Genomic DNA, 56,521 nt, shown 5'->3' on the forward strand with positions numbered 1-56,521 from the left:
CACCCCGCAACAGGCGCCCGAAAAACCTTCCACAAACCTGTCAGATCGGGTGGTGGTGGACGCCCCGCCGCCGCAGACGGCAGCGGAAATCAGCAGGCAGCCATCCGCCCGTCATCCGCAGCACCTGCCTTCAGCCGAAACCGGATCCCGCCCCGCGCCAGAGACCAGACCTAAAAGCGCCCAAAAGCCACCGCGCGATCCGCGTCCACCCACATCGATGCCGCCGGAGGCGGCGGGGCGTCCACCACCACCCGATCCTTCTCCATCGCGCGGTGCCGACGGAGGCGACGGGGCGTCCGGCAGCACCCGATCCATCTCCGCCCTGACGAAACAACCGCTGAAATTTCAGCCACCTAAACCCGTGGCCTGTTTTTTGCAGTTAACGGGCCGACCCGAACAGCAACCCGGAACAGACTTCAATGGACAGCACCAACCTGCCGGTGTTTATGCAGCGGATTTCGATCATCGGACTGGCGGCACCGCTGCTGGTTCTGGTCGTGCTGGCGATGGTGGTCCTGCCGCTGCCACCGTTGATGCTGGACATGCTGTTCACCTTCAACATCAGCCTTTCCATCGCCGTCATACTCGGCGTGATCTACGTCGCCCGGCCGCTGGAGTTCGGGGTCTTCCCGACCGTGCTGCTGGTCGCCACCCTGTTGCGCCTGGCGCTCAATATCGCCTCCACGCGCCTGGTCCTGCTGGAAGGGCATACCGGGACCGATGCGGCCGGCAAGGTCATCGAGTCCTTCGGCCAGTTCGTGATCGGCGGCAACTACGCCGTCGGTATCGTGGTGTTCGCCATCCTGGTGGTGATCAACTTCGTCGTCGTGACCAAGGGTGCAACCCGGGTCTCGGAGGTCAGCGCACGCTTTACCCTGGACGCCATGCCCGGCAAGCAGATGGCGATCGATGCCGACATGAACGCCGGCGTCATCAGCCAGGACGAGGCCCGCCAGCGGCGCGAAGAGGTCCGCCAGGAAGGGGATTTTTACGGCGCCATGGACGGTGCCTCGAAGTTCGTGCGCGGCGATGCCGTGGCCGGCATCATCATTCTGGTCATCAACCTGATCGGCGGGCTGCTGATCGGGATCTTCCAGCGCGACATGGCCTTTGCCGGCGCGGTCGAAGTGTATGCCTTGCTGACCGTGGGCGACGGCCTGGTGGCGCAGATCCCGTCGCTGCTGCTGTCGACCTCGGTGGCCATCATCGTTACCCGCATGTCGCGTTCGCAGGACATGGGCTCGGAGGTCATCACCCAGGTTTTCGGCGATCCGCGCGTGCTGGCACTGACCGCCATCCTGCTGGGCATGATGGGGATCGTGCCGGGCATGCCCAACATGGCTTTCCTGCTGCTGGCGGGGCTGTCGGGCGCGGCGGCCTGGTGGCAGTACACCCAGCGCCAGGCGGCCGAGCAGGCCGGAGAGGCCGAGGCGCAGAAACAGATCGAGGCCAAGCCTGAGGCGCCGCGCGAGCTGGGCTGGGACGACGTCTCGCAGACCGACCCGGTGGGGCTGGAAGTCGGCTATCGGCTGGTGCCGCTGGTCGACAGCCGCCAGGGCGGCGAGCTGATGGCGCGGGTCAAGGGCGTGCGCAAGAAGCTCTCGCAGCAGCTGGGCTTTCTGATTCCGCCGGTCCACATCCGCGACAACCTCGAACTGCCGCCGACCAAGTACCGGATCACCGTGTTCGGCGTGCCTACCGCCGAGGCCGAAATTCATCCCGACCGCGAGCTGGCGATCAACCCCGGCGGGGTCAGCGGCCAGCTGCAGGGCATCGACACCACCGATCCGGCCTTCGGCATGCCCGCGGTGTGGATCGAGCCGGGCAGCCGCGAACACGCCCAGACGCTGGGCTATACGGTGGCCGACTCGGCCACCGTGATCGCCACTCACATGAGCCAGATCATGCAAAAGCACGCCCACGAGCTGCTCGGTCACCAGGACGTCCAGCAGCTGCTCGACGTGCTGGCCAAGACCTCGCCCAAGCTGGTCGAGGAGCTGGTGCCCAAGACCCTGCCGCTGGCGACCGTGGCCCGGGTCTTGCAAAGCCTTTTGGCCGAGAAGGTGCCGATTCGCAACCTGCGCACGATTTGCCAGGCCCTGCTTGAGCACGGCGCGCGCACCCAGGATCCGGATGCGCTGCTGGCCGAGGTCCGGGTTGCGCTGGGTCGCCAGATCGTCCAGGAGATCAATGGCATGAACGAACAGATGCCGGTCATCACGCTGGCCCCGGAGCTGGAACAGATGCTCCACGACCTGTCCCAGAAAGGCGGCGGCGGGGCGCTGGAACCGGGCCTGGCCGAGCGCATGCAGACATCGCTGCAGCGCACCACGCGCGAACAGGAAGCCCGCGGTGAGGCCGCCGTGCTGCTGGTGCCGCCGAGCATCCGCGGCATGCTGGCGCGCTTTGTGCGCCAGGCGGTCAGCGGCCTGCACGTGCTGGCCCACAACGAAATCCCCGACGACAAGCAGCTGCGGCTGGTCGGGTCGGTGGCGCGCTGATGTCGACGCGCAAGCGTCTGCCAGCCGCCGAATGAGCAACGAGGAAGCCGAGCGATATGAAAATCAAGCGATACATGGCACCGGACATGCGCCAGGCACTGAAAATGGTCCGCAAGGAACAGGGTCCCGACGCGGTGATTCTTTCCAGCCGCCGGGTCAACGGCGGGCTGGAGCTGATCGCGGCGGTCGACTACGACGAAAGCCTGGTCGAGCAGGCGGTTCGCCACGGCCAGGACGAGGCGGCCGCCGCGCTGACGCGCGAACCGGGTCGTGCCGACAGCCCGAGTGAGGGTCACGGCGCGCCGGCGTCGGAGCGCGCTGAAGGCCGCTCGCCGGTCGATGACTTGCTCGAGGCCGAGGACGCCGGGGCAGCCGCCTCGTCGCAGGCGTCGCCAGCACCCCGACCGCGACCGCAGGGACGCCGCAAGCCCGAGATCGTGTGGTCGCAGGAACCCACCCTGGTCAGCATGCGCGCCGAGATCAACGCCCTGCGCCGCATTCTGGAAGGGCAGCTGTCGAGCCTGGCCTGGAACGACCTGGCCCGGCGCAGCCCGGCGCGGGCGGCGATCCTGCGCCAGCTGCTGCACCTGGGCCTGGCGCCCGAGCTTGCCCAGGAACTGGCCAACGGCCTGGAAGGCGAGGCTGACGACTTCGGCGTCGGCTGGCGCCAGGTGCTGGGCGAGCTGGCCCAGCGCCTGCCGGTCTGCGAGACCGAGCCGCTGGACACCGGCGGGGTGATCGCCCTGGTCGGCGCGACCGGCGTCGGCAAGACCACCACCATCGCCAAACTGGCCGCGCGTTACGCCCACCAGCACGGCCCGGAAAGCGTGGCCCTGATCAGCGCCGACGATTACCGCGTTGGCGCCCAGGAGCAGCTGTTCACCTACGGCCGAATGCTCAACATCCCGGTCTACGTGGCAACCACGGCCGCCCAGCTCACCGAGCGCATCGGCCGCCTGAGCCATGCCCGCCTGATTCTGCTCGACACCGCCGGGGTCGGGGCGCGCGATGCCCGCCTGGAGCGTTCGCTGGAATCGCTGGAAAGCGCCGGGCGGCCATTGCTACCCTATCTGGTCCTGGCCGCCAACTCGCAGCTGCCGGCGCTGGATGAGTCCGTGTCGGCCTTCAGCCGCCTGCCGCTGGCCGGTTGCGTGGTCACCAAGCTCGACGAAGCGGCCAGTCTGGGCGGTCTGTTGAGCGTTCTGGTCCGCCATCGCCTGCCGATCGCCTATAGTACGGATGGGCAGGAGGTGCCCGAGCATCTGCGCCGGGCGAGCGCGCGCAATCTCGTGCGCCGGGCGCACGAACTGACAAAACCGGAAGAAGACGAGATGGATGACGACGTGTTTGCCCAGCAGCTGGGCCGGAGCGCCGAGTATGCCTTTGGTTGAGGGCGGTAACCAGGCCGCCGGACTGGCCGCCCCGACGGGTCGCAGACCGGTCCAGGTGATCGCCGTGGCCAGCGGCAAGGGCGGGGTGGGCAAGACCAACGTCTCGGTCAACCTGGCCACGGTCCAGGCGCTGCGCGGGCGCAAGGTCTGGATGCTCGACGCCGACCTGGGCCTGGCCAACGTTGACGTGCTGCTGGGGCTGAACGTGCGGCGCAACCTGTCGCACGTGCTCGACGGCAGCTGCGAGCTGGCCGATATCGTCGTCGAAGGGCCGGGCGGCATGAAGATCGTGCCGGCCTCGTCGGGGGTCGCCCGCATGACCAACCTCGGCCCCGCCGAGTGCGGCGGCCTGATCCAGGCGTTTTCCGAAGTGGCTGATGATGTGGACTTGCTGGTGGTCGACACCGCCGCCGGCATCAGTACGTCGGTGACGATGTTCGCCCGGGCGGCGCACCACGCGCTGGTGGTGGTGTGCGATGAGCCGGCCTCGATCACCGACGCCTACGCCCTGATCAAGGTGCTGGTGCGCGATCACGGCATGCACCAGGTCCAGGTGCTGGCCAACATGGTCCGCAGTCCGGCCGAGGGCAAGGCGCTCTACAACAAGATCGCGCGCGTCACCGACCGCTACCTGGACGTGAGCCTCAACTATGCCGGCTACGTCCCGTACGACGATTTTCTGCGCAAGGCCCTGCAGCGTCAGCAGCCGGTGGTGAGCGTGTACCCCGAGTCGCGTTCTTCGACCGCATTCAAGAAACTGGCCGATATGGCCGATACATGGAGTGTGCCTTCAGGTCCCGGCGGGCACCTCGAGTTTTTCTTCGAGCGGGCGCTGGGCGGCGACGGAACGGCCGCGGAGGCGCGTCCGTGAACCTGTCGGCTGAATACCAGGCGGTCGGGCACCTGTCGCAGGACAGCCTGGTGCGCCGGTATTCATCGCTGGTCCGCCGGGTGGCGTATCACCTGGCCGGCCGCTTGCCCGACAGCGTCGACGTCGACGACCTGATCCAGGCCGGTATGCTGGGCCTGATCGAGGCCGCCGGCAAATACAGGGGAGAACAGGGTGCCAGCTTCGAGACCTACGCCAGCATCCGGATGCGCGGTGCCATGCTCGACGAGCTGCGCCGCACCGACTGGGTGCCGCGTTCGGTCCATCGCAGCGTGCGCGAAATGGTCGAGGCGGTGCAGCGGGCCGAAACGCGGCTGGGCCGGCACGCCACCGACACCGAGATCGCGGCCGAGCTGGGCGTATCGCTGGAGCGCTACCACGAGATCGCGCGCGAGGCGGTCAGCTGCCGGATGTTCAGCACCGAGGAGCTGGCGCCGTCGCCCGACAGCGGTTTGCTCTCTTCCAGCCAGGCCGGACCCGAAGAAGGGCTGGCCCAACGGAAGACGCAGGATGCGCTGGCCGGGGCGATCACCCAGTTGCCCGAGCGCGAGGCGCTGGTCATGAGTCTGTATTACTCCGACGAGCTCAACATGCGCGAAATCGGCGAAGTCCTCGGGGTCAGCGAGTCGCGGGTCTGCCAATTGCATGGTCAGGCCCTGGCGCGTTTGCGGGCCCGTCTGGTCGAGTGGCGCCAGTGATGGCAAGCGACCGGCAATCAATGAATACGGAGGCTTGAAGGTTTTGGACAAGAATATGCAGATTCTGGTGGTCGACGACTTCTCGACCATGCGCAGAATTGTCAAGAACGTGCTCCGCGAACTGGGCTTCAACAACATCAAGGAAGCCGACGACGGGGCGCCCGCGCTGCAGATCCTGAAGTCGAGCAAGATCGACTTTGTCGTCACCGACTGGAACATGCCGGGCATGGACGGGCTGAGTCTTTTGAAGGCCATCCGCGCCGACGAAAAACTCAAAAGCATCCCGGTGCTGATGGTGACCGCCGAGGCCAAGCGCGAGCAGATCATCGAGGCCGCGCAGTCCGGGGTCAACGGTTACGTGGTCAAGCCGTTTACCGCCCAGACGCTGAAAGTGAAGATGGAAAAGGTCTTTGAGCGCATCGAGGCGTCGAAGTGACCGGCCTTGCAAAAGAACTTCGGGGAGCACAGCATGACTGACAGCAATACGTCCATCGACGACTACATTCCAGCCCTGGAGCGCCTGCTTAAAACCGCACGCGGCGGCGACGAGGAACGCTTTCTGGCCCAGCTCGACGACCTGACGTCGCTGCGTGAACGGGCCATGTTCCAGGATATTGGCCGCCTGACCCGGCAGCTGCACGAATCGCTGACCAACTTCCAGCTCGATTCGCGGGTGGCCAGCCTGGCGACCTCCGATTTCCCGGACGCCCGGGATCGCCTCGACCGGGTCATCGAGATGACCGAGCAGTCCGCCCACCGGACCATGGACCTGGTCGAGGAGGCCGTGCCCGTGGTCGAGCAGATACTGACCGGCGCCGACCAGGTCGAAAGCCGCTGGGCAGCCCTTGATGCCGGCGACCAGGTCAACGAAGCGCTGGTCGCCCGGACGCGCCAGTTCGTCGGCCAGGTCGCCGACCAGGCGCTGACCCTGCGCAAGACCTTCTCGGACGTGCTGATCGCGCAGAACTTTCAGGACCTGTCGGGCCAGATCATTCGCGACATCATCGGCCTGGTCAAGGAAGTCGAGGACACGCTGGTCAACATGATCCGCATTTCCGGACGCTCTGCCGACCTGGTCGAGCAGCAGGCCGATGCCCGCCGCCGGCGCGAGGACAGCGATCGCGCCCGTAACCAGGACGATGTGGACGACATCCTCTCGAGCCTGGGGTTCTGATCCGGAGTCCGTGTCATGAGTTTCCAACTCGACGACAGCATCCTGGAAGACTTCATTGCCGAGGCCGGCGAGCTGGTCGACGGGTTGGGTGAAGAGCTGGTCCAGCTTGAGCAGCAGCCGGACGACCCGGCCCTGCTCAACAGCATCTTCCGGGCCTTTCATACCGTCAAGGGCGGCGCCGGTTTCCTCAACCTGGGCTCGCTGGTCGAGACCTGTCACTCGGCCGAAAACGTTTTTGATGCCCTGCGTCGCGGTGACCTGGAGCTCAATGCCGACATCATGGACGCGGTGCTGCAGGCGCTGGACGTGGTCACCGACAACATGGACAGTCTGCGCGCCGGCGAGGAGCTGGCGCCGCCGGCGCCGGAACTGATCCAGACGCTGCGTGGATTCGTCTCCGGGCCGCAAACCGAGCCTGCAACCGAGCCGCCGCCTCCTGCCGAACACAAGCCGGTTGAAGAGAAGCCGGCCGAACCCGCGGCGCTGGATCCGGCCGACCAGGCTTTCGAGGCCATGCTGGCCGAAGCCCAGGGGGACGGTGCCGGGAGCGAGGGCGCCGACAGCGACGATTCCGACCTGATTACCGACGACGAGTTCGAAGCCCTGCTTGATCAACTCGAGGGCAAGACGCCGGAGGCCACGCCGGCGCCGACTGCAGCGCCGGCCGCGGCGGCGCCGGCCGAGCCGGCCTCCGACGAGATCACCGACGACGAGTTCGAGGCCCTGCTCGACGACCTGCACGGCCAGGGCAAGGCGCCGACGCCGCAGGACGGGGCCGAGGCCGCGCCCGCGGCGGCCCCGGCCGAACCGCCGCCGCCCGCGGCAACGGCTGCCCCCGAAAAACCGGCGGCGCCGCCAGAGCCGGCCGCGGCGCCGGCCGGCAACAAGGCCGATGCGGCCGTGGCGCGGGCGGTCAAGAAGGCCGCCGCACCCCAGGAGACCAGCGTGCGCGTCGACGTCTCGCGCCTGGATGCGGTGATGAATCTGGTCGGCGAGCTGGTTCTGGTTCGCAATCGCCTGGTCAATCTCGGTGCTTCGCTGCACAACGAAGAACTGCAGAAAGCCGTGGCCAACCTCGACCTGGTCACCGGCGATCTCCAGATGGGGGTCATGCAGACCCGGATGCAGCCCATCCGCAAGGTCTTTTCGCGTTTCCCGCGCCTGACCCGGGACCTGGCCCGCACGCTCAATAAAGAGATCAACCTCGAGATGCGCGGCGAGGAAACCGACCTCGACAAGAACCTGGTCGAGGCCCTGGCCGATCCGCTGATCCACCTGGTGCGCAACTCGCTCGACCACGGCATCGAGATGCCCGACGAGCGCGAAGCCGCCGGCAAGCCGCGCGCCGGCACGGTCGAACTGGCCGCCGAGCAGCAGGGCGACCATATCGTCATCACCATCGGTGACGACGGCGCCGGCATCGACGCCGACCGCCTGCGCGACAAGGCGGTCAAGAAAGGCCAGGTGTCGGAAGAGGCCGCAGCCAAGATGACCCGGCAGGAGTGTTTTGCGCTGATGTTCGCTCCCGGGCTTTCGACCTGCGACAAGGTCTCGGAGGTCTCGGGGCGCGGGGTCGGCATGGACGTGGTCAAGACGCGCATGGCCGAACTCAACGGGGTCATCGACATCGATTCAGAGCCAGGGGTGGGGACCACCATCCAGGTTCGCGTCCCGCTGACGCTGGCCATCCTGCCGACCCTGATGGTTCGGCTGCGCCAGCGCATCTTTGCCTTTCCGCTGACCCACGTCGTCGAGGTGTTTTTTCTCGACCGCTCGCGGGTGCGCCGGGTCGAGGGGCGCGAGGTCATCATGGTGCGCGGCAAGCCACTGCCGCTGGTGTTTCTGCATCGCCATCTGCTGCGCGGGGTCAGCGAGCCGGAAGGCGTGGGCTATGTCGTCGTCCTGCAGATCGGCAACGAAAAGATGGGGTTTGTCACCGACGACGTGCTCGGTCAGGAAGAAGTGGTGATCAAGCCGCTGGGCGCGCTGCTGCACGGCATCCGCGGCTTTGCCGGGGCAACCATTACCGGTGACGGCAAGATTGCCCTGATCATCGACGTCAACGGCCTGCTGCGCTCGGTCGGGGGCTGAGCCGGGACCGTCCCATGGATGTGCTCAGCATCATCGGCTTTCTGCTGGCCTCGATCGCGCTGATCGGCGGCAGCATGGCCAAGGGCAGCGGGCTGGTCGCGCTGCTCGATTCGGCCGCTTTTCTGATCGTCATCTTCGGCACCGCCGCGGCCGGGCTGGTGCACACGCCGATGAGCACCATGAAGCACGCCCTGGGTATTTTCGTATGGGTGTTCGTGCCACCGCGCATCGAGGCCGAAGCCATGGTCGAAAAGCTGCTCCAGTGGAGCCAGGTGGCCCGCCGCCAGGGCCTGCTGGGGCTGGAAGCGCAGGTCGAGGACGAGACCGATCCGTTTATCCAGAAAGCCCTGCAGTTGCTGGTCGACGGCGGTGAACCGGACGTGATCCAGGACATCATGGAAGTCGAACTGGATACCCGCGAAGAAAAAGACCTGAACGCGGCCAGGGTGTTCGAGTCTTTCGGAATTTACGCCCCCACGCTGGGCATCATCGGCGCCGTCATGGGTCTGATGTCGGTGATGCAGAATCTGGCCGATCCGTCCAAGCTGGGTCCCGGCATCTCGGCCGCCTTCGTGGCCACTATTTACGGCATCGCCTCGGCCAACCTGTTCTTCCTGCCGGTGGCCGGCAAGCTCAAAAGCGTGATCAAGGACCAGACCCGGATGCATGCGCTCATCGTTGAAGGGGTGGTGTCGATCGCGCGCGGGGAAAATCCGCGCAATATCGAAACCAAGCTGCGCGGCTTTCTGGCCTGATCGGGGAATGGGCGATGGGCCGACGGCGAAAAAAAGTCGAGGAACACGGCAACCACGAGGGCTGGGCCATCCCCTATGGCGATCTGATCACCCTGCTGCTGGCTTTCTTCGTCGTGATGTACTCGGTCTCTTCGGTCAACGAAGGGGAGTACCGCGTGTTATCCGAGACCCTGCTGGCCGCGTTCCGGGGTGAGCCCCGGACCCCCCAGCCGATCCGGATCGGCGATGAGCGCGCAGGCACGATCCGGGAGGATGTTGAGCTGGACCCGATCCCGCGCAGCCTGGTCGACCAGCCGCCGCTGGAGCGGCTTGAAGAGTCCGGCGACGGCGACGGCGAGGCCGTGGCGCTGGAAGAAGACCCCGGCGAGGAAACCCGCCGGATCGCCCTGGAAGATCGTGCCCGCGATATCGAGGCCGGGCTGCGGATCATGGCCGAAGAGGTCCGCCAGTCGCTGGGCGAGCTGATCGAGCTGGAAAACATCCGGGTGCGCGAAAGCCCGTTCTGGCTGGAGCTGGAGGTCGAAACCGATATCCTTTTTCCCAGCGGTTCGGCGACCGTCAGCGCCGCCGCCCGGCCGGTGCTCGAGCAGATCGCCGAGATCCTGCAGCCGTTTCCGAACCCGGTTCGGGTCGAAGGCCATACCGACAACGTGCCGATTTCCACCGCGCTGTTTCCCTCCAACTGGGAGCTGTCTGCCGCGCGCGCGGCCAACGTCGTGCGCCTGTTCCAGGACGCCGGGATCGACGCGGAGCGGCTGGCGGCCATCGGCATGGGCGAGTACCGGCCGACAGCCGACAACGCCACGGCCGAGGGCCGCAATCTCAACCGGCGGGTGCTGATCGTGGTGCTGGCGGCCGACGCGCCGGAAGGACCGGACTCGCTGTATGGTCGCTATGACGAGACCGGGGAGAACGGATGAAGACCTGGGTGGTGGCCAACCAGAAAGGCGGCGTGGGCAAGACCACCGTGGCCGTGACGCTGGGCGGCTGGCTGGTCGATAAGGGCAAGCGCGTGCTGCTTGTGGACATGGATCCGCAGTGTTCCCTGAGCGCTTATTTCGGCTTTGAACCCGATCGCATCGAGGCCAGCGTCTACGACCTGTTCACCCATCCCGATCGCGATCCGTCCGAAGTGGTCGTGGCGAGCAATATCGACGGCATCGACGTGCTGCCCGCCACGCCGGCGATGGCCACGCTGGACCGCCAGCTGGGTCAGCGCCAGGGCCAGGGGCTGGTCCTGAGCCGGGCGCTGCGCCAGCTCGCCGAGGGCTACAGCCATGCCCTGGTCGACTGCTCGCCGAGCCTGGGCGTGCTCATGGTCAACGCCCTGGCGGCGGCCGACCGCGTGCTGGTCCCGACCCAGACCGAATACATGGCGCTCAAGGGCCTGGAGCGGATGTTGCGCACGCTGACCATGATCAATCGCTCGCGCTCGACCCGGCTGCCCTGCCTGATCATCCCGACCATGTTCGACCGGCGCACCCGCGCCTCGGTCGGCGCCCTGGAGGAGCTGCGCCAGCAGCACGGCGACGAGCTCTGGCGTGAAGTGATCCCGGTCGATACCCAGTTCCGCGAGGCCAGCCGAAACGGTCTGCCGCTGCCCCAGCACCTGCCGCAAAGTCGCGGCGCCCAGGCTTTTCGCCAGCTGCTGAGCGAGTTGCTGGCCGCTGAAGCCGCAGGGCATGACGAGGAGGCGGCATGAGCGCAAAGACGCCTTCGCGCACGCACCAGGAAGCGCTGGCCGACTACCTCGACGAGCTGCTGCACGAGGACCCGGCGCCGACCGAATCGCCGCGCGAGGTCGCGGGTTCTGCGACCGCGCCGGAGCACGTGCCCGACCCGGTGGCATCGAAACTGCCGGAGGCCACGCGCTGGTCCGAACTCTCGGCCGTGCCGGAGCCCGAGCCCGAGCCCGAGCCCGAGCCGGAGCCGGAGCCGGGCGTGGCGCTTTCCTGCGGCCGGATTCTGCCCGACGACGAGCGCTACTACCGCTTTGTCGTCGGCGGACTCAACCTGGCCATTCCCGCCGTTCGGGTGAGCGCCGAGCTGGCGCCGGAGGGGACCTTCGCCGGCCCGCCCGACGCCCTGGTCCGCACCCTGAACCCGCCCTCGGGCAGTCCGTTGCCGGTGGTCGATCTGGCCCGCCTGATGCTGCCGCCGTCGGCGCCGGCCCTGCAGCGGCCGCTGGCCGAGCGGGCGACGATGCTGGTGGTGCTGGACGACGGGCAGTGGGCGGTGAGCGCCGAGGGCGCCGGGAGCCTGGAGACCCTGGACGTCGAGCAGGTCTGCTGGCGGGGTGATCGAAGCGCGCGCGCCTGGCTGGCCGGCACCGTCGCCGAACGCCGTCTGGCCCTGCTGGATCTTGACGCGCTGGCGGGGATGTTGCCGTGACCGCGCGATTCGACCGCGCGATGGCGCCCCGGCTGGCCTGCATTTTGCTGGATCATCCAGCCAGAAGCGGATGCGAAGGAATACCGGCATGAGCGCGGTGATCGATACAGCACTGGAGGACAAGAACACCGGCCCCCGTGAGGAGTGGCTGCAGTTTCTGCTCGACGAGCAGTCCTATGGTCTCAACGTTCTGCAGATCCAGGAAATCCTGTACGGTGGCCTGATCGAGCCCGTGCCCGGATCGCCGCCGCACGTGCTGGGTGTGATCAACCTGCGTGGCAGCATTGTCACCGTGGTCGATACCCGGATGCGCCTGGGGCTCGCCTCCAGGGAGCCGGGTGAGTCGGAATGGATCGTGGTGCTGGACGTTCTGGGAGAGACGGTGGGCCTGATGGTCGATGAAGTGCTGGAGGTCCATATCTTCAATCCCGAAGAAGTGGAGAAGATGGGCGGAGCCGACCTGGTGGGCCACGAGGCCCACGTCAGCGGCGTGATCGAACTCGATTCGATCGGCATGCTGATCCTGCTGGACGCGGCCAGCGTGTCGGGGCTGAGACGGGAGGATGCGTGATGCTTCATGCCCAGATCGATCACATCAACCCACTCCAGCCGGTGCCGTCTGGGCCGGGAGTGCGAAAGAAGAAACGCAAGAAGGTGCCGGCCAGGGATGAACGCGCCCCGAAGCGCAGGGATAAAGGCGATCGCGACGAGCCCAGGCCGCCGCCGGATGACGACGAAGCGCCCATCATTGACGAGTACGCATGATGAACATGGCTGAGGAACGACTCAAGCCTTTTGCCGCCAGGCCGCTACTGCAGGCAAGGGGAGGGTGAATGTCTGAGAACGATCATCCGCCCGATCCGGCGACGAGACTGAATACCAAGATCCTGACCTTCGAGGTCCAGGCCGAGGATTACGGGATCGATATCAACCAGGTGCGCGAGATTCGCGGCTGGAGCGCTGTCCGGTCGGTGCCGGGAGCGGCCGATTTCGTGCTCGGTATCCTGCGCCTGCGCGGTGCGGTGATCCCGATCGTCGATCTGCGCCGGCGCCTGGGGCTGGGCGAGAGCGTGTGCGACCAGCGCACCGTGGTCATCATCGTTGCCCTGGGGCACGGCCAGATGGTCAACAACGTGGGCCTGGTGGTCGACAGCGTTTCGGACGTGGTGGATCTGGCCCAGGGTCGGCTGCTGGCTTCGCCGGAACTCGGAACGCCGGCACAAAAGGCGTTGGTGAGAGAGGTGGCGCTGCTCGATGAGCGCATGTACCTGTTGATCGACCTGGAGCGGATTTTCGACCAGAAGGAACTGGCCGCCCTGGAAACCGTGGTGGCACCGGGCTGACCGGCCCGGCAATCAGAAAAAAGAGGCAACCGATCATGTTTGCGAAAATGAACCCGAGTCAGATGAGCGTGCGCCAGAAGCTGGTGGTCGTCGGTATTCTGCTGGCCCTGCTGGTCCTCGGCGGGCTGGGGCTGGGCCTGACCAGCGTGTGGTCGTCCAACCGCAGCATGGATTTGCTGCACGAAAACGAGATGGCCGGGGTGGTGAGCATGCTCGAGGCGCGCGATATCGCCTTTTCGACCTTCGCGGCCGTGCAGTCTTCGCTGGCCTCGCGCAGCGCATCAATCGCCCAGGAAAACGAAGCGGCGGTGCAGCGCGATCTGGCCCGCCTGAGCCAGATTTTCCAGGAAACCGGGCAGCGGGCCGAGTCGGAGCGGGCGCGCGGCCTGATGGAGCAGATCGTTGCCGCCCGCGCCGATTTTGCCGGCGTGGCGAGCGAGGCGATCGAGAGCATGGCCGCGGCCGAATATGATCGCGCCCGCTTTTTGGTTGAAACGCGCCTGGAGCCGGCCATAACGCCGCTGATGGCGCTGACCAGCGACTACGCCGAGTATCTGAGCGAACGCGCCCGCGAACGCCATGAAGGCGCGGTTCTGATCGGACAGATCGTGCTGGCGGTTTCGGTTGTGGCAGTGATCCTGCTGATTGTGGCCGTGGTCGCCATGGTGCGCTCGCTCAGCGAGAGCATCCGCCAGTCGGTGCACTCGGCGGTGGAAGTGGCTGACCGGATCGCCTCCGGCGAACTCGGTCACGAGATCGGCGTGGACAACGACAACGAACTGGGCGAACTACTGGGCCGGCTCGCCGAGATGGATCGCCGGATTGCAGAGATCGTCAGCGAGATTCTCGAGGCCTCGATGTCGGTGCGCAATGCCGCCGGCGAGATTTCGCAGGGCAACGAGGATCTGGCCCAGCGCACCCAGCAGCAGGCCTCGTCGCTGGAAGAAACCGCCTCGACCATGGAGCAGATGACCGCCTCGGTCAAGCAGAATGCCGACAACGCCAGCCAGGCCAACCAGCTGGCCAAAGGCGCGCGCGGCAAGGCTGAGACCGGGGGCGACGTGGTTCGCCGCACGATCGAGGCCATGCAGGGCATCAGCGACAGCAGCGAGCAGATTTCGGCCATTATCGGCACCATCGACGAGATCGCCTTTCAGACCAACCTGCTGGCGCTCAACGCCGCGGTCGAGGCGGCCCGTGCCGGCGAGCAGGGGCGCGGCTTCTCGGTGGTTGCCGCCGAAGTCCGCAGCCTGGCCCAGCGCAGCGCGGCAGCAGCCAAGGAAATCAAGGGCCTGATCACCGACAGCGTGCACCGGGTCGAGACCGGAAGCGAGCTGGTCGACGAGTCGGGCAAGACGCTCGAAGAGATCGTGGCCAGCGTGAAACAGGTGGCTGAAATCGTCGCTGAAATCTCGGCGGCCAGCTACGAGCAGTCGGCTGGCATCGAAGAGGTCAACCGGGCCGTGTCGCAGATGGACGAGGTCACCCAGCGCAACGCCGCGCTGGTCGAGGAGGCGGCGGCCGCCAGCCGCGCGCTGGAGGAGCAGGCCCTGCAGATGACCGAAAAGATTTCCTACTTCCGCATCCAGGGCGGTGTCTCGGCCGCGTCAAGCCCGGCGCCGAGAACCTCGGGTGCGTCGCGGTCGGCTTCCGCCCCGGCCGGCGAGTCCCGCAACAAGCCGGCCGCGGCTCCGGCCGATGAGTCCGAGGCGGTCTGGGAAGAGTTCTGAGCCCCCGGGGGCGTCGCTGATGGCCGGGCGAGAGACGCTCACGCCCGCGGAGTTCGATTTCATCCGCGGGCTGATCCGCGACTATGCCGGTATCGTCATCGGCGAAAACAAGCGCTCCATGGTCCAGGGCCGGATCACCCGGCGCATGCGCGAGCTGGGGATCCGCGATGTCGGCGAGTACCTGGACTACATCCGCACCGCGCCCGAGATCGAGCGCGATGGCCTGGCCTCGGCGCTGACCACCAACGTCACCGCCTTTTTTCGCGAAATCCACCACTTCGAGTATCTGACCACCCAGTTCCTGCCGAGCCTGCGGGGGCGCGGCCTGCGGCGGATCCGGGCCTGGTCGGCCGGCTGCTCCAGTGGCGAGGAGGCCTACTCGATCGCCATTACCCTGATGGAAGGCCTGGGCGATGAGAAGGGCTGGGATATCGGCGTCCTGGCCACCGACCTGGATTTCAACATGATCCGCTTTGCCCGCGAGGGGGTGTATCCGCTCGAGCGGGTGGGGCGGCTGCCGCCGGAGCAGCTCAAGCGCTGGTTCCTGCGCGGCGGCGGCAGCCAGGACGGCCGGGTGATGGTGCGTCCCGAACTCAAGCGCATCGTGCGCGTGATGCCGTTGAATCTTCTGGAGGAATGGCCGATGAGCGGGCCGTTCGACGTGATATTCTGCCGGAACGTGTTCATTTACTTCGATCGCGACGTCAAGGCCCGCATCGTCGACCGCTACGCCGAACTGCTGCCGGTTGGGGGGTTGCTGTTTATCGGACATTCCGAGAGCCTGCATGGGTTGACCGACCGTTTCGAGCTGATCGGCGGCACGATCTACAGGAAAAAGCAATGACCAAGGGGCCGGGAGAACAGTGGCTGCGGGTCGGCGAAACCAGTGATTTCGTCGATGCCGTCAGCGGCGAGGCGCTGACCCGCGTCCTGCTGGGCGGCGGTTATATCTCGGCCCAACCCAGGCGCTTGCTGACCCTGCTCGGTTCGTGCGTGGCGGTGTGCCTGTTCGACCCGGTCAGCGGCGTGGGCGGAATGAATCATTTCATGCTGCCGCGCGGCAATGAACGCTCGCCGCCGCCCGATGATGTGCGTTTTGGTGATGATGCGCTGCCCTGGATCCTGCACGGCGTCCTGCGGCTGGGTGCCCGTCAGGATCGCCTGCGGGCCAAGCTGTTCGGCGGGGCCAGCGCCATGGGTCCGGCCAATCGAGTCGGCTGGGATAACATCGAATTCGCCCGCGCTTACCTGGAAGGCCAGGCGATCGCGATCGTTGCCGAGGAAGTCGGCAAGCGCGTTTCGCGCCAGGTGCGCTTCGATACCCACACCGGGCGCGCGTTCGTTCGCTACGTCGATTCCGGGGATGGTCAGGTCATGCTCAAGAGCGAGCGGGCCGCAATGGCGCAGGCGGGCGCCGCTTTGCCGCAGGTTTGAGGGAGGGTTCACCATGATTCGTGTTCTGATCGTCGATGATTCCGCGCTGGTTCGCACCATCCTGACGAAGGTGCTCGACAGCGATCCGGACATCGAGGTGGTGGGCACCGCCCCGGATCCGTTTGTCGCCCGCGACAAGATCAAGCTGCTCAATCCGGACGTCATCACGCTGGATATCGAAATGCCGCGCATGGACGGCATCACGTTTTTAAAAAACCTGATGCGGCTGCGGCCGATGCCGGTGGTGATGGTCTCGACCCTGACCCAGCACGGCGCCGATGCCACGCTGAAAGCCCTGGGCCTGGGCGCGGTGGACTACGTCGGCAAACCACAGGCCGATATTGGCGAGAAGCTGGGTGAATACGCCCAGGAACTGATCGAGAAGGTCAAGTCGGCGGCGAGCTCGAAACCCAGAACATTGCGCGCGGCACCGCCGCCGCGCATCGAGCGTTTCACCGCATCGAGCCGGCGGCTGGTGGTCATGGGGGCCTCGACCGGGGGCACCCAGGCGGTGCGCGAGATCCTGGAGGTGCTGCCGGCGACCGCACCGCCGATCGTGATCGCCCAGCACATCCCGGCCTCGTTCAGCCAGCCGTTTGCCGAGCGTCTTGATCAGAATTCGGCCATGACGGTGTGCGAAGCCGAAGACGGGATGCGCATCCAGCCCGGGCACGCCTACATCGCGCCCGGCGATCGCCATCTCGGCGTGGGTCGATCGGGGCTGGAGTGGGTTTGCCAGGTCCATGACGGCAAGCGCGTCAATCGCCACCGCCCGAGCGTGGACGTATTGTTCCTGACCGCGGCCCGTCACGTCGGCAAGAACGCCATCGGCGTGTTGTTGACCGGCATGGGAGACGACGGTGCGCGCGGCCTGAAGGCCCTGCACGACGCCGGCGCCGAAACCCTGGTCCAGGATGAGGCCACCAGCGTGGTCTGGGGGATGCCGGGCGCAGCGGTGCGTCTGGGCGCCAGCGACCAGGTGCTGGCGCTGGGCGATATTCCGCAGGCCTTGCTGGCGCTGGCGGCGTCGGAAAGCACGGCCTGATGGCGCTGGCACCGGCCTTGCAGTTCCCCGGCCCGATACAGCAAACTCCGAGGATTACGTTATGATGTCGAGTAGAAAGGAGGGTCTGGAATTGATGCAGGCCAGGGACACCGGTTCAACGAGGGAGTCGGCGGGCAGCGCCCGCAGCATGACGCTGGCGATCTTTGCCCCGGCGATGCTCGCGGTGGCCGGGATCGGGGGGCTGATCGGCCTGAACGCGACCTCGGCCACGCTCGGGGCGATTGTGCTCGCCGCAGCGGCCCTCAGCGCCTGGTGGATGCATCACCAGCAGGCAGAACAGGCGCGCGCTGCAGCCGCGGCGGCCGAGGCAGCGGCGCCGGACGGGGCGCTGGAGCAGCTGGTCGGTGAGTCGCTGCCGATCTGGTCGCGGCATATCGATCACTCCAACCGCTACGTCGAGGAGTCGGTCTCGGGGCTGATGCAGCAGTTCAGCTACCTGATCGACAGCCTCAACCAGTCGGTGTCGGCCTCCTCGGAGACCGACGGCAGCGACCACGTCATCGGCACCCTCAACAGCAGCCAGACCGACCTGTCCGACGCGGTCAATGCCCTGCGCCAGACCCAGCAGTCGCGCCAGCAGATGCTCGAAGAGCTGCGCCAGCTCAAGACCTTCACCACCGAACTTCAGGACATGGCGACAGAAGTCGTCTCGATCGCCGATCACACCAACCTGCTGGCGCTCAACGCCGGCATAGAGTCGGCGCGCGCGGGTGAGGCCGGCAAGGGATTCTCGGTCGTGGCGACCGAGATTCGCGGGTTGTCCTCGCGCTCGCGCGAAACCGCGACGCAAATGACCGAAAAAGTGACCTCGATCAAAAAGTCCATCGAGTCAACGGTAGATACTGCAGAACAGGCCCTGAGTCGGTCCAGCGAGCAGCTGGCCGAGACCGAGCAGAGCATCGATCACGTGATTACCAAGTCACGGGAAGTGATCGGGCAGCTTCAGCAGTCTTCCACCAACCTGCGTGAAGATGCCGAAGGCGTTCGCCGGGTGATCGAGCAGCTGATCGTGGAGCTGCAGTTCCAGGATCGGGTCAGCCAGATCCTGACCCAGGTCAGCCACAACCTGCGCGAGCTCGAGCAGGAGATCAGCGAAGCCAAGGATGCCGACGGTCGCATCCACAAGCTGGGTTTCGACGCCGACGCCTGGCTGGCCAAGATGCAGGCCAGTTACACCATGCTCGACCAGCATCGAACGCACAAGGGCGAGGAACACCAGGCCGAGCAGGATTCGGAAATCGAGTTCTTCTAGGTAACTCTGAAATTGGGCAACACTGAAATACAGCAGGAGACAGCGCCTTGGAAAAGACGGTAATGATTGTCGACGACTCGGCGTCCCTGCGCCAGCTGGTGGTGCTGGCGCTGAAGGACTCCGGTTATCGCGTCGTCGAGGCCTGCGATGGCGTCGATGGTCTGTCCAAGCTTGACGCCGGACGCGTCCACCTGATCATCAGCGACGTCAACATGCCCAACATGGACGGACTGACCTTTCTCAAAGAGGTCAAGAAGCGTCCGGATACGCGCTTTACCCCGGTAATCATGCTGACGACCGAATCGGCCGCCGACAAGAAAGACGAGGGTCGCGCGGCCGGTGCCAAGGCCTGGGTCGTCAAGCCATTTCAACCCCAGCAGATGCTGGCGGCGGTCAACAAACTGATTCAATAGCGCGCGAGCGCGGGGAGGCATCATGCTGCAGGTGGAATCACGCGACGGGGCCAGCCATGTGGTCCTGGAAGGAGAACTGACCATCTACCAGGCCCAGGACCTCGCCCAGCAGTTCCTGCCGCTGCTCGACAAGGACGAAAGCCTGGTCGTGGATCTGTCTGATGTCAGCGACATCGACAGCAGCTGCGCCCAGCTGCTGATGCTGGCGCGTCGTCATTGCCAGGCGCGCGGGCATCAGTGTTCCCTGGTCAACCACAGCCAGCCGGTGATCGATGTCTTCGAGACCCTGGGGCTGGTGTCGTGGTTCGGCGACCCGGTGGTGCTGCCCGGCGAACAGGGCAGCGGGCGTCGCACGCAGTCCGGCCAGACCGAGGGAGAAAGCGCATGAGCATGGAAGCCGCCCTTCAGACCTATTTCACCGAAGCCCGCGAAATGCTAGAGGACATGGAGGCCCAGCTGCTCGAAATCGAGCACCAGGATGCCGACGCGTTGCCCGAGACGCTCAACGCCATCTTCCGGGCCGCGCACACCGTCAAGGGGTCGGCCTCGCTGTTCGGGCTCGACGGGATCGTGGATTTTACCCACGTGGTCGAGAACCTGCTCGACCGGATGCGCGACGGCGATGTCGGCGTGTCTCCGGAGCTGGTCTCTTTGCTGCTGCGCTGCCAGGACCACATCGCCACACTGGTCGACGAGACCGAGGCCGATGGCGAGGTCAGCGAGGACAGCCGCATCCTCAGCCGGGCGCTGATCGTGGAGCTGGGCGCCTACCTGGACGAAGGTGCGGGTTCGGCGTCGGACACATCCGGTCTGCCGGCAGCCGGCAAGGAGGTCGAGCAGGCCCACGATTACCCCGAAGATGAAAACGACGATACGGTCGACAACGACTGCTGGCACATCTCGCTGCGGTTCGGTCGCAACTCCTTCCGCGATGGCATGGACCCGATCTCGTTTTTGCGCTTTCTCGAAAACATCGGCACCGTGCGCCACATCCTGATCCTGGACGACTGGCTGCCCGACCTGGCCGACTACGATCCCGAGGACTGCTACCTGGGCTTCGAGATCCGTTTCATGTCTTCGGCCACCAAGAAAGAGATCGAGGACGTCTTCGAGTTTATCCGCGAAGACAGCGATATCCACATCCTGGCCCCGTACTCGCGCCTGTCGGACTACATCGATCTGATTGAATCGATGAGCGAGGAGAGCGACCGCCGGATCGGCGAAATCCTGATCGAATGCGGCGCGTTGACCGAGGCCGAACTGGCCAAGGCACTGGCCCTGCAGGCTGCGGCGGAAGAGGCTGACCAGTCGCGGCGCCTGGGCGAAATCGTCGCCCAGGACGATGATCGCCTTACCCCCGTGGTTGATGCTGCCGCCCAGAAGCAGACCCAGATGCGCGACGCCATCAACCGCAAGCAAAAAAGCCTGCGCGTGGATGCCGACAAGCTCGATCACCTGATCAACCTGGTCGGCGAACTGGTCACGGCCGGGGCGGGCACATTTCTGCAGGCCCAGATCCTGGGCAACGCGGAACTCATCGAGTCGATGTCCAAGCTCAACGATCTGCTCGAAGAGATGCGAGATGCCTCGCTCAAGCTGCGGATGGTGGCCATTGGCGCGACCTTCAGCAAGTTCCAGCGGGTAGTGCGCGATATGGCCGCCGATCTCGACAAGGAAGTCGACCTGGCCATTACCGGCGCCGACACCGAGCTCGACAAGTCCGTGGTCGAAAAGATCGGTGATCCGCTGATGCACCTGGTGCGCAACGCCGTCGATCACGGCCTGGAGTCTTCGGCCGAGCGCGAAGCGGCCGGCAAGCCCCTGACCGGCACCATCAGCCTCAACGCCTACCACGATTCGGGCAACATCGTCATCGAGGTCGGCGACGACGGGCGCGGACTGGACCCGGACAAGATCCTGGCCAAGGCGCGCGAAAAGGGCCTGGTGGGCGAGGATCAGCAGCTCAGCCGCGCCGAGATCTTTGATCTGATTCTCAGGCCGGGTTTTTCGACGGCCGAACAGGTCTCCAACATTTCCGGGCGCGGGGTCGGCATGGACGTGGTTCGCCGCAACGTCATCGAAATGCGCGGTCGCACCGAGATCGATTCGGCCCCGGGTGAGGGTACGACCATCCGCATCATCCTGCCGCTGACCCTGGCCATCATCGACGGTTTCGTCGTCGGGGTTGGCAAGGCGGCTTTCGTCGTGCCGCTCGACGTGGTTCAAGAATGCGTCGAGTTCTCGGAAGTCGACCAGACCGAGCGCGACGGCCAGACCTACATCAACCTGCGCGGCAACGTCCTGCCGCTGGTCAACATCCGCCACCGCTTTGGCGTCCAGGGCGAGCGCCCCAAGCGCCGGTCGGTGGTCGTGGTCAAGGCCGAAGGCCAGTCGGTCGGCCTGGTGGTCGATCGCCTGATGGGCGAATTCCAGACCGTCATCAAGCCGCTGGGCCCGGTGTTTACCGGCTTGAGCGGTATCAGCGGCTCGACCATCATGGGCAGCGGGGAGGTTGCACTGATCCTGGACGTCCAGGGCCTGGTGCAGCAGATCACGCGCGGTGAGCGCACCGCCGCCAATCACTGAATCGACTCCAACCGGGGAAAAGCAATGACGCAGACCAACACCAAGTCCAGCCTGCCCGTCAAGGGCCAGTCCACGGCGGTGACCGCCGCCGGCCTGGCCGCGGCCGGCAGCGACGAGAACCAGTACCTGACCTTCAAGCTGCAGTCCGAGACCTATGCCTTCGGCATTCTCAACGTCAAGGAAATTTTAGAGTACGGCAAGATCACCAAAGTGCCGATGATGCCGGACTTCATCCAGGGCGTGATCAACCTGCGCGGCGAGGTCGTGCCGGTGGTCAACCTGGCGCGGCGTTTTGGCCTCAAGGCCTCTGAGATCACCAAGCGGACCTGCGTGGTCATCATCGAGATCGGCGCCGAGGAGGCTCGCCACGAGCTGGGCGTGATGGTCGACAGCGTCTCCGAAGTGCTCGAGATCGAAGACGACCAGATCCGCCCCGCGCCGGGCTTTGGCGCCAGGATCCGCAACGACTTCATTCGCGGCATGGGCAAGCTCAACGACGATTTCGTCATCATCCTGGACCAGGACAAGGTGCTGTCGGTCGACGAACTGGCCGCAGTTCAGCAGGTCCGCGACATGGCGCCGGCGCATCTGCCCGAAGAGGACGACGACGATGATAGCGGGGAGGCCGAGCCGGGAAAGGGCTGACCGATCAGCGGGAGCCAATTGCAGCTGCGGACACTTGACGCAGCCGGGGCCATCGTTGATGGCGATTGTCGGGAGTCGGGGCGTTGAATGATTCCAGCGGAACGGACAAGCGGGCCAGCGCCGACCCCGGTGTTGCACCGATCCTGTCCGATGCAGAGTTCGAGCTGTTCAGAAAGCTGATTTACGACGCTGCCGGGATTTCCATGGCGCCGTCGAAAAAGGCGCTGATCTCCGGGCGTTTGAGCAAGCGTCTGCGGGAACTCGGCTACGCGACCTTCCGCGAGTACTTCAACTGGATCGACAAGGCGCGCAACGACCCGGCCGCCCTGCGCGAGCGCCAGAACGCGATCGATCACCTGACCACCAACGAAACCTATTTCTTTCGCGAACCCCGCCACTTCGAGTTCATCGAAAAGCGCCTGATCCCGCACTGGGCCGGGCGGTCGGTCCGGCTGTGGAGTGCGGCCAGCTCCAGCGGCGAGGAGGCCTATACCCTGGCCATGGTGATGGAACAACACCATCGCGGTAGCTGGGAAATCGTCGGCACCGACATCAGTACCCGCGTGGTCGCCGCCGCCACCCGCGGTCAGTACCCGCTGCTGCGGGCCAACAATATCCCCAAGGAATTCCTGCGCAAGTACTGCCTCAAGGGTGTGGGTGAACACGCAGGCACATTTCGCCTGGAAAGCAAGCTGCGGCGCAAGGTGTCATTTCGGGCCGCCAATCTGCAGGAAGATTTATCCTCGGTCGGTATGTTCGACCTTGTCATGCTGCGCAACGTGCTGATCTATTTCGACCTCGAGATCAAAAAGCGCGTGGTGGCCAACGTTCTGCGCCAGCTCAAGCCCGGCGGCTGCCTGATGGTGGGTCATGCCGAGAGCCTGCATGGTGTCACCGCGGCGGTCAAAGCGGTACAACCGGCGACCTATATCAAGGAAGGGGATTGATGTCTGCGGCACTGAATACCACGTCCGGCGACCCGACCGTCGAGCCGATCGTGCTCTCGCCCGGCGAACTGTTCTTCGGTCGTGCGCCCGCGGCCGTTCGAACCTTGCTCGGCTCGTGCGTTGCCGTCACCTTGTGGCATCCGCAGATGCGCTGTGGCGGCATGTGTCATTACCTGCTGGGGCGTCGGACCGGCCAGGCGTCCGGTGAGACGGCAAAGGCGCCGGGTTACTACGCCACCTCGGCGATCGAATTTCTCGCCGACAGGGTGCGCGCTGCGGGCGGCCGGCCGGAGGCCTTCGAGGCCAAGGTCTTCGGGGGCGGCCAGATGTTCGATGAAAGCCTTGTTGCCGCATCGCCGCTGGATGTTGCTGCCGACAATGTCACGATCGGGCTGGAACTGCTCAAGCGCGAAGGTTTTCGTGTGAGCGCCGCCGATACCGGCGGACAACGGCATCGCAAAGTATTGCTCGACCTTGGTTCAGGCGAGGTCTGGGTCCAGTACGGCCAACGTTTCTCTGCGCCGGTTGCGCTCAAAGGGAGAAGATCATCATGACCGGCAGAAAGATTTCCGTCCTGATCGTCGATGACTCGGCGGTGGTGCGCCAGGTCCTGACCGAGATGCTGTCGGCCGATCGCGGCATCGAGGTCATGGGCGCGGCGCCGGACCCGATTTTCGCCATGAAAAAGATGGAGGCGCGCTGGCCGGACGTCATCGTGCTCGACATCGAAATGCCGCGCATGGATGGCCTGACGTTCCTGCGCAAAATCATGAGCGAGCGACCGACGCCGGTGGTGATCTGCTCGACGCTGACGCAAAAAGGCGCCGAGACCACCATGCAGGCCATGAGCGCCGGTGCGGTCAGCATCATCACCAAGCCGCGCGCCGGCCTGAAGGGGTTCCTGCAGGACTCGGCCAACGACGTGGCCACGGCGGTCAAGGCGGCGGCCAAGGCGCGCATGAGCAAGGTCAGCGCCTCGGCGAGCGCCCCGGTGGAAACCGCGCACGTCGCGCCGGTGCGCGGCTCGATGCTCAAGACCACCCAGCAGCTTGTCGCCATTGGCACCTCGACCGGGGGAACCCAGGCGCTGGAGGTGGTGCTCAGGGCCTTGCCGGCGCTGTGCCCGGGGATCGTGATCGTCCAGCACATGCCCGAGAAATTCACCGACATGTTTGCCCAGCGGCTCAACAGCCTGTGCAAGATCCAGGTGCGCGAGGCCAGGGATCGCGACCGGGTCCTGCCGGGCACTGCCCTGATTGCGCCGGGCGGGCGCCACATGAAGATCGAGCGCAGCGGCGCCCACTACATCACGCGGGTCTTCGACGGCCCGCCGGTCAACCGCCACAAGCCCTCGGTGGATGTGCTGTTCCGTTCCGTGGCCGACCAGGCCGGCAAGAACGCGGTCGGCTTCATTCTCACCGGCATGGGCGGCGACGGTGCCCGGGGCTTGAAAGCGATGCACGATGCCGGCGCCCACACCGTGGCCCAGGACGAGAAGTCCTCGATCGTTTTCGGAATGCCCAAGGAAGCCATTGCCCTGGGTGCAGCCGACAAGGTCATCGGCCTGGGTGAGGTGGCCCGCGAAATCATGGGTTCGGCGACGGCGGATCATTTGTAATAAAAAAATAATTATTTGGGATAGATCAAAAGGCCGGCCAACACAGGGTGATAGCGTAAATTTCCGCGGCCTTCTGCGGACGTCAAAAAGGGAGTCGAGAACAATGTCCTTCAAGAACCTCAAGATCGGTACGAAAATCCTGTCCGGGTTTGCCATCATTCTGGCCATCGCCATCGCCATTGGCGTGATCGGCTTCAGCGGGCTCACCGGTGTGGGCAATTCTTTCCATCAGGTGGCTCAACAGCGACTGCCGGCCGTGCAGACCCTGGGCGAGGTCGAGGCCAACTTGCTGCAGTTGATCAACAGCTACGGACTTTTACTTGATACCCGCCAGGATCGGGCCGACCGGGATCGTTTGACCCGCGCGATTCAAGACTACCGCGCCACCTACCAGGCGGCTCAGGAGGAATACCTGCAGCTCGAGCAAACCGCCGAGGAAGAGCGGGTCTACCAGCGCCTGGTCGCGGCCATGCAGGAACTGGCCGACATCAATACCACCCGGGTCAACCCGCAACACCAGAGTTTCCTGGATATTGACCTGATGCAGCCGGTGGCCACCAATCGCGACCTTGAGCGGTTCATGAAAGACCATGCCTTGCTCCAGGTCCGGGTGCTCGAAGCGATCGAGAACATGGAGGCTTTCAACGGCGGTGATGATCCCACCGCCTGCAACTTCGGTCGCTGGTTGCCGGACTTCCGCACCGGCAACGACCAGATCAATGGCCTGATCCGGGAAATCATGCCGTTCCACGATGAATTCCACGCCGCGGTTGCGCAGATCAACCAGGCTATCGCCAACGGCAACCGTGACCGGGCCTTCGAGATCTATGCCGAGCAGATGGCGCCGGCCGCCGTCGGTGTGTTCAGATTCTTCAACGGCATCAACGAGGCCGCCCAGGAAGCGGTCGCGGCCCTGGAGTCAATGAACGAACTGATCACCGGGCCGGCACGTGAGGCCCAGTCCAATGTCCTGGACGCGTTCGAGGAACTGCAGGCGCTGGTTGTGGCCAATGCTGAGCAGGATGTTGTTAGCGGCGATGCGGTCATCACCCGAAGCAATACGATCAACTTCGCGGCCATGATTATCGGTGCCATCATCGCCGTGGTCATGGGGCTGCTGATTACGCGCATGATCACCAGCGGCATCAACTCAGGCGTCGGCATTGCCAAGCGGATCGCTGATGGTGATCTGACCGTCAAGGCCGACCAGGCCTTGCTGGCCCAGAAAGACGAGGTCGGCGAGCTGGTCCAGGCCATGGATCGCATGGCCCGCAAGCTCAGGGAAATCATCGGCTCGGTAATCACCGGCGCCGACAACATCACCGCGGCCAGCGAGCAGACCTCTTCGACCGCCCAGTCCTTGAGCCAGGGCGCGAGCGAGCAGGCCGCCAGCGTCGAGGAGACCACGGCCTCGGTCGAGCAGATGTCGGCCTCGATCGAACAGAACACCGAAAACGCCAAGGTCACCGACACCATGGCCTCCAAGGCCGCCACCGACGCCGGCGAAGGCGGGCAGGCGGTGGGCAAGACGGTCGACGCCATGAAGTCGATTGCCGAGAAGATCTCGATCATCGACGATATTGCCTACCAGACCAACCTGCTGGCGCTCAACGCCGCCATCGAGGCAGCCCGGGCCGGCGAGCACGGCAAGGGGTTTGCCGTCGTTGCCGCCGAGGTGCGCAAGCTGGCCGAGCGCAGCCAGGTGGCTTCGCAGGAAATCGGCGAGGTCGCCAAGGGCAGCGTCAGCCTGGCGGTGCGCGCCGGCGAGCTGCTCGACGAGATCGTCCCGGCGATCCAGAAGACCTCGGATCTGGTCCAGGAGATCAGCGCGGCCTCAACCGAGCAGAGCTCGGGGGCCAACCAGATCAACCAGGCCATGGAGCAGCTCAATGCCATCACCCAGCAGTCGGCCTCGGCCTCCGAAGAACTGGCCTCGACGTCTGAAGAGATGAGCGGCCAGGCCCAGCAGCTCCAGCAGCTGGTGTCGTTTTTCACCATCGAGGGCGGCTCGGGCCAGTCCGGCGGCGGCTTTTCGATGAAGAACGATCCGCCGCCCAAAGCGCCGGAGCCGCACAAGGCCGAGAGCCGGCAGGCCGATTCATCCAGTGACGAGGACGAGTCCGGGTTCGTGCGCTTCTGAGCCCGGTTCGGCGACCTTTTTTAAAGGTCCCGCGCCACCCGGAAACCGACCCGCATGTCGGTGGACGTCTCGCTGCCGGCCAGGCGATAGGCCGAGCGCGACATGTCGGGCGTGCTGCTCCACGAGCCGCCCCGGATGACTCGCTGACCGCATCCGGCGTTGACCCAGGCCGAGCCGTCGGACGGGGCGCGCACGAAGCTGTCGTGCCAGCAGTCCTCGGTCCACTCCATCACGTTGCCGCCGATGTCGTGGAGGCCGAAGGGGTTGGCGGGATAACTGCCGACCGGTGCGGGTCCCCAGTGGCCGTCGCTGTACTGGCCGAAGGCGACGCTCCAGCTGGCGCCGCTGGGCGAGAGGTCGCCGTCGCCGGTCAGGTTCTCGATCGGTTCATCGGGGCTCCCATGGCCCCACCAGTAACGGCTCTGGCTGCGCGCGCGCAGGGCGTATTCGAATTCCGCCTCGGTCGGCAGGCGGTAGCCGAGGCCGGTGCGCTCGCCCAGCCACTGCGCGTAGGCCCGGGCATCGCGCCAGGAAACGTGGATCACCGGCATATCCGGCTCCGCCGGCTGGCCGCGGTAGTCGTGGCGCCAGTGAATCCGGTTGCGGCGGCTCATGCGCCCGCTGCGCACTTCATAGACCCGCGACCAGCCGCGCTGCTCGGCGTCGGTGGTGTAGTCACTGCTGTCGATGAATTCGCCAAACTGGGCGACGGTGATTTCGGTTACCGCCAGCGCGAAGCCCTGGCGCAGGACAATGCGATGGCGCGGGCCCTCATGCGCGGCGCGCCCGCTTTCGCTTTCCGGTGAGCCCATCATGTACTGGCCCGAAGGAATGACCACCATGGCCGGGCCGAGCCGGTCGGCATCGCCGTCGAGCGGATCGCGCAGGATCTGACCGGGCTGGTGGCGGCCGTACAGCCGGGCGTAGGATAGTTCCTGGCGCAGCGCCTGGATCCGTGGCCTCGGCAGGCCGATGGCGATGAGGTCGGTGATCGCGTCTTCGGCCTGGACGAAGCGGCCGGCGACGATGAGATCACGGGCTTCCTGCTCGGCCTGTTCGAGATGTTCGCCGCGCAGTTTCTGCACCCGGCTGCGAGCCTGCTCGAAGGCGTCTGAGGCCTGCTCCGTGGCCTCGGCCCGCTGCAGCAGGTCCTCGGCGGCCTCGAACTCCAGCTCGCCGGCCAGCAGCAGCGCCGCTTCCAGGGCCGCCTGGTAGACCGCGGCCAGACCGGCGCGGGCCTGTTCGTTGTCCGGGTCCATTGCCAGGGCCTGCTGGTACAGGTCCATGGCGCTGCTGCCCGGGGGCGCGACCAGCCAGCCGCGAACCAGCGCATCGTCGGCTGATTGCATCAGGGCTTCCAGCGCCGGATCGGCACTTTGTCCGGCCGCTTGCCCTTCATCGGACTGCGCGTGGGCGAGGGCCGCAACGGCGCTCAGCGAGATCCACAACAGCACAATGAGGGGCTTTTGAAGCATGCAGAAAGTCTGGCAGGTGCGGGCAGAATCGGCAGCACGGCGGCCGCCCGAAAGGTCTCTCGCAATTATCCGGCAATCGGATAAAAAACGCCAGCGACGAAAAAATCTCCGCTTGCAGTCCGCACAAGCGCTGATATACTCGGTTGAAGTCAGGAAGTTAACGGTATAAGCTCAGGCACAACCTGAGAAAACAACCAGCATGCTCACACCGAGAATCAAAACGGCGCTTCGTTTTTGCCCGGACCTGCCCACGCCGCCGGGGATCGCCATGCAGATCGTGGATCTGGCCCGCGACCCGGAAGTGGACCTGAGTTCGCTGGTGGAAATGTTATCCCAGGACCCGGCGCTGGCCGCGCGGCTGATGCGCGCCAGCAATTCCTGCCTGTTTGCCCGGCGCCGCAAGAGCGAGAGCCTGCGCCAGGCCATCGTTGTCATCGGGCTCAACGCCACCATGACCCTGGCGCTGAGTTTTTCCCTGGCCCGGACGCTGCAGCAGGACAACGCCGACACCGAGGGCATTGAGCGCAGCTGGCGGCGCGTGCTGATTGCCAGCTGCGCCGCGCGCCTGATCGGCAGCCGCCTGCGTCGCCGCGACAGCGAAGAGCTGGCCCTGGCCGCGCTGCTGCAGGATATCGGCATCCTGGCGCTGCGTGCGGCCCTGCCGGAAGAATACCGACCGCTGCTGGAAGAAGCCCGCGATCACGAAGAACTGGTCCGGCTGGAGCGCGAACGCCTGGGCGCCGATCACGCCGAGGCCGGCAGCTGGCTGATGGCGCACTGGAAGCTGCCCGAAAAACTGGTCAACGTTCCGGTCTGCGTCCACGGCCGCAGCCCCAACGCCGACCAGGCAGAACACGCAGTATTTTTCGCGGTCGTCGAGGTGGCCGGCAAGGTCGCCGACCTGCTGCTGGGTGACGATACCGGGGAACTGACCGAAGAACTGATGCGTACCGCCGCCAAGCTCGACGACCTGGACCGGGCGTTTCTCGAGTCGCTGCTGACCGAGATTTCCGAGCGCCTGCCTGAAATGGCCGAGCTTTACGATACCGAGATCATCGCGCCGCAGCTTTTGACCGGGATCATCGACCAGGCCCGCCAGGCCATGGCGGACCGCCAGGTCATGGCCAACCGCGAGGCCTATTTTTACGAGCAGCGCGTCGCCAGCCACGGCGCGGCCAGCGCCGCGAGCGCCCAGGCCGCGGAGGCGGTGGTCGAATCGCCCCCGATGGAGCTGCTCGACGAGCGGCTGGACCTGGAGTTTCGCCGCGCCACCACCCTGGGCCATCCGCTGTCGCTGGCTTTCGTGCGCCTGGACGAACGCGATGAGCTGGTCTCGCGCCACGGACCGAATGACGTCGAAGCGGTGCTCCAGGTACTGCGTCGGCGCCTGGCCCGCCTGACCGGCCAGGCCCAGCTGGTGTTTTCCTCGGCGCCCGATGAGTTCGTGGTGTTGCTGCCGGGCGTATCGCGTTCGCGCGCCCACGACCAGCTGGAGCGTTTGCGGGCCGCAACCGCCGGCGAAGACTTCTACGATGCCGACGAGGAACCCTTCCGCGTCACCCTGTCGATCGGCCTGGCCTGTCACATGGACGAAAGCCAGCTCTACGGTCGGGCCATCGAGTTGCTGGGTGCGGCCGATCAGGCCATTCGCGGGCCGGACGGTGAAGGCGGCAATACCCTGACCATGGCCTGCTAGTGGTCCACTAGCGGTTGGTGCGGGCCCACAGCCGCATCAGGTCATTGGGCGGCAGCGGTCGGCTGAAGAAATAGCCCTGGATAAAATCGCAGTTGCGGTCGGTCAGAAACGCCAGCTGCTCGGCGTTTTCCACGCCCTCGGCGATGACCTGGACGTGCAGATCCTGGGCCATGCTCAGCACGGCCGAAACGATGGCGGCATCGTCTGAGTCGGTCTTGAGATCGCGCACGAACGACTTGTCGATCTTGAGGTGATCGACCTTGAACTGCTTGAGATAGCTGAGGCTGGAATAGCCGGTCCCGAAGTCATCGATGGCCAGGCGAACGCCCAGCGGACGGAGCTGGTTGAGTACGGTGCGGGCCTTGTCGACGTCACTCATGATGACGTTTTCGGTCAGCTCGATCTCCAGATCGCGCCCGGACAGGCCGGAGCTCGCCAGCGATTGCTGGATTGACTGCATCAGGTTCCCGCGCCAGAACTGCACCGCCGAGACGTTGACGCACACCATCAGATTCTTCATCCCCAGGCGTTTCCAGCTGGCCAGCTGCATCAGCGCCGTTTCGATGACCCAGTGCCCGATCTCGACGATCAGGCCGCTCTGCTCGGCGACCGGGATGAACTGCTCCGGGCTGACCCGACCCAGTACGGGACTGTTCCAGCGCAGCAGGGCCTCGGCGGCCCGGATCCGACCCGACTGCGGCTCCACGATCGGCTGGTAGACCAGCTGCAGCTCATCGTTGGCCAGCGCTCCGCGCAGGTGGGTCTCCGTACTCAGGCGCTCGTAGGCGCGCTTGTTGAGCTCCCGGGTGAAAAACTCGAAGGTCGCGCGACCCTGCTCCTTGGCGTGGTACATCGCCGTATCGGCGTGGCGGATCAGTGCCTCGGACTGGTCCCCGTCTTCGGGGTAGATGGAAATCCCGATGCTGGGCGTGATGACCAGTTCATGGCCATCGATCTCGAACACCTCGCGAAACTCCCGAATCAGGCTGTTGGCTTTCTGGGTGGCGGCGTCGAAACCCGCGCCCGGCATCACGATGACGAACTCGTCGCCCCCCAGGCGGCTGATGGTGTCGTACTGGCGCAGGGATTTCTGCAGGCGTTCGCTGACCGAGACCAGCAGCTGGTCGCCGATGCCGTGGCCGAGCGAGTCGTTGACCGCCTTGAACCGGTCGAGATCCATGAACATGACTGCGACCGGTCGCTGCTTGCGCCCGGCATGGGCGATGGCCTGGCCGATGCGATCGTTGAGCAGGGTGCGGTTGGGCAGCCCGGTGAGCGGGTCATAGTGGGCCAGGCGGTGGACGGCTTCCTCGGCCTGCTTGCGCTCGGTGATATCGGAGATCACGCCGTCAAAATGGGCGACGGAGCCGTCGGCGTTGCGGCTGGCCACGGCGCTGTTGATGGCATAGAAGTGGCTGCCGTCGGGGCGGACGAACTCCACCTCCTGGTTGCGGTAGGCGCCGTCGTCGATCAGTAGCTGGTAGAGCTTCTCGCGCTGGCTGGGCGAGGCGTACAGAATCGGACCGGAGCGCTCCATCATCGTCTCGGTATCGGCAAAGCCGAACATATGCGCCAGCGCCTGGTTGATGTAGACCAGCCCCTGGCCCGGCACACCCCGGTAAATCCCCTCCGAGATATTGTTGGTCACCGACTCCAGCAGTTGCTCGCTGTCGCGATAGGCCTGAGTGGCCTCATCGACCATTTGTTCGGCCCGAGCGCGCGTTCGCAGGATCGACATCAGCAGGGCCCCGAGCAGCAGGGCGATCGCCAGACCGGCCGTCAACAGCAAAATCATGTTCAGGTTCGACCCCGAAGACGTGCCCACGACCAGGTGAAAATCCCGCCCGCCCAGCGACAGCGTGCGTTCGCTCTCGATCACACCGCGGGCCTGGGCCTGATCAGCGCTATGGCTCAGCAACAGCGGCTCGTTTGCGGCCCGGTCACGAAACTGCAATGTCAGATCGCTGCGCGAGGCCAGCCCGGAAAACAGCGACTCCAGAGCGACCGTGCCGCCGACCCAGCCGCCGGCCTGGGACGGGCTTGCATCGACCCATGCCAGCATGACGTAGCCGCTCATCGGCGTGGCGGCGTCGGCCACCAGGTTGACCGGGTCGGAGATCCGGACCTGACCGGTCTCGCGGGCCATGCGGGCGGCGGGCAGGGTTTTGGGGCGGGTGCAGATATCGAGACCCAGCGAGTCGAGGTGGGTCTCCAGCGGCTCGTTGTAGACGATGGGGCAATAGAGCTCACGCGGGTCGGGCGGCTGCAGCTGAAAGTCGACGATGCCTTCCTCGTTCAGCCGTTGCCGCAGCGCGGGCAGATCCGGGGCGACGATGCGCTCGGCCCAGAACATTTCGAACATGCCATCGTCGGCGTCCACGGCTGTCTGCACGAAGCGACGCCATTCGTCGCGGTCGACGTGGTCGCTGCTGGCAAACAGCGCGGCGGCCGCCTGTACCCGGCTTTCATGGCGCTGAAAACGGCTGCGGATCAGACCGTAAATCTGGTCCGCCCGGCTTTCGAGAATGCGGGACTGGGCCTGTTTCTCGGATTTCGCCAGAAACCCCACCGCCGTGACGCTGGCCGCTGCCACGACCAGGCTCAGCAACAGGGCCAGCAGATAGTGCGTGCGCTGATGCCGGCGGGTCAGGCCGGGCATGGTTCGGGGCACCAGTTCATGGCTGAATGATAACCGCCAGCGATGGCAGGGTCACCTGCCGCAGCGCCGGCATAGTAAACTGCGCGGCGAACACACGAGCCCGCTGGAACCAGATCATGTCTGCCGCTGCCTTGAGCGACCACTACCCGCGTTTTCACCTGGCGCTGCCGGTGACCGACCTCGACGAGACCGTACGCTTCTACACCCAGGTGCTGGGCTGCGCCACCGGCCGCAGCGCCGAACGCTGGGTGGACCTGGATTTCTTCGGCCACCAGCTGGTGCTGCACAAGGTGGCACCCGAAGATCATCCGGCCGCGGCGAGCAACCCGGTCGACGGCCACGCCGTGCCGGCCAGCCATTTCGGGCCGGTACTGGAATGGGACGATTTCCAGGCCATGGCCAAGCGCCTGCGCGCGGCCGGCATCGACTTTGTCATCGAGCCCTACCTGCGCTTCGAGGGCCGCCGCGGCGAGCAGGCCACCATGTTCATCGCCGACCCCAGCGGCAACCACCTCGAGTTCAAGTCATTCAAGGATATCGGCATGCTGTTTGCCACCGACCTGGATACGCCGACGTCCTAGGTCAGCGACGATGACCCTGCACTGCAGGGTCTCCCGCCAGCGCCTCCAGCAGAGACGAGAGCAGAAATCGCTTCGCCAGCCCGTCTATCAAAAGCGCACGAACCCGGAGTCGTCGGGCTGCGCCTGGGCCGCTGGTGGAGGGTGGCGGGACACTTCTCTGGTTGGTGGCGGAACCGACCCGCCGCCGCCTTTTTCGGCTCCAGCGTCGCGCTCGAAACGGAAAAACGACACCGCATTTTGCAGCTGTTGGGCCTGGCCTTTCATTTCTTCCGAAGTCGAGGCCAGCTGCTCGGAGGCCGAAGCCGATTGCTGGGTGATGGCGTTGAGCTGCTCCATGGCCTGTCCAACCTGCGTGGCGCCACTGGATTGCTCGTTCGACGCGGCGCTGATTTCCTGGACGAGATTGGAGGTTTTCTGGATCGCCGGCACGATCTCATCCAGCAGCTCCCCCGCCCGGACTGCCAGGTTGACGCTGTTTTTGGCGACCTCACCGATTTCCTGGGCGGCCACCTGGCTGCGTTCGGCCAGGTTTCTGACCTCGGTTGCCACCACGGCAAAGCCTTTTCCATGCTCTCCGGCCCGAGCCGCTTCGATGGCCGCATTCAGGGCCAGCAGGTTGGTCTGGTAAGCGATGTCGTCGATGATGGATATCTTCTCGGCAATGGACTTCATGGCGTCGACCGTCTCGGTGACCGCCTTGCCCCCCTCGGTCGCATCATCGGCGGCCTTGGTGGAGATCGTGTCGGTGACTTTGGCGTTTTCCGTGTTCTGTGCGATCGAGGCCGACATCTGTTCAATGGAGGCCGTGGTCTCCTCGACGCTCGCTGCCTGCTGGCTGGCGCCCTGGCTCAGGCTTTGGGCGGTGGAGGCGGTCTGGTCGCTGGCCGCCGTGATGCTTTCGGCGCCCGATGCGACCGTGCTCAAGGCCTGCCGGAGCTTGCCTGCCATTGCATCCATGGCCCGTACGAGATCGCCGACTTCATCGCGCTGCGCGACCAGCGTCGAATCAGCCTGCACTGACAGATCCCCCTGGGCAATGCTTTCCGCCATGACAACGCCCTGCTTGATGCCGCCGGTCACCATGCGCGTCATCAGCAGTCCGAGCGCAATGGCAATGACGACTCCGAAACTCATGCCGGAAATGTTGACCAGGTTGCTTTGGGTGATCAATGTATCGACGACTTCTACATCGCCTTCAGTTCTTGCGGCAACCAGGCGTTCCAGTTCCGCAAACGAATCAACCACGTCGGCTCGCGCGGCGGTGGCCGCGCCTGCCAATACCGACGACATCTCGCTGATCGCGGTCGCGCCGGTCTGGGCGAGCGTGTTGATCTGCTCAAAATAATCGAACGCGGCATCCGCCGTTGGAATCATCTGCGCTTCAAAAATGCGCAGGGCTTGTGCCTGACTGCCTTCCGCGATCGCGGTGTTGATCAAGGGAACCGCGGCATGCAAGGCATCATGCTGCGGGATCATTTGCTGAATCAGCGCATCAATTTCTGGATTGTCGTGTTCAAAAGACGCCAGCCATTTCGCGAAACTGCACGCGGTGGGATCGAGGCCACGCTCGATCTGGCGCATGTCGGTAATGGAGCGCAACACGTACAGGCGGAAGCCCTCATGGTTTCGCATGACCTGCAGGATGTCCCGATTCTGGGCGATCGGACTCATGAGGCCAAGCGAAAGAAAAGTCTGGTGCCGCGGATCTATTTCGCGCCTGTTGATTTCGTGTAGCGCCTCGAGCGAAGCATTGAGTCGCTGGTAGGCCTGCTCTTCTTCGGGTGAGCGATCGTAGGCGTCGTACTGGCGCTTGTAGTCTTGATATGCGGCGCGGTAGGCGTCGATGTCGGCGACCAGCGCCTCGCGTTCCGACCGATCCTGCTCGGTGCTCAGCAAGAGGCTGTAGCTGTTGATGAGGTTGAGCAGTTCCACTTCCATGGACGCCAGCAGCTTGACCGCGGGCATCCGCTGCTCTGCGACCTCATGGAACGACTGACCAATCTTGTTCAAGCTCAGGTAGGCAACAAATCCGCCCATCATGGACAGCGCCAGAATGAACCCGAGACCCGAAAGGATCTTGGTGCGAATCTTCAGGTGACGTACAAAGGTCATTTTTCTGTCTGCTACGAATGAGACGAACTTGCATTGCCGGGGGGATTTTAGGGCTCAACCGAGCCACATACAAGCTTCTCGCGTCGATAATGATTTGATTTGATGCGGCGCGCCGAGGCGGTCAGCGGGCGCTGACAATGATGTGTTTGGTGCCGGGGGCGGGAATCGAAACGTCCATTAAGCCATTGATTTACATATATTAAACCTTTTAACTGGGCGCATATGCCCCCGGAAATGTCCCCAGATCAGCACCGATTAATCTTTGGGACTATTCCCGGCGTTCTCCCGGAGCCACGCTTGGCCCTTCTCGGTCAGACGGTACTTTTGCAGCCGGCTGTTGGGTTTGTTCGGAATCGTCATTTCGATCAGATCATCGGCTAGGGCGGGTTTGAGGTAGCGCTCGCGAAAGGACTTGCGATCTGAAAGAGCAAGGCCGGACTGAAGCGTTGCCCGACCCATTTCACCCTTTAGCGCGACCAGTAACTCCGCGACTTGGGGTGTGACATGAGGGCTGACTTGGGGGGTTGAGGTGGTCAATGTCTCCAGAATCATCCTCAGCATAAAGGAGATGAACCGCTCTGAATCACTCCGCTCCGTGCTTTCCTCGATCGCCCGATAGTATTCCGCTTGATGCTCAAAGACCGAGCTCTCGACCGGAATATCTGCAAACAGCGGATGCCATTCCGCGAGAATCAGGCTTTGCCAAAGCCGCCCCATGCGGCCATTACCATCGGCGAACGGATGGATGAACTCAAATTCGTAGTGAAAAACCGAGCTGGTGATAAGGGGGTGCACATTGGTTGCGTTCAGCCAGGTCAGCAAATCGGCCATCAATTTTGGCACGCGCTCAGCCGGTGGCGCCATGTGGATGACCTGTTCGCCTGCCATTACCCCGACACCGCCTGATCTGTAGGCGCCGGCCTCGTTGATCAGGCCAGCCATCAGCATTTCATGGGCTTGCAAAAGATCCGTTTCCGACCCGGGTTTCCAAGCGTGGAAACGATCATAAGCGGTCAGGGCGTTTTTCACTTCCTGCACTTCACGTGGCGGTGCGATCACCCGCTTGCCATCGAAAATCGCGGTGATCTGGTCTTCGCTCAAGGTATTGCCCTCGATGGCCAGCGACCCGCGGATGGTTCGGATACGGTTGATTCGTCGCAGGCGCAGCGTCCTGGCTCGATCGGTGAGCGTAGTCAGTCGCCCAACCGCCTCACTGATCTGTGCGACCTGATTCAGGATCTCGGTCGTGATGGTGTAGGGAGGTTGATAGCCGCTCATTCAGAGCACAATCCTGGGTGCGTTGTTCTTGTCTGCCTCCGGTGAGTATAAGTGAGCGCGAAATGGAAAATTTCTTGCGCCGTCGTTTGCAGAGTCGGCGGGCTTTAGCCGGTGGTCTGTTGACAGCGCAGGATGTCCTTGGGGCTAATGCTGTCAAACACCTGCCCGGCAAAGCCGCCGCCGCTGACATGCTTGATATGCAGCTCGATGAAATCGGTTTGAGAAGGCGCCGATGCAATCGAAAAGGCGCGGCGTTTGCCGTCGCCTTAAGCCGGTCTTTCAGATTGATGTGGAGACCTGTCCGGATGTTGGAGGCGCGGTCCAGATCGGCCGGACGAGATTTTCGGGAGCCGCTTTCAGTAGACCCAAACCCGCAAGCCCGGCTGCCGATGGCGGCCCGGCTTGCTGGTAGTGCTCATCTAGGTTATTGATAAATAGGAATATTTAATGGTGCCGGGGGCGGGAATCGAACCCGCACTCTGTTGCCAGAACCGGATTTTGAGTCCGGCGCGTCTACCAGTTCCGCCACCCCGGCGAGGGGAGCAATATTACGCCAACCAGTCCCTGAATGGTTGTTCGAATCGTTCGAAGTCTACCAGAAAGGCATCGTGTCCCTGGACCGACGGCAGGGCCTCGAAGGTGACCTCCGAGCCGCTGGATTCGAGCGCGCCGGCCAGGTCGCGCTGCTGGTGCAAGGGGAAAAGAATGTCGGTTTCGACCCCGATGACCAGGGCATGGCCGGTAAAGCAACGCCGGAACAGGTTTTTGAGCGTTTCGTCGCTGTCGCAGGCGTCGAACAGGTCCATCGCCCGCGACAGGTAGAGATAGCTGCACGGGTCGAACTGGCCGACAAACTTGCGCGCGTGGGTCTCGAGGTAGGATTCGACGTCAAAGCGCATGCCGAACAGGGTCGACGGAAAGTAATCCTGGCGCTTGCGGCCGAAACGGCGCTGCCATTCACCAGCGGATCGGTAGGTGATCATGCCGAGTTTGCGCGCCAGGCGCATGCCCACTTCCGGCCATTCATCTTCGCTGTAGTCGCCGTTGTGGAAATTGCGGTCGGTGACGATGGCTTCGCGCTGCAAAGAGCGTATCGAGATCGCAAAAGGCGTGGCCGAGCAGGCCGTCGAGATCAGTCCCAGGCGCGCGGTGCTGCCGGGATACTGCTTGAGCCAGGCCAGCGCGGTGAATCCGCCCATCGACGGACCGATGACCGCATACAGTTTGCCGATCCCCAAATGGTCGGTGACCAGGCGCGTTGCCCGGGCGATGTCCTCGATGGCCAGTTCCGGAAAGTGCAGACGCCAGGGTTTGCCGGTGGCCGGGTTGATGCTGGCCGGACCGGTCGAGCCCTTGCACGATCCCAGTGAGTTGGCGCAGATGACAAAGAAGCGATCTGTATCGATCGGCTTGCCCGGGCCGACCATATCCTCCCACCAGCCGGGCGCCGGATCGACCGGGGAGGAGGCGGCGTGGGCGCCGGGGGACAGGCCGGTAAACAGCAAAATGGCGTTGTCGCGCGCCGGATTCAGCGTTCCCCAGGTCTCCCAGGCTATACGGAGGGCGGGCAGTTCGCCGCCACGGTACATCAGGAAAGGTTCTTCGATGTCCAGGTAGTGTGTAGCAGGACCCATGCGTCCTTTATAACCGATCCGTCAAAAAAAATGCCATGCCCCGGCGGTCGAGGCATGGCAAGCAAAGACACATTTGGAAAATGTGCTTTTTGGAGGAGACGGTGTCTAGAAGCGGAACCCCACTGCGGCCGAGACGACCATCGGGTCGATGTCGGCCTTGATCCGGCTGACGACTTCGCCGTCGGCGGTCTGGGTCTTGATCTTGGCGTCCGCTTCGATCTGGATATATCGCAGGTTCAGGTTCAGGAACATCGTGTCGCTGATGTCGAAGTCGGCACCCAGCTGCAGGGCCACGCCGAACGAGTCGTCGATCGACAGGCTGGACGGTCCGCCCAGGGCGCCGTCGAGGGTCTCGGTGGCGTCTTCACTGAAGAAGATGGTGTAGTTCAGGCCGACGCCGGCATACGGGCGGAAGGCCGCGCCCGGCATGAAGTGGTACTGCAGGCTGAGCGTCGGCGGCAGGTGCTTGGTTTCACCCAGCTTGCCGGCGCCGTCGAGAACGCCTGCCGCGTCGATATCGTGCTCGAACGGCCAAGAGGCCAGCACTTCGAAGCCGATATGGTCGGTGGCCATGTAGGTCAGTTCGACGATCGGGCGGGTGTTGTTGCCCACGTCGATCTGGTAGCCCTCGAGAGTATCGCCGCCAACGACCAGATTGCCGCTGTCGGTATCGGGGCTGACGTAACCCAGGCCGACGCGAGCCAGCCAGTCACCGGCCCCCTGGGCCATGACGTTGGCTGAAAACAGGCCGGCGACCGCGACAGTTGTTAGGGTGCGGATCATCATGACTCTCCTCTCTCCGTCGTTAGTGTGGAATATATGACACTCAGCTTACGCTTTGGCTGCGCGACAGGAATTGATCGTGGTCAAAATTCAGGTGTATTGAGCGCCGTTTTTTAATAATTTGGAGAGCATCATGGCCAGACTGGGATTGATTTTCGGCGATCAGCTCAACCTCGATCACGCACTGCTGGATGCGCTGGACCCGGCTTGCGACCGCCTGCTGATGGGCGAACTGGTCGCGGAGACCGAGTATGTCCGCCATCACGGCAAAAAGATCGCCCTGATCTTTTCCGCCATGCGCCACTTTCGCGACGAGCTGGAGCAGGCCGGCTGGTCGGTGACCTACCACGTCTTCGACCCCGACAGCGACATCCGCTCTTTCACCGATCTGGTGCGTTGGGCGAGCGCGGCCGAGGGCGTTGACACGCTGCTTGTCGCCTGGCCGGGCGAGTGGCGGCTGCTGGAAGAAGTCCGCGCCTGGGAACAGGAGCTGGGCGTTGCCGTTAGCGTGCTGCCCGATACCCGCTTTCTTGGCGCATTGGAAGACTTCGAGCGCTGGGCGCGGGGGCGCAAGCAGCTGCGCATGGAGTACTTTTATCGCCCCATGCGGCGGCGCACCGGGCTGCTGATGGAAGACGACCAGCCGGTCGGCGGCAGCTGGAACTTCGACGCCGACAATCGCAAGCGCTGGCGGGGTGATCCGCCTGCGGCCCGGCCGATGCGGTTCACGCCGGACGCGACCACCGACGAAGTCCTGGCGCTGGTTGACAAGCGCATCCCGCATTTCGGCGTTCTCGAGGGCTTCGATTACCCGGTTACGCGCGCCCAGGCGCGGCGTGCCCTGGCGCATTTTGTGTCCGCAGCGCTGCCGTATTTCGGCGATTTTCAGGATGCCCTGCCGGACGACGAGGACTACCTGTTTCACAGCCGGCTGTCGAGCAGCCTGAATCTGGGGCTGCTGTCGCCGATGGAGGTCTGCAGGGCCGCCGAGCAGGCCTGGCGGGATGGACAGGCCCCGCTCAACGCGGTCGAAGGCTTCATTCGCCAGATCATCGGCTGGCGCGAATACATCCGCGGCATCTACTGGCTGAAAATGCCCGACTATGCCGATCTCAATGCGCTGGGCAACGATCAGCCGCTGCCGGACTGGTACTGGACCGGCAAGACGCAGATGCGCTGCCTGGCGCGCGCGATCGATGCCACCCGCCAAAACGCCTACGCCCATCATATCCAGCGGCTGATGGTCACCGGCAACTTCGCCCTGCTGCTGGGCGTGGTCCCGAGAGAAATCTGCGAGTGGTACCTGGCGGTGTATGCCGACGCCTACGACTGGGTCGAACTACCCAATACGCTGGGGATGGTGATGCACGCCGACGGCGGGCTGCTGGCCTCCAAGCCCTATGCGGCCAGCGGCAAGTACATCCAGCGCATGGGCGATCACTGCGCCCACTGCCGCTACCGCGTCGCCAACACCGTGGGCGAGGACGCCTGTCCGTTCAACGCGCTGTACTGGGATTTCCTCGACCGTCATCGCGAGCGATTCGAGCGCAATCCGCGCATGACGATGATGTATCGAAACGTCGACCGGATGGACGCCGAACGGCTCAGCGCCATTCGCGAACGAGCCCGCGAGATTCGCGAGCAGGTCGAGCGCTTTTAGCGGAAAGGTGGACGGCGAAGGCTGAGCTCTAGAGCGGCTCTTTGAGCTGCGTCGTACCGATGCCGCGCTCGGGCAGCAGGACCGGGATGCCCTCTTCGACGGCATACACCACCTTGCCATCGCGGGTGATCAGGGCGGCGGTCAGCGCCTGCTCCACCGCCTCGCCGTCGACGAACTGGATATCGCCGGCGGCGATGCTGTCGTTGAGGGTCTTGAGTTTGTCGCGCGACAGCGGCAGCAGCGGCTCGTGGCTGACCGGGCAGCACAGGATATCGAGGAGATGATCGGGAAGGCTCATGCTGGATAGTTTAACCGAGCGCCGCTGAAGATGGTGCGAGAGCGCACGCCAATGGCCGCGCTGCGACCTGTGGCGCCAGCTTCGGCCTGCTACCATAGCGCGCCTGACCGATCAGGAGTAAGCCAGCATGCAGACCGGCCCACGGGTGGGCGTGATCATGGGGTCGCAAAGCGACTGGGACACCATGCGTCATGCCAGCGAAATCCTGGCGGAACTGGACGTCGATCACGAGTGCCGGGTGGTCTCGGCCCACCGCACGCCCGACGCCATGTTCGAGTATGCGCAAGAGGCAGCCGAGCGCGGTTTGAAGGTCATCATCGCCGGCGCCGGCGGCGCCGCCCATCTGCCGGGCATGGTCGCCAGCAAGACCCATCTGCCGGTGCTCGGCGTGCCGGTACAGTCGCGCACCCTCAACGGACTGGATTCGCTGCTTTCGATCGCCCAGATGCCTGGCGGCATACCCGTCGGCACGCTGGCCATCGGCAAGGCCGGGGCCAGGAACGCCGGGCTGTTGGCGGTCTCGATGCTGGCCGCTTTCGACCCCGAGTTCGCTGAACGCTACATCGCCTGGCGCGAGCGCCAGACCGAGCGCGTGCTGGCCAACCCCGTACCGGGAAGCTGAAAAGCGCATGCACGTGGGAATCCTGGGCGCCGGGCAGCTGGCGCGCATGATGGCCGAAGCCGGCGGCCCGCTGGGCCTGTCGTTTTCTTTCCTCGATCCCTCGGCCGATGCCTGCGCCGGTGAGCTGGGCCGGCTGTACGTGGGGCAGTGGGACGATTCGTCCGCGCTCCAGGCCCTGGCCGAGTGCGATCGGGTCACCGCCGATTTCGAGAACGTGCCGGCCGCGGTGCTGGCGCGGCTGGCCGAGCAGGTCGCCGTGCGACCGCCGGCGCGCGCTTTCGCCGCCGGCCAGGACCGGCTGGAGGAAAAGGCGCTGCTTGAAGGGCTGGGCATCCCCGTCGCCCCGGTCGCGGCCGTGAACACTCGCCCTGATCTGCTGGCGGCGGTCGAGCGGATCGGACTGCCGGCCGTCCTCAAGACCCGCCGCCTGGGCTACGACGGCAAGGGTCAGGCGGTTTTAGAGAGCCACGAAGACCTGGAGCCGGCCTGGCAGAGGCTGGGCGGCCAGGCGCTGATCCTGGAGGGCTGGATCGACTTCGACTTCGAGTGCGCCCAGACCGCGGTGCGGTCGGCCAGCGGGGAGGTGCGCTGTTACCCCCTGACCCGGACGGTTCACAGCGACGGCATTCTTCGGCTGGCGGCCAGCCCGGCCGGCGTGTCCGCCGAGTTGGCCGGGCAGGCGAGCGCCGCGGTCACGACCCTGCTCGAGGCCCTGGATTACGTCGGTTGCCTGACCCTGGAGTTGTTCGCGGCCGGCTCCGAACTGATCGCCAATGAATACGCGCCGCGCCCGCACAACTCGGCCCACTGGACGATCGAGGGGGCGGTGACCTCGCAGTTCGAAAACCACCTGCGCGCGGTCTGCGACCTGCCGCTGGGCAGCGCGGCCGCGCGCGGCGTGGCGCTGATGTTCAACTGGCTCGGCGCCATGCCCGAGCGCGCAAAGCTGCTGGCGGTGCCGGGGCTGGCCTGGCACGACTACCACAAGCAGCCCCGACCGGGCCGCAAGGTCGGCCACGCCACGCTGGTGGCTGCCGATCAGGCGAGTTTGTCCGAGGCGCTGGAGGCCCTCAAGCCGCTGCTGGATCGCGACACCGCAGGGCTGTTGGGCCGGCTCGGATAGGGGTGGTGGCCGGCAGCGAGGGGTAGGCGCTGTCCCCGACCGCCGGGCCAGCGCTGCTGGTGGCGGACCCCGGGGAAAGTGGCTTTTGGGTGCCGGGCGAATGGCGCTGGCGAGCGTTCTGGTCGGGGGCGCGCTGTTGGCGAGATCGCCTGTTCGGGCCGGCGGATGGCCGGGTGCCGCGTTCCGGGCCCTATGGTCGGGGACAGCGCCCACCCCTCACTGCCCGGAAGGATGGCGGCTTGTTCCAAAGAACATCCGCATCACCACCAACATGTCAGATCGGGTGGGTACGGGTGGGTACGGGTGGGTACGGGTGGCGGCGGGTTGGCGGCGGCGCGGGCAGTCCAGCGCCGTCTCCGCTCCTCACTTCGGCGGGATGCCTATCCGAGGCGATTGATGCCAGTTCCAAAGAACATCTGCATCACCACCAACATGTCAGATCGGGTGGGTGCGGGTGCCGCCGGGTTGGAGGCGGCGCGGAACAGCCAGCGCCCCATCCGTCGCTCGCGTTAGCAGGAAGCCCTCTCCATGGCTGATCCAATAAAGCAGCGTCGAGGCAATGTGCGCGGCACCCAGGCGCCACCATCACCTCCCGCCTGCAAAACGCCGATCGCCGCCGCAAACCCGGCGGCACCCGTACCCGCCCGAGCAGGCGCCGCCCATACCCGACCGATCCGGCGCCACGTAACCTCGGCCTGATCCGGCACCACCCGTACCCGCTTGATCCGGCAGCACCCAACACGCGTCCGATTACCCCACCAAGCGCGGATGCCCTGAAAAGCATCGAGCGGCCGCTTAGACCGTGGCGGCAAATTTCTCCCGGACCAGATCGGCGACGATCTCGACGATCAGGTCGATCTGCGCGTCGTCGACGATCAGCGGCGGCAGCAGGCGGATGACGTTGCCGCGGGTGATGTTGAGGATCAGGCCGCGCGCCATGGCGGCGTCCTTGAGTTCGCCGGCGGCCTCGGAAAGCTCGACCCCGACCATCAGCCCGCGGCCGCGGATATCGACCACGCCTTCGACGCCGGCCAGCGCGCGGCGCAGACCCGCGAGCAGGCGCTTGCCGGCGCGTTCGGCCTGCGCCGGGATATTGACCTCCGCCATAATGGCGAGCACCTCCAGCGCCACCCGGCAGGCCAGCGGATTGCCGCCGAAGGTGGTGCCGTGGGAGCCGGGGGCGAGCAGGGCGGCGACGTGTTCGCGGGCCAGGCAGGCGCCGATCGGCACGCCGTTGCCGAGCGCCTTGGCCACCGTGATCACGTCCGGCAGCAGGCCGGTCTCGTGCTGGAAGGCGAACCAGCGCCCGGTGCGGCCGATGCCGGCCTGGATTTCGTCAAGCATCAGCAGCGCATCGTGCCGGTCGCACAAGTCTCGCAGCGCGCTCAGGTAACCGTCGGGCGGCACGCGAACGCCGCCCTCGCCCTGGATCGGCTCGACCAGCGCCGCGACCAGGTTCGGGTGCTGCTCGAAGGCCTCGGCTGCGGCTTCGCGGTCGCCGAAAGGCACCCGCACGAAACCCTCGACCAGCGGCCCGAAGCCGGCCTGGATGGTGCTGTTGCCCGAGGCGCTGAGCGCGGCCAGGGTGCGGCCGTGAAAACTGTCGCTGGCGACCAGCACGGCGGGTTGCTCGATGCCGCGCGCATGGGCGTGGCGCCGGGCCAGCTTGAGCGCGCACTCGATCGCCTCGGCGCCGGAGTTGGCGATGAAAGCTCGATCCAGGCCGCTGATCTCGGCCAGCCGCTCGGCCAGCCGCTCCTGCTCGGGAATGCGCACGATATTGGCGGTGTGGATGAGCTTGCCGGCCTGGTCGGCCAGGGCGGCGGCGATACGGGGATGGGCGTGGCCCAGGCTGCAGACGGCGATGCCGCTGAGCGCGTCGAGATAGCGGCGATTCTGGTCGTCGTAAAGCCACGCGCCGTCGCCGCGCACCAGGGCGACGGGCATTCTGACGTAGGTATCGAACAGGTGCGACATGGTCGCCATTGTAGGGCCACAGCGGGCCGGCCGCGAGGGCCGGCCCGCTGGTGTTTACGAAAGACCCGGCCTTACTTCAGATTCGAGGCGACGAAGTCCCAGTTGACCAGTTTCCAGAACGCCTCCAGATACTTGGGACGGGCGTTGCGGTAGTCGACGTAGTAGGCGTGCTCCCAGACGTCGCAGGTCAGCAACGGCGTGGCCGCCCCGGTCAGCGGCGTTTCGGCATCGTCGGTGTTGTCGATTTCCAGGCTGCCGTCGGGATTCTGTACCAGCCAGGTCCAGCCGGAGCCGAAGTTGCCCACGGCGCTGGCGTTGAACTTTTCGACGAACTGATCGAACGAGCCGAAGTCGCGGTTGATCAATTCGGCCAGCTTGCCGGTCGGCGCACCGCCGCCATTGGGACTCAGGCAGTGCCAGTAGAAGGTGTGGTTCCAGACCTGGGCGGCGTTGTTGAACAGCCCGCCGCTGGACGAGCGGATGATTTCTTCGAGCGACTGGTTGGCCATGTCGGTGCCTTCGACCAGGCCGTTGAGCTTGTCGACGTAGGTCTGATGGTGCTTGCCATAGTGGTACTCCAGCGTTTCGGCCGAGATGTGCGGCTCGAGCGCATTCTTGGCGTAGGGCAGTTCGGGAAGGGAAAAAGCCATTGCAAACTCCTAAAGTGGTGATGTTTTGAATCAGGGAACCGACCTTATCTGAACAAACGTTGGGTCACGAACCAGCGACTTTCAAGGTAGCAGCCCGACGTCAACGACGCCGGATCATCATTCCAGTTCCTGCAGGTGCCGCCAGCGGTTGACGATGGTGCAGAACAGGGTGGCGGTGCGTTCGGTGTCGTAGGCGGCCGAGTGCGCCCGGTCGCTGTTCCATTCAAGACCCGCGGCGGTGACGGCGCGGGCGAGCACCGTCTGCCCGTAGGCCAGGCCGCCCAGGGTGGCGGTATCGAAGCAGCTGAACGGATGAAAAGGATTGCGCTTGTAGCCGACCCGGGCAATGACCGCGTTGAGAAACGACAGATCGAAGTGGGCATTGTGGCCGACCAGCACTGCGCGCTTGCAGCCGGTATCGCGCAACGCCTGCCGGACCGGGTTGAGCAGCGACCGCAGGCCGGTCTCTTCGTCGACGGCCGGGCGCAGCGGATGGTCGGGCCGAATTCCGTTGAACTCCAGCGCGGCCTGCTCGATGTTGGCGCCGGGGAAAGGTTCGATATGCCGCACCTGGACCGGTTGTGGATGCAGCCAGCCATCCTCGTCCATCGCGATGATGCACAGCGCCAGCTCCAGCAGGGCGTCCGTTGCGGGGTTGAAGCCGCCGGTCTCGACGTCCACAACCACCGGCAAAAAGCCGCGGAATCGGTGCGCGATGGGCATCATCTGGGATTGCGTAGCCGTCAGGGTAGAATCATGGACCATGGTATCGGTTCACGCGCTCGACAAGGTGACAGAATGAGGTTTTTATCCCGGCTTTGGGTGTCCGCGCTGCTGGTCTGGATGTTCGCCGGGGCCGCCCAGGCCCAGGTGCTGTGGTCCGTAAAGGGCCCGGAGGGACAGCAGAACTGGTTGCTTGGCACCGTTCACAGCGAGGATCCGCGTCTGCTGGAATTTCCCGAGGCGGTGCTCGAGGCGCTGGCGGACTCGGACCGTCTGGCGCTGGAGCTGGTGCCGGACGCAAGCCTGCTGGAAATCCTCAACCAGGCCATGCACTACCCGGAGCCGCGGCTGGACCAGGTGCTGGCTGCCGGCCCGTACGAAAAACTGGTCGAGATTCTCGGGGACAGCTACGGCATGGGCGAGCCGGTGGTGCGCCGCCTGCGCCCCTGGGCGGCTGCCATGACCCTCTCGGTGCCGCCGCCGCAGACGGGTCTGTTCATGGACCTGGCCCTGTCCATCCGCGCCGGCGGCCTGTCCCTGGAGGTGGTCTCGCTGGAGCGGATCGAGGAGCAGCTGGCGTTCCTGGCCGACATGCCCGAGTCGATGCAGTTGAACCTGCTGGAGCAGGCGATCGAGGATTTCGCCCGCCAGGATGAAATGTTCGAGACCCTGGTGCGCAGCTACCTGGCCGGGGACCTGGCGCGCCTGGAGGCGGTCGCCCGCGAGCAGATGGCGGGGCTCGATCCGGCCCTGCGGGCACATTTCGAGCAGGTCGGCATGATCGAGCGCAACCACACCATGGTTAAGCGGGCGCTGCCGTGGCTGGAAGCGGGTGGCCTGATGATCGCTGTCGGCGCCCTGCACCTGCCGGGCGAGGAGGGTCTGATCGAGTTGCTGCGCGCGCGCGGGATGACCGTGGAACCGGCCCTCGGCCCCTACGAGGACCCTTCCTGAAGGACTTTCCTGCGCCCGGGCCAGCGACAAAGATCGACCACCGGACACTGCCCGCACAGCGGCTTGCGCGCCTTGCAGGTATAGCGACCGTGCAGGATGAGCCAGTGGTGGGCGTTGAGCAGGTAGGGTTCCGGCACGCGTTTGAGCAGGGCCTTTTCGACCGCCAGCACGGTCTTTCCGGGCGCCAGGCCGGTGCGGTTGGCGACCCGGAAGATGTGGGTATCGACGGCCATGGTCGGCTGGCCGAAGGCCGTATTGAGGATCACGTTGGCGGTCTTGCGGCCCACCCCGGGCAGGGCCTCCAGGGCCTCCCGGTTCTGCGGGACCTCACCATTGTGCTCTTCGACCAGGATGCGACAGGCCGCGATCACGTTTTTGGCCTTGCTGTTGAACAGGCCGATGGTCTTGATGTAGCGCTTCAAGCCCTCTTCGCCCAACGCCAGGATCTGCTCGGGCGTGTTGGCCACCGGAAACAGTCTTTTCGTGGCCTTGTTGACGCCCACATCGGTGGCCTGGGCCGACAGGGTGACGGCGACCAGCAGTTCGAAGGGCGAGGCGTAGGCCAGCTCGGTTTTCGGGTCGGGATCGATCTCGGCCAGGCGCTGGAAAAAGGTCGCGCGGTCGGCGGCGTTCATGGCGGGCATGGGCGAAGGCTGCGGATTTCTCGAGACTCGGGTTGACGGCAGAATAGCACCGGCGACGGCGATATACTGGCCGTGCACTTTCCGATCCGGCAGCAGAATCCGACCATGCACAGTCCGCTGATCGACGCGCTCCGCGACCCGGCGTGCTACCCCCATCCGGTCAGCGAGGTGGCGCTGACAGAAACCCATATCTCCTGGGTGCTGCTGGCCGGAGACTATGCCTACAAGATCAAAAAGCCGGTGGATTTCGGTTTTCTGGATTTTTCGACGCTGCAGCGTCGACAGTATTTCTGCCAGGAAGAAATCCGGCTGAACCGGCGCACCGCGCTTGATTTGTATATTGACGTTACGGCGATCAGCGGCGTTGCCGAGGAGCCTGAAATCGGCGGTGCGGGCGAGCCGATCGAATACGCCGTAAGGATGCAGCGTTTCGATCCCGCAGACGGTTTCGATCGGCTGATGGAGGCCGGGCGGCTCGAAGCGTCCCACGTCGAGTCGCTGGGCGAGGCGCTGGCCGATCTGCACGAGGTCGCCGAGCCCGCCCCGGGTGACTCGAAGTGGGGCAGTCCGGCCGAGGTGATCGGGCCCATGCGCGACAACTTCACCACTTTGCGCGAGCGCCTGTCGGATGCCGGGCGCCGAGCCCGGCTTGCGCGGCTGGCGGCGTGGACCGAAGATCGTTTCGCGGCCTTGCGCGATCGGATCCAGGAGCGCCGCACGCAGGGTTTCGTGCGCGAATGCCACGGTGATGTCCACCTGGGCAACGTCACCCTGTTCGAGTGCCGCACCACGCTGTTCGACTGCATCGAGTTCAGCCCCGATCTGCGCTGGACCGACGTCATGGCCGACCTGGCGTTCGTGGTCATGGATCTGCGCGAGCGCGGTGCGGCCAGCCACGCCTGGCGCCTTCTCGATCGCTATCTGGCCCGCACCGGGGATTACGCCGGGCTGGCCCTGCTGGATTTCTACGTGGTCTACCGCGCCCTGGTCCGGGCCAAGGTGGCCGCGCTGGGCCTGGACAACCAGACCGAGACCGCGGACGCCGACCGTATCCTGGCCACCATCGACAGCCACCTGGCGCTTGCACTGAAGGTTGCCGGGGAACGTCGCCCGGCGCTGATCCTGACCTGCGGGGTCTCCGGCAGCGGCAAGAGCCATCTCGCCCGATCGCTGTTGGCCGACTGCGGCCTGATCCGGCTGCGTTCGGACGTCGAGCGCAAGCGCTTGTTCGGGCTCGACGAGCTGGCGCGCACGCAGTCGCCGACCGGCGGCGGCCTGTATGGCCCCGAAGCCACGGCCCGGACCTACCAGCGGCTGCGGCAGCTGGCCGGCGCGGTCACCGATGCGGCGCTGCCGGTGCTGGTCGACGCCACCTTCCTGGAACCCGAACACCGGCAGGCGTTTGCGGATCTGGCCGGGCGGCGCCAGATTCCTTTCGGCGTGCTGGTCTGCACGGCCGATGAGCGCGTGCTGCGCGAGCGTGTGGGTCAGCGCGCGGACGACGGCAGCGATGCTTCAGAGGCCGATCTCGAAGTGCTGGATCGGCAGCTGGCTTCGTTTGATCCGCCGGCCGAAGACGACGAGCTGATGGTGATCGACACCGCCGCCGCCGGCGGCGAAGCGCGGGCCCGGGCCTGGATCGCGCGGCTGCTCTCAGGCGGCTGACGGCGAGGTTTCGGGCGCAGGCGCGGTCTGCGGCTGCCGGATCAGGCGCTGACGCAGGGCGACCAGCAGTCCGAGACCGATGAATGCGCCTGGTGGCAGCAGCGCCAGCAGCAGGCCGACGCCTTCCGGCATGAGCTGCAAGGTCATCCCGCCGGCCCACTCACCCAGCAGCAGGTTGGCGTCGGCAAACAGCGTGCCCTGTCCGATCAGCTCCCGGCCCGCGCCCAGCGCGATCAGGACCAGTCCGAAACCAGCGCCCTGGGCCAGCCCGTCGTGGACGGCGGCCAGCGGCGGCTGGCGCGAGGCGAAGGCTTCGGCCCGGGCGAGAATGGTGCAGTTGGTCACGATCAGCGGCACGAAAATGCCCAGCGTGCGGCTCAATTCGTGCAGCCAGGCCTGCAGGGTCAGATCCACCACGGTCACCAGCGTGGCGATGATCAGGACAAAGGCCGGGATGCGGATTTCGGGCATCAGCGCCCCGCGCAGCGCGGACACGGCCAGGTTGGAGCAGACCAGCACGATCAGCGTGGCCAATCCCAGCCCCAGCCCGTTGATCGTCGTATTGGTGACCGCCAGCAGCGGGCACAGGCCGAGCAGCTGGACCAGACCCGGGTTGTTGTCCCACAGGCCCTGGCGCCAGATCGGTCGGGGATCGGAGGTCATGGGCTTCGGACAGGCTGGCGGTGGGCTTTCACGCAGCGGATTTTATCGCGTCGGGCCGGGCGGCGGGCTAAAATGACGGCGACGCGCGAGGGCGTCGCAGACAGGGGATGTTCATGCAAATCGGCACCACGCTGACCAACTACATCATCGAAAACCAGCGCCACGTGCGCGCCAGCGGCGAGTTCACCGGCCTTCTGAACGACATCACGGTGGCCTGCAAGAAAATTGCCGACCTGGTCAACAAGGGCGATCTGATCAACGTGCTCGGCAGCACCGAGTCAGAAAACGTGCAGGGCGAGACCCAGAAGAAGCTCGACGTGATCGCCAACGATTTGATGATCGACGCGCTCCGGCACAACGGTCATATCGCCGGATTGGCTTCCGAAGAAATGGCCGGGATCTACCACCTGCCGCCGGGCAAGCTGCGCGGCAGCTACCTGGTGCTGTCGGACCCGCTGGACGGGTCGTCGAATATCGACGTCAACGTCTCGGTCGGCACCATTTTTTCCATCCTGCGCGCCGCTGAGGGCGGAGGTGAGCCGGAAGTGGCCGACTTTCTGCGGCCCGGCACCGAGCAGGTGGCAGCCGGCTACTGCCTGTACGGGCCGTCCACGCTGCTGGTTCTGACCACCGGACAGGGTGTGAGCATGTTCAACCTCGACCGCGCGGTGGGCGAGTTTCTGCTCACGCGCGAGGGCGTTCGCATTCCGCCCGACTGCCGGGAATTTGCGATCAACGCCTCCAACCAGCGGTTCTGGGACGCGCCGGTGCAGCGTTTCATCGGCGAATGCGCGCAGGGTCGCGACGGTCCGCTGGGCCGGGATTTCAACATGCGCTGGGTGGCCTCCATGGTTGCCGAAGTGCACCGCATTCTCATCCGTGGCGGGGTGTTTCTGTATCCCTCGGATCGGCGCCTGGCCGCCGCCGGCAAGAACGGCAAGCTGCGCCTGATGTACGAAGCCAACCCGATGGCGATGATCGTCGAGCAGGCCGGCGGTGCCGCCTCGACCGGGCATCAGCGAATCCTCGAGGTCGAACCGCAGGATCTGCACCAGCGCGTGCCGGTCATCCTGGGCTCGCGCAACGACGTCGAGCGCGCGGTGGCCTACCATGCCGAGGCCCCAACCGCGATCGGCTGAGCGTGTTCAGTGCGCCTCGCGATTGGCCGTCGACCTGGCCCACAGCCGTTCCGGATCGGTCTGCTCCAGCGCCGACAGCGCCGAGCGGACCGCATGGATGACGGCATCGGTGGTGATCGTGGCGCTGGTCAGGGTGTCGAAATCGCCGCCGCGCTGATCCGGCGCCCAGGCCTCGGCCGGTGGCTGGCCGAGGCTGCGGCCTCTGAACTGGGTGATCCAGTCGCTGCGCTGCCGTTCGATCTTGTCGCCCAGGCCGGGCGTTTCGCGATGGGCGAGCACGCGCACGCCCAGCACGGTGCCTTCCGGGTCGACGGCGACCAGCAGGCGGATATCGCCGCTGTAGCCACGCGAGGTGACCAGATCAACCAGGCTGGCCACGGGCTGGCCGTTGCGCCGGGCCCGGTAGACCCGGGCCGGCTGCTCCAGTCCCGGCAGCGCAAGAACGATGGCGTCGTCGAGCAGTTCGTTGTCGAAAGTCCCCGCCGGAAGCAGCGCGCTCAGCGTCGCCAGCGCCCTTCGCTGCTCGGCGGCCTCGATCCGATCGCGCGTGAGCCGGTCGACGCCGGCCAGCAGCAAGGCGGCGCCCAGGCCAATGGCGGTCAGCGCGAGCGCGGCGCGACGTCGGTCCGGGTTGATCATCGCGCGTAACCGTAGACGCGCGGGCGGGTGTAGCGGTCGATCAGCGGCACCAGCATGTTCATCAACAGCACGGCGAAGGCGACGCCGTCGGGAAACCCGCCCCAGCGCCGGATGGCCAGGGTCAGGATGGCGACGCCGGCGCCAAACAACAGCTTTCCGCGCGGGGTGGCGCTACCCGAGACGGGATCCGTGGCGATAAAAAACGCGCACAGCAGCAAGCCACCGGAGAACAATTGGCTCAGCGGGCTGGCATGGAGATCCGGTGCAATCAGCCAAAGCGGCAGGGTGACCAGCAAGGTGGTCAGGATCACCGCCGCGGGCACGTGCCAGCCGATGACCCGCTGCCAGACCAGCCACAGGCCGCCCAGCAGTGTTGCCAGCCCGATCCAGTCCCAGCCGCGTCCGCCCAGTGTTCCAAAGACCGGATGGGTGCGGATTTCGGACATCAGCAGCTGATCCTGCAGACCGGTGCGCACGAGCTCCAGCGGTGTCGCGGAGGTCAGCGCCTCCCAGGCAAGCCGTTCCGGCGGCACCCCGCTGAACACCGTGAGCAGCGATTCAGTCAGACCCGGTGGCGCGCTCGCCGGTCCGCGCGGTGTCAGCCACTGGCTCAGTTCGGTCGGGAAGGCGATGATCACGGCGGCCAGTCCCACCATGGCCGGGTTGAACAGGTTGTAGCCGAGACCGCCGTAGAGATGCTTGGCAACGACGATCGCAAACAGCATGCCGGTTGCGCTGACCCACCAGGGGCTGAGCGGCGGCAGGCACAGCGCAAACAGCACGGCGGTGACGAGCGCGCTGCCGTCGGTCAGAAACAGCCTCGGCCGGCGCTGGCGCAGCCGCAGCATGCCCCACTCGAACCCGAGCGCAAAAAGACAGGCCAGAGCGATCTGGATGGCGATGCCCCAGCCGAAAAACCACCAGTGCGCGGCGATCGCCGGCAGCAATGCCAGCACCACCTGGCCCATGAGCCGGTTGACGCGCGGCTTCGGTGGCAGGTGGGGCGCGCCGTTGACGGGAAAACGCATGGCCGGTTGCTACTCCGCGGGCTTTTTCTTGTTTCGCGCCCGGGCGATGGCGGCCTGGATTTCGTTCTCGGCCCCGCCCTTTTGGCGCAGGCGCTCGGCCCGCGCGCGTCGGCGCGCCTCGCGCTCGGCCTGTTCGCGCGCCAGTCGCTCCTGGCGGGCTTCGTGGCGGCGGCGGGCGAGCGCGGCACGGCGCTGGTCGAGATCGCGCAGGCGCAGCTCGCCCTTGGCGTGGCGGTAGTAGTCGACCAGCGGAATATGGCTGGGGCAGACCTGGGCGCAGCAGCCGCACTCGATGCAGTCAAACAGCGCCAGGTCGCGCGCCTGCTGGTAGCGCGCGCCGTCGATCGCGCGCAACAGCAGCTGCGGCATCAGGCTGGCCGGGCAGGCTTCGACGCAGGCCCCGCAGTTGATGCAGGGCAGGACCGAGTTCGGATCGGGTGGCGGGGTGTCGAGCACCAGCAGGCAGTTGCTGCCCTTGGTCATGATCACCTCGTCGGTTTCCAGCGCCGTGCCCGACATCGGCCCGCCCAGAATCAGGCGGCAGGCCTGCTCGGTGTATCCGCCGGCCTGTTCGATCAGCCAGGCCGCGGGCGCGCCCACCGGGGCAACAAGATTGCAGGGCTGGGCGACGCCCGGGCCGGTCACGGTGACGATGCGCTCGGTCAGCGGCCGGCCGCGTTCGGCTGCATCGAAGGCGGCCGCCGCTGTGGCAACGTTGTGGCAAACCAGGCCCAGATCCTGCGGTAGACCGTCGTGGGGTACCTCCAGACCGGTCAGGGTCTGGATCAGCTGGCGCTCGCCGCCTTCCGGATAGACGGCAGGGACGGTGACGACTTCGATCGAGCCGGCCGCACCGAGCTCGCGCGCGGCCTGGCGCAGCGCCTCGGCGGTTTCATCCATGGGGTCTTCCACGGCCAGGATGATCCGTCCGGCACCGGCTGCCGCGGCCAGGATGAGGCCACCGGCGACGACGTCGGACGGCCGGGCGCGCATCAGGCTCTCGTCGCAGGCGATCCAGGGCTCGCACTCGGCGCCATTGAGGATGAGGGTATGGATTTCCGGCCAGGGACCGCGCAGCTTGGCGGCGGTGGGGAAAACGGCGCCGCCCATGCCGGCCAGCCCCATTTGGCGCAGGTGATCGACGATCATGGACGGTGGGGCCTGGTGCCAGTTCTTGAGTCGACGAGGCGCAGCGGCGCCCGGCTCAGCGCCGGTGCGGATCTCGACGCAGCGGCGCAGGCTGCCGGGCGGATGACTGGCCGGTCGGCGGGTCAGCCCGACGACGGTGCCGGCACAGGGCGCATGCGCCGGGACCTCGAAATCGCCTTCGCTGGCCGTCAGCGCCTGGCCCGCGATCACCGGCTGGCCGGTTTCGACCAGCACCTGGCCGCTTTCGCCCTGGTGCTGGCCGACGGGCACGAAGACGCGATCCGGCAGCGGGCAGCGGCGCAGGGGGGCGTCGAGCGAAACTTGCTTGTGGTGCGGCAGCGCGAGGCCACCGGGAAAGGCATGCGGCCGTGCACCCATGGCCACTCAGGCGGCGCGCACGCGAATCGGAATCGGGCGCGGTGCGACTTGCGGCTGCGGCCGCTCGACCAGGTCGATGCAGTCGACCGGGCAGGGCGCCAGGCAAAGTTCGCAGCCGGTGCATTCGGCCTCGATCACGGTGTGCATCTGGCGCGATGCGCCGACGATGGCGTCGACCGGGCAGGCCTGGATGCACAGGGTGCAGCCGATGCAGCGGTCTTCGTCGATCAGCGCGCTCAGCGGCGGTTTGGTTTCGCCGCGACTGGCGTCCAGCGGCCTGGCCTCGACGCCCAGCAGTTCGGCGAGGGCCTGCACGCCTTCCTCGCCGCCGGGCGGACACTGATTGATGTCGGCCTCGTGGGCCGCGATGGCTTCGGCGTACGGCCGGCAGCCTGGATAGCCGCACTGGGCGCATTGGGTTTGCGGCAGGATCTCGTTGATGCGTTCGGTCAGCGAGTCTTCATCCGGGCGCAGGCGCTGGCCGGCCCACAGCAGGCCGAGGCCAATGGCGGCAACGATGACGGACAGGGTGACAATAGCGGCGATCATGCTGGCCGCTATCGTAACCGAGGCGGCTTCATTTTCGGTCGATGGAGAAAAAGCTGATCGCGCGCTTGAGCTGTTCGGCGTGAGCGCTGAGCGCCTCGGCCATCGCCGCCATCTGCTCCGAGGACGAGGCGTTTTGCTGGACCACCTCGTTGAGCTGCGACAGGCCGTCGGTGATCTGGCGCGCGCCCGAGTCCTGCTCGTTGCTGGCCGCGCTGATCTGCTGGACCAGTTCGGCGGTGCGCCGGATTTCGGGCAGGATGCTGTTGATCATCTTGCCGGCCTCTTCGGCCAACTCCACCGACCCGCTGGCGACTTCGCCGATTTCGCGGGCCGCGACCTGGCTGCGCTCGGCCAGCTTGCGGACTTCTCCGGCAACCACGGCAAATCCCTTGCCCTGCTCGCCGGCGCGCGCGGCCTCGATCGCGGCATTCAGCGCCAGCAGGTTGGTCTGGTAGGCGATATCGTCGATGATGTGGATTTTTTCAGAGATTTCGCGCATGGCCACGACCGTGCGCGACACCGCTTCGCCGCCTTTCTCGGCGCTGGTTGCGGTCTGCAGGGAAATGCGTTCGGTCTCGGCCGCGTTGTCCGAGGTCTGGTGAATGCTGGCACTCATCTGCTCGATGGATGCAGACACTTCCTCGACCGAAGAAGCCTGCTCGGTCGAGCCCTGGGCCAGGGTGGCTGCGCCCTGCGACAGCTCGCCGCTGCCGTCGCTGACGCTGGCGCTGACGGTGCGAATCTCGCCGATGGTCGTGCGCAGCTGCTCGGTCATCACGCCGACCGACTGCAGGACCCGGCCGGCCTCGTCGTGGCGGTCGGACTGGACCGTCATGGAACAATCGCCCCGGGCGATCCGGCCGGTGATGTCGATGACCTCATCCAAAGGCCGCAGGGCGCGCACCGTGATCCAGACAATCACCGTCAGCACGATCGCCATGATCAAAAGCGAGGTCAGCACCGACGCGATCATCTGGCCGCGCTGGGCGCTGACCAGGGCGCTGACGTCCGAGCCCACCACGATCTGACCGATGACCTGATCCTGGTAGTCACGCAGCTCGATGGTGCTCAGCGCGATCCGGGCATCCTCGAATTCACTGACGCCGCTGAGGTCTTCGCTTTGCTCGAGCAGCGTGCGGGCCTGATCGGAGGAAAAGCGGTAGTACTGCAGGCCATCGCGCATCAGGTCTTCGGTGCCGTCGGCAAAACGGCCGGCGTTGCGGAAGATCGCCGGGTCGATGCCGACCGCGTAGAAAATACCCAGGTTTTCCTCCAGTTGCTGGAGGAGGCCGTTGACCGAACCGCCCAGTTCAACCGAGCCGACGTGCTGACCCCGGTGGGTTACCGGATAGACGATGCGAACGCCGGGGCCGCCGCG

General features: G+C 65.5%; 51 protein-coding genes, 1 tRNA gene and 4 pseudogenes (1 of these 56 only partly in view). 36 read left to right on the plus strand and 20 right to left on the minus strand.

Annotated features, from left to right (window positions below; all coding sequences use genetic code 11):
* The first annotated feature begins 419 nt into the window (after window positions 1–419).
* From flhA to G3I74_RS06375, 28 genes and pseudogenes are all read left to right on the plus strand, one after another.
* Window positions 420–2,501, plus strand: a complete 2,082-nt coding sequence (flhA, locus tag G3I74_RS06245) for a flagellar biosynthesis protein FlhA (RefSeq protein WP_164210716.1) — start codon at window positions 420–422, stop codon at window positions 2,499–2,501.
* Between the two features lie 56 nt (window positions 2,502–2,557).
* Entirely contained in the window at window positions 2,558–3,892 is a 1,335-nt protein-coding gene (gene flhF, locus G3I74_RS06250) for a flagellar biosynthesis GTPase FlhF (RefSeq protein WP_164210717.1), read from the plus strand.
* Window positions 3,879–4,763 (plus strand): MinD/ParA family protein, encoded by an 885-nt coding sequence (locus G3I74_RS06255; RefSeq protein WP_164210718.1) that lies wholly within the window; start codon window positions 3,879–3,881, stop codon window positions 4,761–4,763. Before flhF ends, G3I74_RS06255 begins: the two co-directional genes overlap by 14 nt.
* On the plus strand, window positions 4,760–5,479 hold the full coding sequence (locus tag G3I74_RS06260) for an RNA polymerase sigma factor FliA (RefSeq protein ID WP_338063070.1): 720 nt from the start codon (window positions 4,760–4,762) through the stop codon (window positions 5,477–5,479). Before G3I74_RS06255 ends, G3I74_RS06260 begins: the two co-directional genes overlap by 4 nt.
* 43 nt (window positions 5,480–5,522) lie before the next feature.
* Window positions 5,523–5,915, plus strand: coding sequence for a chemotaxis response regulator CheY (gene cheY / locus G3I74_RS06265; protein WP_164210720.1), 393 nt, complete (start codon window positions 5,523–5,525; stop codon window positions 5,913–5,915).
* Between the two features lie 33 nt (window positions 5,916–5,948).
* Window positions 5,949–6,653 carry a protein phosphatase CheZ gene (locus tag G3I74_RS06270; protein ID WP_164210721.1) on the plus strand — a complete coding sequence of 235 codons (705 nt, stop codon included), beginning with the start codon at window positions 5,949–5,951 and terminating at the stop codon, window positions 6,651–6,653.
* Between the two features lie 15 nt (window positions 6,654–6,668).
* Complete coding sequence (locus G3I74_RS06275; RefSeq protein WP_164210722.1) at window positions 6,669–8,744, plus strand: chemotaxis protein CheA; 2,076 nt, start codon at window positions 6,669–6,671, stop codon at window positions 8,742–8,744.
* A 14-nt stretch (window positions 8,745–8,758) separates the two neighbouring features.
* A complete protein-coding gene (locus G3I74_RS06280) occupies window positions 8,759–9,499 on the plus strand; it encodes a flagellar motor protein (RefSeq protein WP_164210723.1) in 741 nt (246 codons plus the stop codon).
* A gap of 14 nt (window positions 9,500–9,513) precedes the next feature.
* A complete protein-coding gene (motD, locus tag G3I74_RS06285) occupies window positions 9,514–10,419 on the plus strand; it encodes a flagellar motor protein MotD (RefSeq protein WP_164210724.1) in 906 nt (301 codons plus the stop codon).
* On the plus strand, window positions 10,416–11,201 hold the full coding sequence (locus G3I74_RS06290) for a ParA family protein (RefSeq protein WP_164210725.1): 786 nt from the start codon (window positions 10,416–10,418) through the stop codon (window positions 11,199–11,201). The genes motD and G3I74_RS06290 overlap by 4 nt, the downstream gene beginning before the upstream one ends.
* On the plus strand, window positions 11,198–11,890 hold the full coding sequence (locus G3I74_RS06295; RefSeq protein ID WP_164210726.1) for a hypothetical protein: 693 nt from the start codon (window positions 11,198–11,200) through the stop codon (window positions 11,888–11,890). Before G3I74_RS06290 ends, G3I74_RS06295 begins: the two co-directional genes overlap by 4 nt.
* An 88-nt stretch (window positions 11,891–11,978) precedes the next feature.
* A complete protein-coding gene (locus G3I74_RS06300; RefSeq protein WP_164210727.1) occupies window positions 11,979–12,461 on the plus strand; it encodes a chemotaxis protein CheW in 483 nt (160 codons plus the stop codon).
* Window positions 12,461–12,655, plus strand: coding sequence for a hypothetical protein (locus G3I74_RS06305; protein WP_164210728.1), 195 nt, complete (start codon window positions 12,461–12,463; stop codon window positions 12,653–12,655). The genes G3I74_RS06300 and G3I74_RS06305 overlap by 1 nt, the downstream gene beginning before the upstream one ends.
* A gap of 68 nt (window positions 12,656–12,723) precedes the next feature.
* A complete protein-coding gene (locus tag G3I74_RS06310; RefSeq protein ID WP_164210729.1) occupies window positions 12,724–13,233 on the plus strand; it encodes a chemotaxis protein CheW in 510 nt (169 codons plus the stop codon).
* 62 nt (window positions 13,234–13,295) lie between these two features.
* Window positions 13,296–13,802, plus strand: a pseudogene (locus G3I74_RS15885) (MCP four helix bundle domain-containing protein); the annotation flags it as partial.
* 264 nt (window positions 13,803–14,066) lie between these two features.
* Window positions 14,067–14,963, plus strand: a pseudogene (locus tag G3I74_RS06315) (methyl-accepting chemotaxis protein); the annotation flags it as partial.
* 19 nt (window positions 14,964–14,982) lie between these two features.
* Complete coding sequence (locus tag G3I74_RS06320; RefSeq protein WP_164210730.1) at window positions 14,983–15,807, plus strand: CheR family methyltransferase; 825 nt, start codon at window positions 14,983–14,985, stop codon at window positions 15,805–15,807.
* The gene (locus G3I74_RS06325; protein ID WP_164210731.1) at window positions 15,804–16,397 is read left to right on the plus strand and encodes a chemotaxis protein CheD; all 594 of its coding nucleotides are present in this window, start codon (window positions 15,804–15,806) and stop codon (window positions 16,395–16,397) included. The genes G3I74_RS06320 and G3I74_RS06325 overlap by 4 nt, the downstream gene beginning before the upstream one ends.
* A 13-nt stretch (window positions 16,398–16,410) precedes the next feature.
* Complete coding sequence (locus G3I74_RS06330; protein ID WP_164210732.1) at window positions 16,411–17,442, plus strand: protein-glutamate methylesterase/protein-glutamine glutaminase; 1,032 nt, start codon at window positions 16,411–16,413, stop codon at window positions 17,440–17,442.
* Between the two features lie 64 nt (window positions 17,443–17,506).
* Complete coding sequence (locus tag G3I74_RS06335) at window positions 17,507–18,715, plus strand: methyl-accepting chemotaxis protein (protein ID WP_164210733.1); 1,209 nt, start codon at window positions 17,507–17,509, stop codon at window positions 18,713–18,715.
* A gap of 62 nt (window positions 18,716–18,777) precedes the next feature.
* Window positions 18,778–19,128 carry a response regulator gene (locus tag G3I74_RS06340; RefSeq protein ID WP_239056699.1) on the plus strand — a complete coding sequence of 117 codons (351 nt, stop codon included), beginning with the start codon at window positions 18,778–18,780 and terminating at the stop codon, window positions 19,126–19,128.
* 22 nt (window positions 19,129–19,150) lie between these two features.
* Entirely contained in the window at window positions 19,151–19,516 is a 366-nt protein-coding gene (locus G3I74_RS06345) for an STAS domain-containing protein (RefSeq protein ID WP_164210735.1), read from the plus strand.
* Window positions 19,513–21,714 carry a chemotaxis protein CheA gene (locus G3I74_RS06350; RefSeq protein ID WP_164210736.1) on the plus strand — a complete coding sequence of 734 codons (2,202 nt, stop codon included), beginning with the start codon at window positions 19,513–19,515 and terminating at the stop codon, window positions 21,712–21,714. Before G3I74_RS06345 ends, G3I74_RS06350 begins: the two co-directional genes overlap by 4 nt.
* Window positions 21,715–21,738: 24 nt before the next feature.
* Window positions 21,739–22,359, plus strand: coding sequence for a chemotaxis protein CheW (locus G3I74_RS06355; protein ID WP_164210737.1), 621 nt, complete (start codon window positions 21,739–21,741; stop codon window positions 22,357–22,359).
* 83 nt (window positions 22,360–22,442) lie between these two features.
* Window positions 22,443–23,306 (plus strand): CheR family methyltransferase, encoded by an 864-nt coding sequence (locus G3I74_RS06360; protein ID WP_239056666.1) that lies wholly within the window; start codon window positions 22,443–22,445, stop codon window positions 23,304–23,306.
* Window positions 23,306–23,860: a chemotaxis protein CheD gene (locus G3I74_RS06365; protein WP_164210738.1), complete on the plus strand. Its 555-nt coding sequence runs from the start codon at window positions 23,306–23,308 to the stop codon at window positions 23,858–23,860. Before G3I74_RS06360 ends, G3I74_RS06365 begins: the two co-directional genes overlap by 1 nt.
* The gene (locus G3I74_RS06370) at window positions 23,857–24,924 is read left to right on the plus strand and encodes a protein-glutamate methylesterase/protein-glutamine glutaminase (RefSeq protein ID WP_164210739.1); all 1,068 of its coding nucleotides are present in this window, start codon (window positions 23,857–23,859) and stop codon (window positions 24,922–24,924) included. Before G3I74_RS06365 ends, G3I74_RS06370 begins: the two co-directional genes overlap by 4 nt.
* Before the next feature lie 103 nt (window positions 24,925–25,027).
* On the plus strand, window positions 25,028–27,064 hold the full coding sequence (locus tag G3I74_RS06375) for a methyl-accepting chemotaxis protein (RefSeq protein ID WP_164210740.1): 2,037 nt from the start codon (window positions 25,028–25,030) through the stop codon (window positions 27,062–27,064).
* Between the two features lie 20 nt (window positions 27,065–27,084).
* Here the strand turns inward: G3I74_RS06375 and G3I74_RS06380 are convergent, their stop codons facing one another.
* Entirely contained in the window at window positions 27,085–28,539 is a 1,455-nt protein-coding gene (locus G3I74_RS06380; protein ID WP_164210741.1) for a formylglycine-generating enzyme family protein, read from the minus strand.
* 199 nt (window positions 28,540–28,738) lie between these two features.
* On the opposite strand from G3I74_RS06380, the gene G3I74_RS06385 reads away from it, so the two are divergent.
* Window positions 28,739–30,235 carry a sensor domain-containing diguanylate cyclase gene (locus tag G3I74_RS06385; protein WP_164210742.1) on the plus strand — a complete coding sequence of 499 codons (1,497 nt, stop codon included), beginning with the start codon at window positions 28,739–28,741 and terminating at the stop codon, window positions 30,233–30,235.
* A 7-nt stretch (window positions 30,236–30,242) separates the two neighbouring features.
* Here G3I74_RS06385 and G3I74_RS06390 read toward each other — a convergent pair whose 3' ends face one another.
* Window positions 30,243–32,894 (minus strand): bifunctional diguanylate cyclase/phosphodiesterase, encoded by a 2,652-nt coding sequence (locus G3I74_RS06390; RefSeq protein ID WP_203594588.1) that lies wholly within the window; start codon window positions 32,892–32,894, stop codon window positions 30,243–30,245.
* A 116-nt stretch (window positions 32,895–33,010) separates the two neighbouring features.
* Here G3I74_RS06390 and G3I74_RS06395 point away from each other — a divergent pair, with 116 nt between their 5' ends.
* Complete coding sequence (locus tag G3I74_RS06395; RefSeq protein ID WP_164210744.1) at window positions 33,011–33,475, plus strand: VOC family protein; 465 nt, start codon at window positions 33,011–33,013, stop codon at window positions 33,473–33,475.
* 87 nt (window positions 33,476–33,562) lie between these two features.
* Here the strand turns inward: G3I74_RS06395 and G3I74_RS06400 are convergent, their stop codons facing one another.
* The 7 genes and pseudogenes from G3I74_RS06400 to G3I74_RS06425 form a co-directional block, all read right to left on the minus strand.
* Window positions 33,563–35,056, minus strand: coding sequence for a methyl-accepting chemotaxis protein (locus G3I74_RS06400; protein WP_239056668.1), 1,494 nt, complete (start codon window positions 35,054–35,056; stop codon window positions 33,563–33,565).
* A gap of 201 nt (window positions 35,057–35,257) precedes the next feature.
* A pseudogene (locus G3I74_RS16310) lies at window positions 35,258–35,587 on the minus strand (MCP four helix bundle domain-containing protein); the annotation flags it as partial.
* Between the two features lie 255 nt (window positions 35,588–35,842).
* A complete protein-coding gene (locus tag G3I74_RS06405; RefSeq protein WP_164210746.1) occupies window positions 35,843–36,865 on the minus strand; it encodes a Fic family protein in 1,023 nt (340 codons plus the stop codon).
* A gap of 104 nt (window positions 36,866–36,969) precedes the next feature.
* Window positions 36,970–37,107, minus strand: a pseudogene (locus G3I74_RS15895) (CDP-6-deoxy-delta-3,4-glucoseen reductase); the annotation flags it as partial.
* 206 nt (window positions 37,108–37,313) lie between these two features.
* Window positions 37,314–37,400 (minus strand) — tRNA-Leu (locus G3I74_RS06415).
* Window positions 37,401–37,413: 13 nt separating this feature from the next.
* Window positions 37,414–38,499 carry a homoserine O-acetyltransferase MetX gene (gene metX / locus G3I74_RS06420; RefSeq protein ID WP_164210747.1) on the minus strand — a complete coding sequence of 362 codons (1,086 nt, stop codon included), beginning with the start codon at window positions 38,497–38,499 and terminating at the stop codon, window positions 37,414–37,416.
* Window positions 38,500–38,604: 105 nt separating this feature from the next.
* Window positions 38,605–39,282 (minus strand): OmpW/AlkL family protein, encoded by a 678-nt coding sequence (locus G3I74_RS06425; protein WP_203594589.1) that lies wholly within the window; start codon window positions 39,280–39,282, stop codon window positions 38,605–38,607.
* Between the two features lie 133 nt (window positions 39,283–39,415).
* Here G3I74_RS06425 and G3I74_RS06430 point away from each other — a divergent pair, with 133 nt between their 5' ends.
* Window positions 39,416–40,942: a cryptochrome/photolyase family protein gene (locus tag G3I74_RS06430; protein WP_164210749.1), complete on the plus strand. Its 1,527-nt coding sequence runs from the start codon at window positions 39,416–39,418 to the stop codon at window positions 40,940–40,942.
* Between the two features lie 28 nt (window positions 40,943–40,970).
* On the opposite strand, the gene G3I74_RS06435 is transcribed toward G3I74_RS06430, so the two are convergent.
* A complete protein-coding gene (locus tag G3I74_RS06435; protein ID WP_164210750.1) occupies window positions 40,971–41,240 on the minus strand; it encodes a Trm112 family protein in 270 nt (89 codons plus the stop codon).
* Between the two features lie 127 nt (window positions 41,241–41,367).
* On the opposite strand from G3I74_RS06435, the gene purE reads away from it, so the two are divergent.
* Window positions 41,368–41,862 carry a 5-(carboxyamino)imidazole ribonucleotide mutase gene (gene purE / locus G3I74_RS06440; RefSeq protein WP_164210751.1) on the plus strand — a complete coding sequence of 165 codons (495 nt, stop codon included), beginning with the start codon at window positions 41,368–41,370 and terminating at the stop codon, window positions 41,860–41,862.
* A gap of 7 nt (window positions 41,863–41,869) precedes the next feature.
* The gene (locus G3I74_RS06445) at window positions 41,870–42,985 is read left to right on the plus strand and encodes a 5-(carboxyamino)imidazole ribonucleotide synthase (RefSeq protein ID WP_164210752.1); all 1,116 of its coding nucleotides are present in this window, start codon (window positions 41,870–41,872) and stop codon (window positions 42,983–42,985) included.
* Between the two features lie 795 nt (window positions 42,986–43,780).
* On the opposite strand, the gene G3I74_RS06450 is transcribed toward G3I74_RS06445, so the two are convergent.
* From G3I74_RS06450 to rnt, 3 genes are all read right to left on the minus strand, one after another.
* Window positions 43,781–44,962, minus strand: a complete 1,182-nt coding sequence (locus tag G3I74_RS06450; RefSeq protein ID WP_164210753.1) for an aspartate aminotransferase family protein — start codon at window positions 44,960–44,962, stop codon at window positions 43,781–43,783.
* Window positions 44,963–45,033: 71 nt separating this feature from the next.
* On the minus strand, window positions 45,034–45,612 hold the full coding sequence (locus tag G3I74_RS06455; protein ID WP_164210754.1) for a superoxide dismutase: 579 nt from the start codon (window positions 45,610–45,612) through the stop codon (window positions 45,034–45,036).
* Between the two features lie 117 nt (window positions 45,613–45,729).
* On the minus strand, window positions 45,730–46,335 hold the full coding sequence (gene rnt / locus G3I74_RS06460; protein ID WP_420823069.1) for a ribonuclease T: 606 nt from the start codon (window positions 46,333–46,335) through the stop codon (window positions 45,730–45,732).
* Window positions 46,336–46,410: 75 nt separating this feature from the next.
* Between rnt and G3I74_RS06465 the strand changes: the two genes are divergently transcribed.
* Window positions 46,411–47,289, plus strand: coding sequence for a TraB/GumN family protein (locus G3I74_RS06465; RefSeq protein ID WP_164210756.1), 879 nt, complete (start codon window positions 46,411–46,413; stop codon window positions 47,287–47,289).
* Here G3I74_RS06465 and nth read toward each other — a convergent pair.
* Complete coding sequence (gene nth / locus G3I74_RS06470) at window positions 47,271–47,924, minus strand: endonuclease III (protein ID WP_164210890.1); 654 nt, start codon at window positions 47,922–47,924, stop codon at window positions 47,271–47,273. The genes G3I74_RS06465 and nth overlap by 19 nt on opposite strands.
* 114 nt (window positions 47,925–48,038) lie before the next feature.
* Here nth and G3I74_RS06475 point away from each other — a divergent pair, with 114 nt between their 5' ends.
* The gene (locus G3I74_RS06475) at window positions 48,039–49,598 is read left to right on the plus strand and encodes a bifunctional aminoglycoside phosphotransferase/ATP-binding protein (protein WP_164210757.1); all 1,560 of its coding nucleotides are present in this window, start codon (window positions 48,039–48,041) and stop codon (window positions 49,596–49,598) included.
* Here the strand turns inward: G3I74_RS06475 and G3I74_RS06480 are convergent.
* A complete protein-coding gene (locus G3I74_RS06480; RefSeq protein WP_164210758.1) occupies window positions 49,587–50,261 on the minus strand; it encodes an electron transport complex subunit E in 675 nt (224 codons plus the stop codon). The genes G3I74_RS06475 and G3I74_RS06480 overlap by 12 nt on opposite strands.
* 113 nt (window positions 50,262–50,374) lie before the next feature.
* Here G3I74_RS06480 and G3I74_RS06485 point away from each other — a divergent pair, with 113 nt between their 5' ends.
* Window positions 50,375–51,400, plus strand: a complete 1,026-nt coding sequence (locus G3I74_RS06485; RefSeq protein WP_164210891.1) for a class 1 fructose-bisphosphatase — start codon at window positions 50,375–50,377, stop codon at window positions 51,398–51,400.
* A 6-nt stretch (window positions 51,401–51,406) separates the two neighbouring features.
* On the opposite strand, the gene rsxG is transcribed toward G3I74_RS06485, so the two are convergent.
* The 5 genes in view from rsxG to G3I74_RS06510 are tightly spaced (at most 28 nt apart) and all read right to left on the minus strand, a layout consistent with a single transcriptional unit that may run on beyond the window.
* Window positions 51,407–52,039, minus strand: coding sequence for an electron transport complex subunit RsxG (rsxG, locus tag G3I74_RS06490; protein WP_164210759.1), 633 nt, complete (start codon window positions 52,037–52,039; stop codon window positions 51,407–51,409).
* Entirely contained in the window at window positions 52,036–53,067 is a 1,032-nt protein-coding gene (locus G3I74_RS06495) for an RnfABCDGE type electron transport complex subunit D (protein ID WP_164210760.1), read from the minus strand. Before G3I74_RS06495 ends, rsxG begins: the two co-directional genes overlap by 4 nt.
* A gap of 9 nt (window positions 53,068–53,076) precedes the next feature.
* The gene (rsxC, locus tag G3I74_RS06500; protein WP_164210761.1) at window positions 53,077–54,594 is read right to left on the minus strand and encodes an electron transport complex subunit RsxC; all 1,518 of its coding nucleotides are present in this window, start codon (window positions 54,592–54,594) and stop codon (window positions 53,077–53,079) included.
* Window positions 54,595–54,600: 6 nt separating this feature from the next.
* Complete coding sequence (rsxB, locus tag G3I74_RS06505) at window positions 54,601–55,143, minus strand: electron transport complex subunit RsxB (RefSeq protein ID WP_164210762.1); 543 nt, start codon at window positions 55,141–55,143, stop codon at window positions 54,601–54,603.
* Between the two features lie 28 nt (window positions 55,144–55,171).
* Window positions 55,172–56,521, minus strand: partial view of a methyl-accepting chemotaxis protein gene (locus G3I74_RS06510; protein WP_164210763.1) — the 3' portion only. It continues 462 nt past the right edge of the window; only the last 1,350 of its 1,812 coding nucleotides appear in the window; the start codon falls outside the window, past its right edge — the gene reads right to left on this strand; it ends in the stop codon at window positions 55,172–55,174.

The sequence above is a fragment of the Wenzhouxiangella limi genome (assembly GCF_010499265.1).
GTDB lineage: Bacteria > Pseudomonadota > Gammaproteobacteria > Xanthomonadales > Wenzhouxiangellaceae > Wenzhouxiangella > Wenzhouxiangella limi.

Coding starts and splice junctions, on each gene's coding strand:
- G3I74_RS06290 (WP_164210725.1), top strand. CDS start 10,416: ATGAAGACCTGGGTGGTGGCCAACCAGAAAGGCGGCGTGGGCAAGACC.
- G3I74_RS06270 (WP_164210721.1), top strand. CDS start 5,949: ATGACTGACAGCAATACGTCCATCGACGACTACATTCCAGCCCTGGAG.
- G3I74_RS06485 (WP_164210891.1), top strand. CDS start 50,375: ATGCAAATCGGCACCACGCTGACCAACTACATCATCGAAAACCAGCGC.
- G3I74_RS06255 (WP_164210718.1), top strand. CDS start 3,879: ATGCCTTTGGTTGAGGGCGGTAACCAGGCCGCCGGACTGGCCGCCCCG.
- flhA (WP_164210716.1), top strand. CDS start 420: ATGGACAGCACCAACCTGCCGGTGTTTATGCAGCGGATTTCGATCATC.
- G3I74_RS06320 (WP_164210730.1), top strand. CDS start 14,983: ATGGCCGGGCGAGAGACGCTCACGCCCGCGGAGTTCGATTTCATCCGC.
- rsxG (WP_164210759.1), bottom strand. CDS start 52,039: ATGATCAACCCGGACCGACGTCGCGCCGCGCTCGCGCTGACCGCCATT.
- G3I74_RS06305 (WP_164210728.1), top strand. CDS start 12,461: ATGCTTCATGCCCAGATCGATCACATCAACCCACTCCAGCCGGTGCCG.
- G3I74_RS06430 (WP_164210749.1), top strand. CDS start 39,416: ATGGCCAGACTGGGATTGATTTTCGGCGATCAGCTCAACCTCGATCAC.
- G3I74_RS06475 (WP_164210757.1), top strand. CDS start 48,039: ATGCACAGTCCGCTGATCGACGCGCTCCGCGACCCGGCGTGCTACCCC.
- G3I74_RS06330 (WP_164210732.1), top strand. CDS start 16,411: ATGATTCGTGTTCTGATCGTCGATGATTCCGCGCTGGTTCGCACCATC.
- G3I74_RS06495 (WP_164210760.1), bottom strand. CDS start 53,067: ATGCGTTTTCCCGTCAACGGCGCGCCCCACCTGCCACCGAAGCCGCGC.
- G3I74_RS06310 (WP_164210729.1), top strand. CDS start 12,724: ATGTCTGAGAACGATCATCCGCCCGATCCGGCGACGAGACTGAATACC.
- G3I74_RS06385 (WP_164210742.1), top strand. CDS start 28,739: ATGCTCACACCGAGAATCAAAACGGCGCTTCGTTTTTGCCCGGACCTG.
- G3I74_RS06450 (WP_164210753.1), bottom strand. CDS start 44,962: ATGTCGCACCTGTTCGATACCTACGTCAGAATGCCCGTCGCCCTGGTG.
- G3I74_RS06355 (WP_164210737.1), top strand. CDS start 21,739: ATGACGCAGACCAACACCAAGTCCAGCCTGCCCGTCAAGGGCCAGTCC.
- metX (WP_164210747.1), bottom strand. CDS start 38,499: ATGGGTCCTGCTACACACTACCTGGACATCGAAGAACCTTTCCTGATG.
- G3I74_RS06405 (WP_164210746.1), bottom strand. CDS start 36,865: ATGAGCGGCTATCAACCTCCCTACACCATCACGACCGAGATCCTGAAT.
- rsxB (WP_164210762.1), bottom strand. CDS start 55,143: ATGATCGCCGCTATTGTCACCCTGTCCGTCATCGTTGCCGCCATTGGC.
- G3I74_RS06465 (WP_164210756.1), top strand. CDS start 46,411: ATGAGGTTTTTATCCCGGCTTTGGGTGTCCGCGCTGCTGGTCTGGATG.
- G3I74_RS06350 (WP_164210736.1), top strand. CDS start 19,513: ATGAGCATGGAAGCCGCCCTTCAGACCTATTTCACCGAAGCCCGCGAA.
- G3I74_RS06365 (WP_164210738.1), top strand. CDS start 23,306: ATGTCTGCGGCACTGAATACCACGTCCGGCGACCCGACCGTCGAGCCG.
- G3I74_RS06275 (WP_164210722.1), top strand. CDS start 6,669: ATGAGTTTCCAACTCGACGACAGCATCCTGGAAGACTTCATTGCCGAG.
- G3I74_RS06375 (WP_164210740.1), top strand. CDS start 25,028: ATGTCCTTCAAGAACCTCAAGATCGGTACGAAAATCCTGTCCGGGTTT.
- rsxC (WP_164210761.1), bottom strand. CDS start 54,594: ATGGGTGCACGGCCGCATGCCTTTCCCGGTGGCCTCGCGCTGCCGCAC.
- G3I74_RS06435 (WP_164210750.1), bottom strand. CDS start 41,240: ATGAGCCTTCCCGATCATCTCCTCGATATCCTGTGCTGCCCGGTCAGC.
- G3I74_RS06280 (WP_164210723.1), top strand. CDS start 8,759: ATGGATGTGCTCAGCATCATCGGCTTTCTGCTGGCCTCGATCGCGCTG.
- G3I74_RS06480 (WP_164210758.1), bottom strand. CDS start 50,261: ATGACCTCCGATCCCCGACCGATCTGGCGCCAGGGCCTGTGGGACAAC.
- G3I74_RS06425 (WP_203594589.1), bottom strand. CDS start 39,282: ATGATCCGCACCCTAACAACTGTCGCGGTCGCCGGCCTGTTTTCAGCC.
- nth (WP_164210890.1), bottom strand. CDS start 47,924: ATGAACGCCGCCGACCGCGCGACCTTTTTCCAGCGCCTGGCCGAGATC.
- flhF (WP_164210717.1), top strand. CDS start 2,558: ATGAAAATCAAGCGATACATGGCACCGGACATGCGCCAGGCACTGAAA.
- G3I74_RS06325 (WP_164210731.1), top strand. CDS start 15,804: ATGACCAAGGGGCCGGGAGAACAGTGGCTGCGGGTCGGCGAAACCAGT.
- G3I74_RS06455 (WP_164210754.1), bottom strand. CDS start 45,612: ATGGCTTTTTCCCTTCCCGAACTGCCCTACGCCAAGAATGCGCTCGAG.
- G3I74_RS06380 (WP_164210741.1), bottom strand. CDS start 28,539: ATGCTTCAAAAGCCCCTCATTGTGCTGTTGTGGATCTCGCTGAGCGCC.
- G3I74_RS06445 (WP_164210752.1), top strand. CDS start 41,870: ATGCACGTGGGAATCCTGGGCGCCGGGCAGCTGGCGCGCATGATGGCC.
- G3I74_RS06300 (WP_164210727.1), top strand. CDS start 11,979: ATGAGCGCGGTGATCGATACAGCACTGGAGGACAAGAACACCGGCCCC.
- rnt (WP_420823069.1), bottom strand. CDS start 46,335: ATGCCCATCGCGCACCGATTCCGCGGCTTTTTGCCGGTGGTTGTGGAC.
- G3I74_RS06390 (WP_203594588.1), bottom strand. CDS start 32,894: ATGCCCGGCCTGACCCGCCGGCATCAGCGCACGCACTATCTGCTGGCC.
- motD (WP_164210724.1), top strand. CDS start 9,514: ATGGGCCGACGGCGAAAAAAAGTCGAGGAACACGGCAACCACGAGGGC.
- G3I74_RS06370 (WP_164210739.1), top strand. CDS start 23,857: ATGACCGGCAGAAAGATTTCCGTCCTGATCGTCGATGACTCGGCGGTG.
- G3I74_RS06395 (WP_164210744.1), top strand. CDS start 33,011: ATGTCTGCCGCTGCCTTGAGCGACCACTACCCGCGTTTTCACCTGGCG.
- G3I74_RS06340 (WP_239056699.1), top strand. CDS start 18,778: ATGATTGTCGACGACTCGGCGTCCCTGCGCCAGCTGGTGGTGCTGGCG.
- G3I74_RS06345 (WP_164210735.1), top strand. CDS start 19,151: ATGCTGCAGGTGGAATCACGCGACGGGGCCAGCCATGTGGTCCTGGAA.
- G3I74_RS06400 (WP_239056668.1), bottom strand. CDS start 35,056: ATGCGCCAGATCGAGCGTGGCCTCGATCCCACCGCGTGCAGTTTCGCG.
- purE (WP_164210751.1), top strand. CDS start 41,368: ATGCAGACCGGCCCACGGGTGGGCGTGATCATGGGGTCGCAAAGCGAC.
- G3I74_RS06335 (WP_164210733.1), top strand. CDS start 17,507: ATGTCGAGTAGAAAGGAGGGTCTGGAATTGATGCAGGCCAGGGACACC.
- G3I74_RS06295 (WP_164210726.1), top strand. CDS start 11,198: ATGAGCGCAAAGACGCCTTCGCGCACGCACCAGGAAGCGCTGGCCGAC.